This is a genomic window from Streptomyces sp. NPDC091272 (assembly GCF_044757485.1).
GTDB lineage: Bacteria > Actinomycetota > Actinomycetes > Streptomycetales > Streptomycetaceae > Streptomyces.
In genome coordinates this window covers 1-57671 of record NZ_JBIVVC010000019.1, presented here as the reverse complement: position 1 = coordinate 57671, position 57671 = coordinate 1, and the positions used below count along the sequence as shown (strand labels likewise).

The 57671-nt window shown below is 72.3% G+C and carries 46 protein-coding genes (1 of these 46 running past the window's edge); 20 read left to right on the top strand and 26 right to left on the bottom strand.

From position 1 onward, the window contains the following. Positions 1–390, bottom strand: the start of a protein-coding gene (locus ACIQM4_RS33745) for a LacI family DNA-binding transcriptional regulator (RefSeq protein ID WP_401599263.1). It extends 630 nt beyond the left edge of the window; the window shows 390 of its 1020 coding nt (coding positions 1–390); it begins with the start codon at positions 388–390; its stop codon lies off the left edge, out of view. Positions 391–401: 11 nt separating this feature from the next. Next, positions 402–2078, bottom strand: coding sequence for a glycoside hydrolase family 13 protein (locus ACIQM4_RS33740; RefSeq protein WP_401599261.1), 1677 nt, complete (start codon positions 2076–2078; stop codon positions 402–404). A 302-nt stretch (positions 2079–2380) separates the two neighbouring features. Between ACIQM4_RS33740 and ACIQM4_RS33735 the strand changes: the two genes are divergently transcribed. The 12 genes from ACIQM4_RS33735 to ACIQM4_RS33680 all read left to right on the top strand — a co-directional run bounded on the left by ACIQM4_RS33735 (position 2381) and on the right by ACIQM4_RS33680 (position 24033). Then, positions 2381–3673: an extracellular solute-binding protein gene (locus ACIQM4_RS33735; protein ID WP_401599259.1), complete on the top strand. Its 1293-nt coding sequence runs from the start codon at positions 2381–2383 to the stop codon at positions 3671–3673. Between the two features lie 6 nt (positions 3674–3679). After that, complete coding sequence (locus ACIQM4_RS33730; RefSeq protein WP_401599257.1) at positions 3680–4693, top strand: carbohydrate ABC transporter permease; 1014 nt, start codon at positions 3680–3682, stop codon at positions 4691–4693. Between the two features lie 47 nt (positions 4694–4740). After that, a complete protein-coding gene (locus ACIQM4_RS33725; RefSeq protein ID WP_401599306.1) occupies positions 4741–5598 on the top strand; it encodes a sugar ABC transporter permease in 858 nt (285 codons plus the stop codon). Positions 5599–5662: 64 nt separating this feature from the next. Further along, positions 5663–7330 (top strand): glycoside hydrolase family 13 protein, encoded by a 1668-nt coding sequence (locus ACIQM4_RS33720; protein ID WP_401599255.1) that lies wholly within the window; start codon positions 5663–5665, stop codon positions 7328–7330. Further along, positions 7315–8370, top strand: coding sequence for a LacI family DNA-binding transcriptional regulator (locus ACIQM4_RS33715; protein WP_401599304.1), 1056 nt, complete (start codon positions 7315–7317; stop codon positions 8368–8370). Before ACIQM4_RS33720 ends, ACIQM4_RS33715 begins: the two co-directional genes overlap by 16 nt. Positions 8371–8702: 332 nt before the next feature. Beyond that, the gene (locus ACIQM4_RS33710) at positions 8703–10403 is read left to right on the top strand and encodes a carbohydrate-binding module family 20 domain-containing protein (protein ID WP_401599253.1); all 1701 of its coding nucleotides are present in this window, start codon (positions 8703–8705) and stop codon (positions 10401–10403) included. A gap of 710 nt (positions 10404–11113) precedes the next feature. Next, on the top strand, positions 11114–16384 hold the full coding sequence (pulA, locus tag ACIQM4_RS33705) for a pullulanase-type alpha-1,6-glucosidase (protein ID WP_401599302.1): 5271 nt from the start codon (positions 11114–11116) through the stop codon (positions 16382–16384). A 471-nt stretch (positions 16385–16855) separates the two neighbouring features. Beyond that, positions 16856–18961: an ATP-binding protein gene (locus ACIQM4_RS33700; RefSeq protein ID WP_401599251.1), complete on the top strand. Its 2106-nt coding sequence runs from the start codon at positions 16856–16858 to the stop codon at positions 18959–18961. A gap of 50 nt (positions 18962–19011) precedes the next feature. Next, positions 19012–21012, top strand: a complete 2001-nt coding sequence (locus tag ACIQM4_RS33695) for a hypothetical protein (RefSeq protein WP_401599249.1) — start codon at positions 19012–19014, stop codon at positions 21010–21012. 203 nt (positions 21013–21215) lie between these two features. Beyond that, positions 21216–22130 (top strand): metal-dependent hydrolase, encoded by a 915-nt coding sequence (locus ACIQM4_RS33690; RefSeq protein ID WP_401599247.1) that lies wholly within the window; start codon positions 21216–21218, stop codon positions 22128–22130. Positions 22131–22134: 4 nt separating this feature from the next. After that, entirely contained in the window at positions 22135–23220 is a 1086-nt protein-coding gene (locus ACIQM4_RS33685) for a PDR/VanB family oxidoreductase (protein ID WP_401599245.1), read from the top strand. A gap of 84 nt (positions 23221–23304) precedes the next feature. Further along, the gene (locus ACIQM4_RS33680; protein WP_401599244.1) at positions 23305–24033 is read left to right on the top strand and encodes a TetR/AcrR family transcriptional regulator; all 729 of its coding nucleotides are present in this window, start codon (positions 23305–23307) and stop codon (positions 24031–24033) included. A 13-nt stretch (positions 24034–24046) separates the two neighbouring features. Here ACIQM4_RS33680 and ACIQM4_RS33675 read toward each other — a convergent pair whose 3' ends face one another. The 3 genes from ACIQM4_RS33675 to ACIQM4_RS33665 form a co-directional block, all read right to left on the bottom strand. After that, positions 24047–24772, bottom strand: a complete 726-nt coding sequence (locus tag ACIQM4_RS33675; protein ID WP_401599242.1) for a DUF4230 domain-containing protein — start codon at positions 24770–24772, stop codon at positions 24047–24049. Positions 24773–24850: 78 nt separating this feature from the next. Beyond that, positions 24851–25669: a tyrosine-protein phosphatase gene (locus ACIQM4_RS33670; RefSeq protein WP_401599240.1), complete on the bottom strand. Its 819-nt coding sequence runs from the start codon at positions 25667–25669 to the stop codon at positions 24851–24853. A 100-nt stretch (positions 25670–25769) separates the two neighbouring features. Further along, positions 25770–26384, bottom strand: a complete 615-nt coding sequence (locus tag ACIQM4_RS33665) for a rhomboid-like protein (protein ID WP_401599238.1) — start codon at positions 26382–26384, stop codon at positions 25770–25772. A gap of 89 nt (positions 26385–26473) precedes the next feature. Between ACIQM4_RS33665 and ACIQM4_RS33660 the strand changes: the two genes are divergently transcribed. Further along, positions 26474–26896 (top strand): hypothetical protein, encoded by a 423-nt coding sequence (locus ACIQM4_RS33660; RefSeq protein WP_401599237.1) that lies wholly within the window; start codon positions 26474–26476, stop codon positions 26894–26896. Positions 26897–27059: 163 nt separating this feature from the next. Here the strand turns inward: ACIQM4_RS33660 and ACIQM4_RS33655 are convergent, their stop codons facing one another. The 7 genes from ACIQM4_RS33655 to glnII form a co-directional block, all read right to left on the bottom strand. Further along, complete coding sequence (locus ACIQM4_RS33655) at positions 27060–28505, bottom strand: DUF1996 domain-containing protein (RefSeq protein ID WP_401599235.1); 1446 nt, start codon at positions 28503–28505, stop codon at positions 27060–27062. A 117-nt stretch (positions 28506–28622) separates the two neighbouring features. Beyond that, complete coding sequence (locus ACIQM4_RS33650) at positions 28623–29390, bottom strand: trypsin-like serine peptidase (protein ID WP_401599233.1); 768 nt, start codon at positions 29388–29390, stop codon at positions 28623–28625. A 127-nt stretch (positions 29391–29517) separates the two neighbouring features. Next, positions 29518–30162 carry a LuxR C-terminal-related transcriptional regulator gene (locus ACIQM4_RS33645; protein WP_401599231.1) on the bottom strand — a complete coding sequence of 215 codons (645 nt, stop codon included), beginning with the start codon at positions 30160–30162 and terminating at the stop codon, positions 29518–29520. After that, entirely contained in the window at positions 30147–31424 is a 1278-nt protein-coding gene (locus tag ACIQM4_RS33640; RefSeq protein ID WP_401599230.1) for a sensor histidine kinase, read from the bottom strand. The genes ACIQM4_RS33645 and ACIQM4_RS33640 overlap by 16 nt, the downstream gene beginning before the upstream one ends. 215 nt (positions 31425–31639) lie before the next feature. Then, positions 31640–32275, bottom strand: a complete 636-nt coding sequence (locus ACIQM4_RS33635) for a winged helix-turn-helix domain-containing protein (RefSeq protein WP_401599228.1) — start codon at positions 32273–32275, stop codon at positions 31640–31642. 132 nt (positions 32276–32407) lie between these two features. Continuing rightward, on the bottom strand, positions 32408–32530 hold the full coding sequence (locus ACIQM4_RS33630) for a hypothetical protein (protein WP_401599226.1): 123 nt from the start codon (positions 32528–32530) through the stop codon (positions 32408–32410). 249 nt (positions 32531–32779) lie between these two features. Further along, entirely contained in the window at positions 32780–33799 is a 1020-nt protein-coding gene (gene glnII, locus ACIQM4_RS33625) for a glutamine synthetase (RefSeq protein ID WP_401599225.1), read from the bottom strand. A gap of 348 nt (positions 33800–34147) precedes the next feature. Here glnII and ACIQM4_RS33620 point away from each other — a divergent pair, with 348 nt between their 5' ends. Continuing rightward, a complete protein-coding gene (locus tag ACIQM4_RS33620) occupies positions 34148–35047 on the top strand; it encodes a Gfo/Idh/MocA family protein (protein WP_401599224.1) in 900 nt (299 codons plus the stop codon). Positions 35048–35212: 165 nt separating this feature from the next. Beyond that, entirely contained in the window at positions 35213–35524 is a 312-nt protein-coding gene (locus ACIQM4_RS33615; protein ID WP_401599222.1) for a hypothetical protein, read from the top strand. Positions 35525–35619: 95 nt separating this feature from the next. Here the strand turns inward: ACIQM4_RS33615 and glnA are convergent, their stop codons facing one another. After that, positions 35620–37029 (bottom strand): type I glutamate--ammonia ligase, encoded by a 1410-nt coding sequence (gene glnA / locus ACIQM4_RS33610; RefSeq protein ID WP_401599221.1) that lies wholly within the window; start codon positions 37027–37029, stop codon positions 35620–35622. Between the two features lie 234 nt (positions 37030–37263). Here glnA and ACIQM4_RS33605 point away from each other — a divergent pair, with 234 nt between their 5' ends. Next, positions 37264–37731: an RDD family protein gene (locus ACIQM4_RS33605; protein ID WP_401599219.1), complete on the top strand. Its 468-nt coding sequence runs from the start codon at positions 37264–37266 to the stop codon at positions 37729–37731. A 111-nt stretch (positions 37732–37842) separates the two neighbouring features. Here ACIQM4_RS33605 and ACIQM4_RS33600 read toward each other — a convergent pair whose 3' ends face one another. The 4 genes from ACIQM4_RS33600 to lipB form a co-directional block, all read right to left on the bottom strand. Further along, positions 37843–38547 carry a DUF4191 domain-containing protein gene (locus ACIQM4_RS33600; protein ID WP_401599217.1) on the bottom strand — a complete coding sequence of 235 codons (705 nt, stop codon included), beginning with the start codon at positions 38545–38547 and terminating at the stop codon, positions 37843–37845. 19 nt (positions 38548–38566) lie between these two features. Further along, positions 38567–38761, bottom strand: coding sequence for a hypothetical protein (locus ACIQM4_RS33595; protein ID WP_401599216.1), 195 nt, complete (start codon positions 38759–38761; stop codon positions 38567–38569). Between the two features lie 227 nt (positions 38762–38988). Then, positions 38989–39954 (bottom strand): lipoyl synthase, encoded by a 966-nt coding sequence (lipA, locus tag ACIQM4_RS33590; RefSeq protein ID WP_401599214.1) that lies wholly within the window; start codon positions 39952–39954, stop codon positions 38989–38991. A 113-nt stretch (positions 39955–40067) separates the two neighbouring features. Then, positions 40068–40865: a lipoyl(octanoyl) transferase LipB gene (lipB, locus tag ACIQM4_RS33585; RefSeq protein WP_401599212.1), complete on the bottom strand. Its 798-nt coding sequence runs from the start codon at positions 40863–40865 to the stop codon at positions 40068–40070. A gap of 239 nt (positions 40866–41104) precedes the next feature. Between lipB and ACIQM4_RS33580 the strand changes: the two genes are divergently transcribed. Further along, the gene (locus tag ACIQM4_RS33580; RefSeq protein WP_401599210.1) at positions 41105–42574 is read left to right on the top strand and encodes a regulator; all 1470 of its coding nucleotides are present in this window, start codon (positions 41105–41107) and stop codon (positions 42572–42574) included. A 115-nt stretch (positions 42575–42689) separates the two neighbouring features. Here ACIQM4_RS33580 and ACIQM4_RS33575 read toward each other — a convergent pair whose 3' ends face one another. Continuing rightward, positions 42690–44012: an NAD(P)/FAD-dependent oxidoreductase gene (locus tag ACIQM4_RS33575; protein ID WP_401599208.1), complete on the bottom strand. Its 1323-nt coding sequence runs from the start codon at positions 44010–44012 to the stop codon at positions 42690–42692. 411 nt (positions 44013–44423) lie between these two features. Beyond that, positions 44424–45320: a TIGR01777 family oxidoreductase gene (locus ACIQM4_RS33570; protein WP_401599207.1), complete on the bottom strand. Its 897-nt coding sequence runs from the start codon at positions 45318–45320 to the stop codon at positions 44424–44426. Positions 45321–45576: 256 nt separating this feature from the next. Between ACIQM4_RS33570 and ACIQM4_RS33565 the strand changes: the two genes are divergently transcribed. After that, positions 45577–46719: a PP2C family protein-serine/threonine phosphatase gene (locus ACIQM4_RS33565; RefSeq protein ID WP_401599206.1), complete on the top strand. Its 1143-nt coding sequence runs from the start codon at positions 45577–45579 to the stop codon at positions 46717–46719. Between the two features lie 76 nt (positions 46720–46795). On the opposite strand, the gene ACIQM4_RS33560 is transcribed toward ACIQM4_RS33565, so the two are convergent. Beyond that, entirely contained in the window at positions 46796–47314 is a 519-nt protein-coding gene (locus ACIQM4_RS33560) for a DUF4240 domain-containing protein (protein WP_401599300.1), read from the bottom strand. Positions 47315–47862: 548 nt separating this feature from the next. Here ACIQM4_RS33560 and ACIQM4_RS33555 point away from each other — a divergent pair. Beyond that, positions 47863–49902, top strand: coding sequence for a hypothetical protein (locus ACIQM4_RS33555; RefSeq protein WP_401599298.1), 2040 nt, complete (start codon positions 47863–47865; stop codon positions 49900–49902). Positions 49903–50025: 123 nt separating this feature from the next. Then, a complete protein-coding gene (locus tag ACIQM4_RS33550) occupies positions 50026–50961 on the top strand; it encodes an SDR family oxidoreductase (RefSeq protein WP_401599204.1) in 936 nt (311 codons plus the stop codon). A gap of 437 nt (positions 50962–51398) precedes the next feature. Here the strand turns inward: ACIQM4_RS33550 and ACIQM4_RS33545 are convergent, their stop codons facing one another. From ACIQM4_RS33545 to ACIQM4_RS33520, 6 genes are all read right to left on the bottom strand, one after another. Beyond that, complete coding sequence (locus ACIQM4_RS33545) at positions 51399–52388, bottom strand: helix-turn-helix transcriptional regulator (protein ID WP_401599202.1); 990 nt, start codon at positions 52386–52388, stop codon at positions 51399–51401. A gap of 51 nt (positions 52389–52439) precedes the next feature. After that, positions 52440–55112: a pyruvate dehydrogenase (acetyl-transferring), homodimeric type gene (gene aceE / locus ACIQM4_RS33540; protein WP_401599201.1), complete on the bottom strand. Its 2673-nt coding sequence runs from the start codon at positions 55110–55112 to the stop codon at positions 52440–52442. Between the two features lie 255 nt (positions 55113–55367). Beyond that, positions 55368–55991, bottom strand: coding sequence for a GntR family transcriptional regulator (locus ACIQM4_RS33535; RefSeq protein WP_401599199.1), 624 nt, complete (start codon positions 55989–55991; stop codon positions 55368–55370). Positions 55992–56079: 88 nt separating this feature from the next. Next, the gene (locus ACIQM4_RS33530; RefSeq protein ID WP_401599198.1) at positions 56080–57018 is read right to left on the bottom strand and encodes a hypothetical protein; all 939 of its coding nucleotides are present in this window, start codon (positions 57016–57018) and stop codon (positions 56080–56082) included. A gap of 4 nt (positions 57019–57022) precedes the next feature. After that, complete coding sequence (locus ACIQM4_RS33525; RefSeq protein ID WP_401599197.1) at positions 57023–57460, bottom strand: hypothetical protein; 438 nt, start codon at positions 57458–57460, stop codon at positions 57023–57025. Between the two features lie 103 nt (positions 57461–57563). Next, on the bottom strand, positions 57564–57671 hold a 108-nt coding region (locus tag ACIQM4_RS33520), incomplete at its 5' end, for a 2-oxo acid dehydrogenase subunit E2 (RefSeq protein WP_401599296.1).

The window sequence follows — 57671 nt, the reverse complement described above, 5'->3', positions numbered from 1 at the left end:
GTCGGCCGTGGTGTCGGCGTGCAACCCGGAGACGAAGATGATGCCGCTCACGCCGCGGGCGACGAGCATCTCGGTCAGCTCGTCCTCGGTGGAGCCGCCCGGGGTCTGGGTGGCGAGCACCGGGGTGTAGCCCTGGCGGGTCAGCGCCTGCCCTATCACCTGGGCCAGCGCGGGAAAGATCGGGTTCTCCAGCTCGGGGGTTATCAGCCCGACGAGACCCGCACTGAGCCGGCGCAGCCGGACGGGCCGCTCGTACCCGAGGACGTCGAGTGCGGCGAGTACGGATTCGCGGGTGGCCGAGGCAACACCCGGCTTGCCGTTCAGGACCCGGCTGACCGTCGCTTCGCTGACCCCCGCCTGGGCTGCGATGTCGGCTAGCCGTGCGGTCATGGAAGGCGACCTTACCGGGCGGTCCGTCCGATTGCCCACCAAGTGCAGGTATCGGCGGGAAGGGTGGTCGTAGGGCCGTCCGCACCGAGGTCCCCGTGGGGGGCCGTCCCGTCCGTGCGCAGGTCCGCGGAGGTGGCCAGGAGCCGTCCGGGGGTGGGGAGTTCGACCGGTTCGGGGCCTGCGTTCAGGACGCAGCGGAAGCCGGGGCGCACGAAGTCGAGCACCCCGTCCGCCGACGGCAGCCACTCCATCTCGCCGTCGCCGAGCCCGGGCAGCTCCCGGCGCACCGCGAGCGCCCTGCGGTAGAGCTCCAGGGTCGAGCCGTCGTCGCCGGTCTGCGCCGCCACCGTCAGGTTCCGCCAGTCGTCCGGCTGCGGGAGCCAGCTGCCGCCGCTGCCGAAGCCGTACGGCGGCAGCTCGCCGTCCCACGGGATCGGTACGCGGCAGCCGTCCCGCAGTCCGTCCTGGCCGTCGGTGCGGAAGAAGGAAGGGTCCTGGCGGACCCCGTCGGGCAGGTCCCGCACCTCGGGCAGGCCCAGCTCCTCGCCCTGGTAGAGGTAGACGGAACCCGGCAGCGCCAGCATCAGCAGCGCGGCGGCGCGGGCCCGCCGCAGGCCCCCGGCGTAGTCGTCGGCGCCGTAGCGCGTGAGGTGGCGTACCACGTCGTGGTTGGACAGCACCCAGGTGGTGGGGGCGCCGACCGAGCCGGTGGCCGCGAGCGAGGAGTCGATCACCCGGCGCATCGCGGCGGGCTCCCAAGGACAGCTGAGGAACTGGAAGTTGAAGGCCTGGTGCAGTTCGTCGGGGCGGACGTACAGGGCGAGCCGCTCGGGGGTCGGCGCCCACGCCTCGGCGACGCCGATCCGCTCCCGCCCGTGCCGGCCCCCGTACGAGTCGAGCAGCCGCCGCCACTCGCGGTGGATGGCGTGCACCTCGTCCTGGTCGAAGAACGGGAGGATCTGCGTGCCGATCATCTTGGCCTGCTCGCGGGCCCCGATGTCCGGCATCCCGGCGGCCTTGACCATGCCGTGCGCGACATCGACCCGGAAGCCGTCGACCCCCATGTCCAGCCAGAACCGCAGGATCGAGTCGAACTCGGCGTGGACGGCGGGGGCGTCCCAGTTGAGGTCGGGCTGCTGCGGGGCGAACAGGTGCAGGTACCAGGAGCCGTCCCGGGTGCGCGTCCAGGCGGGGCCGCCGAAGACCGACTCCCAGTCGTTCGGCGGGAGTTCACCGTTCTCACCACGGCCCTGCCGGAAGTGGTAGAGGTCGCGCTCCGGGCCGCCGGCCAGCGCGGCGCGGAACCACGCGTGCTCGTCGGAGGTGTGGTTGGGGACCACGTCCACGATGACGCGGATCCCCACCTCGTGGGCCGCCGCGATGAGTTGGGCGGCGTCGTCCAGGGTGCCGAAGAGCGGGTCGACCGCCCGGTAGTCGGCCACGTCGTAGCCGCCGTCCGCCTGCGGCGAGGAGTAGAACGGCGTCAGCCACACCGCGTCCACGCCCAGTCCCGCCAGGTACGGCAGGCGCGCGCGGATGCCGGGCAGGTCCCCGACGCCGTCCCCGTCGCTGTCGGCGAAGGACCGGACGTACACCTGGTAGATGACGGCGTCGCGCCACCACCGCGGGACGGCGGGTCGGCGGTCGGTGCGGGAGACCGCGGGGGACAGGGGGCTCACAGGGCTCATGGGGCTGCTCGCTCTCGTACGGCACCGGTGTCGGCAACTACCGGCTCAACGCCGGTGGCGCCGATTGGTAACAGTCTTGCAAGTTCTTGCGAATCCCTCAGCCAGGTCGCCCAACTGCCCGTCGTGGCCGCTCCGGCCTGCCCTGCAAGGGATCCCGCGGCAATCCCCAGGACACGTCGACGTAACGATCCACCCCCCTTGCAGAAATTTCCCGCAAACTCTTTCGGACTTCTTTCAGGCTTGTTACGTTCCTCCACGACCCGGCGCCGCGACGGAGCGGTACGGCAGTTGAAGGAGTTCAGATGCGACGTGGCATAGCGGCCACCGCCCTGGTCGCGACCCTGGCGCTCGCGGCGACCGCCTGCGGCGGAGACAGTGACGGCGGCTCGGGCAACAACGCGGGCGGCGGGGAACTGGCCGGCGAGGTCACCTGGTGGGACACCTCCACGGTGGGCAGCGAGGACAAGGTCTTCAAGAAGATCGCCGAGGACTTCACCAAGAAGCACCCGAAGGTCACCGTCAAGTACGTCAACGTGCCCTTCGGCGAGGCGCAGAACAAGTTCAAGAACGCCGCACAGGCCGGCTCCGGCGCCCCCGACGTGATCCGCTCCGAGGTCGCCTGGACCCCCGACTTCGCGGACCTCGGCTACCTCGCCCCGCTGGACGGCACCACCGCCCTGAAGAACGCGGGCGACTTCCTCCCGCAGGCGGCTGCCTCCACGAAGTACAAGGACAAGTCCGGCAAGGAGCAGACCTTCGCCGTCCCGCAGGTCATCGACTCGATGGGCGTCTTCTACAACAAGAAGATGCTGAAGGACGCGGGCGTCGAGGTCCCCAAGACGATTCCCGAGCTGAAGGCCGCTGCCAAGAAGATCAAGGAGAAGACCGGCAAGACCGGCATGTACCTGCGCGGCGACGACGCGTACTGGTTCCTCTCCTTCCTCTACGGCGAGGGCGGCGACCTGGTCGACGCCGGCTCCAAGACCGTCACGATCGACAACCCGGCCGGCGTCAAGGCCATGAACGTCGTCAAGGACCTGGTCACATCGGGCGCCGCCAAGACGGACGCCACCGACGGCTTCGACAACATGCAGAAGGCCTTCAAGTCCGGCGACGTCGCCATGATGATCAACGGTCCCTGGGCGCTCGCCGACACCTACTCCGGCGACCAGTTCAAGGACAAGGCCAACCTGGGCATCGCCCCGGTCCCGGCCGGCTCCGTCAAGCAGGGCGCCCCGCAGGGCGGCCACAACCTCGGCGTCTACGCGGGCTCCAAGAACCTCCCCGCCTCCTACGCGTTCGTCGACTACATGTCCTCGCCCGAGGTCCAGGCGCAGGTCACCAAGGAGCTCAACCTGCTCCCGACCCGCACCTCGGTCTACGCGCAGCCCGACGTCGCCAAGAACGAGATCGTCGGCTTCTTCAAGCCGGTCGTCGAGAAGGCCGTCGAGCGTCCGTGGATCCCGGAGACCGGCAGCCTGTTCGCCCCGCTGGTCACCGAGTACACCAAGGTCCTCACCGGCCAGAGCGCACCCGAGGCGGGCGTGAAGACCACCGGCGAGTCGTACCGCAAGCTCCTCAAGGGTTGGAAGTAGCAACTGATGGCTGCCGCTGACACCGGCCGGCCTCTGGTGAAGGCCGCGGGCGAGGACATCGCCCGCGGCCCGAGCCGCGCGGCCGGCAAGCCGCCGGGCGGACTCCGCCGGGCCCTCTCGACACACTGGTACGCCTGGACGATGGTCGCCCCCGTGGTGCTCGTCATCGGCGTCATCATCGGATACCCGCTGGTCCGCGGCGTCTACCTGTCGCTGACCGACGCCAACGAGCGCAACGTCGAGCGGTCCATCGGCGTCAACCACCTGCCCGCGACGTACGAGTTCGTCGGCCTCGACAACTACGTCGACGCGCTCACCGGCAGCCAGTTCCTCGCCACCCTCGGCTGGACGGTCCTGTGGACCGTCGCCTGCGTCTCGGTCACCTTCGCGCTCGGCATGGGCCTCGCCAACATGCTGAACCGCAGGATCGCGGGCCGCGGCGTCTACCGGATGCTGCTCGTCCTGCCCTGGGCGGTCCCCGGTTTCGTGTCCGTCTTCGCCTGGCGCTTCCTCTACAACCAGGACAACGGGCTGCTCAACAAGATCCTCGCGGGCGGCGGCATCGACGCGGTGCCGTGGCTGAACGACCCGACCTGGGCGAAGTTCGCGGTCATCACCGTGAACGTCTGGCTCGGCATCCCGTTCATGATGGTCGCCCTCCTCGGCGGCCTGCAGTCCATCCCCGGCGAGCTGTACGAGGCCGCCGAGATGGACGGCGCCACCGCCTGGCAGCGCTTCCGGAACATCACGATGCCCGGCCTGCGCCCGGTGAGCACCACGGTGATCCTGCTCTCCACCATCTGGACCTTCAACATGTTCCCGGTGATCTTCCTGCTGACCCGGGGCGGTCCCGGCGAGGCGACGCAGATCCTCGTCACCCAGGCGTACAAGTTCTCCTTCGAGATCAGCCCGCGCGACTTCGCGCAGTCCTCCACCTGGGGCGTGCTGATCCTCGTACTCCTGATGCTCTTCGCCGCGGTCTACCGGCGAGTCCTCCGCAAGCAGGGAGAAGTCTGGTGAGCACCGAAACCCTGGTGACGGGCAAGACGCCGACAACGGGCGAAACCCTGGTGACGGGCCAGCGCGCCAACGTCCAGATCCGCGAACGCCGTTCCCCGCTCGCCTCGTTCGGACTGCACGGCACGCTCGTCGTCGCGTCGGTCGTCGCCGTCTTCCCGGTGCTGTGGGTCCTGCTGACCTCGCTCAAACCGGCGAAGTACGCCACGACCACGGACTTCGTGCGCGAGACGACGCTCGAGAACTACACGAACCTCATCAACGACACCCCGTTCCTCACCTGGTTCGGCAACTCGCTGCTCATCGCCGGGCTCTCGACCGTCATCGGCGTCTTCGTCTCCGCCACCACCGGCTACGCGGTCAGCCGCTTCCGCTTCCCCGGCAAGCGCGGGCTGATGTGGACGCTGCTGATCACCCAGATGTTCCCGGTCGCCGTGCTGATCGTGCCGATCTACAACATCATGGCGAAGCTCGGACTGCTCAACCAGCCGATGGGCCTGGTCATCACCTACCTCACCATCTCGGTGCCGTTCTGCGCCTGGATGATGAAGGGCTTCTTCGACGGGATCCCGCGCGAACTCGACGAGTCGGGGCAGGTCGACGGGCTCACCCCGTTCGGCACGTTCTGGCGGCTCGTCCTGCCGCTCGCCAAGCCCGGCCTCGCGGTGACCGCGTTCTACTCCTTCATCACCGCGTGGGGAGAGGTCGCGTACGCCTCCGCCTTCCTGGTGGGCGACGAGAACATGACCCTCGCGGGCGGACTCCAGAAGTTCGTCAACCAGTACAGCAGCCAGTGGGGCCCGATGGCCGCCGCGTCGGTGCTGATCGCCATCCCGGCCGCGCTCGTCTTCGTCTTCGTGCAACGCCACCTGGTGGCCGGCATGACGGCAGGCGCGACCAAGGGCTGACCCGGCCCCCCTCCCCGTACCCGCGTCCGCACCCGGACGCCCACCCCACACCCCCAGGGACGACATGACCCAGCACCTCGCTGCCCCTGCCCCCGCCACGGACGCCACCGCCACCCAGTGGTGGCGCGGCGCGGTGATCTACCAGGTCTACCCGCGCAGCTTCGCCGACGGCAACGGCGACGGCATGGGCGACCTGGCCGGCGTCCGCAGCCGTCTGCCGTACCTGCGCGACCTGGGCGTGGACGCGGTCTGGCTGAGCCCGTTCTACGCCTCCCCGCAGGCGGACGCGGGGTACGACGTCGCCGACTACCGGGCCATCGACCCCATGTTCGGTACGTTGCTCGACGCCGACGGACTGATCCGGGACGCGCACGCGCTGGGCCTGCGGATCATCACGGACGTGGTGCCCAACCACTCGTCCGACCGGCACGAGTGGTTCAGGCGCGCACTGGCCGAGGGGCCCGGCTCCGCCCTGCGCGAGCGCTACCACTTCCGCCCCGGCAAGGGCATGGACGGCGAACTCCCCCCGAACGACTGGGAGTCCGTCTTCGGCGGGCCCGCCTGGACCCGTACCACCGACCCCGACGGCACCCCGGGCGACTGGTACCTGCACCTCTTCGCGCCCGAGCAGCCCGACCACAACTGGGAACACCCGGCCGTCGCCGACGAGTTCCGCTCGATCCTGCGCTTCTGGCTCGACATGGGCGTCGACGGCTTCCGCATCGACGTCGCGCACGGCCTGGTCAAGGCAGCCGGCCTGCCCGACCTCGGCACCCACGACCAGCTGAAGCTGCTCGGCAACGACGTGATGCCCTTCTTCGACCAGGACGGCGTGCACGCCATCTACCGCTCCTGGCGGCAGATCCTCGACGAGTACCCGGGGGAGCGGATCGGCGTCGCCGAGGCATGGACCCCGACCGTCGAGCGCACCGCGAACTACGTGCGCCCCGACGAACTCCACCAGGCCTTCAACTTCCAGTACCTGGGCACCTATTGGGATGCCGAGGCGCTCCGTGAGGTGATCGACACCTCCCTCGGCGCGATGCGCCCCGTGGACGCCCCCGCCACCTGGGTCCTCTCCAACCACGACGTCACCCGGCACACCACCCGCTTCGCCAACCCGGCGGGCCTCGGCACCCAGATCCGCACCGCGGGGGACCCCGGGCTCGGCCTGCGCCGCGCCCGCGCCGCGACCCTGCTGATGCTGGCGCTGCCCGGCTCGGCGTACGTCTACCAGGGCGAGGAGCTCGGCCTCCCGGACGTCACCGACCTCCCCGACGAGGTCCGCCAGGACCCCTCCTTCTTCCGGGCGGCGGGCCAGGACGGCTTCCGCGACGGGTGCCGCGTGCCGCTCCCGTGGACGACCTCCGGCTCCTCGTACGGCTTCGGCGCGGGCGGCAGCTGGCTGCCGCAGCCCGCCTCGTGGGCGGGCCTTTCGGTGCAGGCGCAGACCGGTGACCCGGGCTCCACGCTGGAGCTGTACCGCTCGGCGCTGGCCGTCCGGCGCGCACAGCCGGGGCTCGGCGCGGGCACCGGGGTGACCTGGCTGGACGGCGTCCCGGCAGGGGTCCTCGCCTTCGCCCGCGAGGGGTTCGTCTGCACGGCGAACACCACGGGGGCGCCGGTACGGCTGGCCGTGCCGGGGCGCCTGCTGCTGGCCAGCGCCGAACTCGCGGTGGAGGGCACGGAGTTCGAGCTGTCGGCCGACACCACCGTCTGGTGGGCCGTGTGACGCTTCCCGTGCCCCGGGGCGGCGGAGGCGGGAGCGTGGCCCCCGCCGCCCCGAGGCTCTCCCACATCGCCGCGCAGGCCAAGGTCAGCGAGGCGACGGTCAGCCGGGTCCTGAACGCGAAGGCGGGGGTCGCGCACGGCACCCGGCAACGGGTGCTGGCCGCGCTCGACGTCCTCGGCTACGAGCGCCCGGTAAGGCTGAAGCAGCGCAGTGCGGGCCTCGTCGGTCTGGTCACCCCGGAACTGACCAACCCGATCTTCCCGGCCTTCGCCCAGGTCATCGAGCAGACCCTGGCCGGGCACGGCTACACCCCGCTCCTGTGCACCCAGATCCCGGGCGGCGCCACCGAGGACGAACTGGTCGAGCAGCTCGTGGAGCGGGGCGTCGACGGCATCGTCTTCCTCTCCGGCCTGCACGCCGACCTCTCCGCCGACCCGGCCCGCTACGCGGCGCTGAGCGCGCGCGGCGTCCCGTACGTCCTGATCAACGGCTACAACGAGGCGGTCTCGGCCCCCTTCGTGTCGACGGACGACCGGGCTGCCGTGCAGATGGCCGTGACCCATCTGCGCGACCTGGGCCACACCAGGGTCGGTCTGGCGGTCGGCCCGGTCCGCTACGTCCCCTCGCACCGCAAGCGCGAGGGCTTCGTCGAGGCGACGGGTTCGCCCGGCCTGGTCCAGCACACCCTGTTCAGTGTGGAGGGCGGCCAGGCGGCGGCCGGGTCGCTGCTGGACGCGGGGTGCACGGGTGTGGTGTGCGGCAGCGACATGATGGCGCTGGGCGTGGTCCGTGCGGCACGGGAGCGGGGGCTGCGCGTCCCGGAGGACGTGTCGGTGGTGGGCTACGACGACTCCCCGCTGACCCCCTTCACCGACCCGCCGCTGACCACGGTCCGCCAGCCGGTGCAGGCGATGGCGACGGCGGCGGTCGGCGCGCTGCTGGAGGAGATCAGGGGCAGTGCGGTGGCGGTGGGCCGGACGGAGTTCGTGTTCCAGCCGGAACTGGTGGTACGGGGTTCCACCGGCCAGGCCCCGCAATAGGCCCGGCCGGGCCGGGCCCGGTGTGTGGGCGGGAGCTGCGGGGTGCGTGGGCCGCGTCGGTCGGTGTGGCGCGTGGACCGTGCCGGCTCGGTGTGGCGCGTGGGCCGCGTCGGTCGGTCTTGACCGGGTGCTCGGCGGCGCACCTTCCTGACCTGCCTGTTCGACCGTCAGGTCCTGTCAACTTCTGGTGCTGTGCAGGGGATTGACCTCCTCAAGGGCGGCTCGTACCGTCACTCTGCAAGAAGTTGCTGACACCTTGCAGCAAGAACATTCAGCACCTCTCCCACGCACCTTCAGAGCCGCGCACCTCCCCCCATGCAGGAGGAATCCCCATGGCCCGCAGACTCCTGTCCGTCCTCTCCGCGGCGTCCGCCGCGCTGATGGCGGGCGCCGCAGTCCTCGTCGCCCCCCTCTCCACCGCCGAGGCCGCACCGACCGGTGACCGGGACGTCACCGCCGTGCTCTTCGAGTGGAACTTCGCCTCCGTCGCCCGCGCCTGCACCGACAGCCTCGGTCCCGCCGGGTACGGCTTCGTCCAGGTCTCACCGCCGCAGGAGCACATCCAGGGCGGTCAGTGGTGGACCTCGTACCAGCCCGTCAGCTACAAGATCGCCGGACGGCTCGGCGACCGCACGGCCTTCAAGAACATGGTCGACACCTGCCACGCGGCGGGCGTCAAGGTCGTCGCCGACTCCGTCATCAACCACCTCGCGGCGGGCGACGGCACCGGGACGGGCGGCACGGCGTACCGCAAGTACGACTACCCGGGCCTCTACTCGGGCGCCGACATGGACGACTGCCGCGCCCCGATCACCAATTACCGCGACCGCGCCAACGTCCAGAACTGCGAACTCGTCACTCTGGCCGACCTGGACACCGGCGAGGAGTACGTCCGCACGAAGATCGCCGGCTTCCTGAACGACCTGCTCTCGCTCGGCGTGGACGGGTTCCGGATCGACGCCGCCAAGCACATGCCGGCCGCCGATCTCGCCGCCGTCAAGAGCAGGTTGAGCAATCCCGGCGTGTACTGGAAGCAGGAGGCGATCCACGGGGACGGCGAGGCGGTCTCACCGAGTGAGTACCTCGGCACGGGCGACGTCCAGGAGTTCCGGTACGGGCGCGGCCTCAAGCAGGTCTTCACCGGTGGCGGCAGACTCGCCGACCTCAAGAACTTCGGGGCCGGCTGGGGCTTCATGGAGTCCGGCAGATCGGCCGTCTTCGTCGACAACCACGACACCGAGCGCGGCGGCGACACCCTGAACTACAAGGCGGGCAGCGCCTACACGCTCGCCAACGTCTTCATGCTGGCCTGGCCGTACGGCGCCCCCGACGTGCACTCCGGCTACGAGTGGAGCGACAAGGACGCAGGCCCGCCCAACGGCGGCCGGGTGGACGCGTGCGGAGCCGACGGGTGGAAGTGCCAGCACTCCTGGCGGGAGATCTCGTCCATGGTCGGCCTGCGCAACGCGGCGCGCGGGCAGGGCGTCACCCAGTGGTGGGACAACGGCGGCAGCCAGATCGCCTTCGGGCGCGGCGACAAGGCGTACGTGGCGCTGAACCACGAGGGCGCCCCGCTCACCCGCACCTTCCAGACGGGGCTCGCCGCGGGCGACTACTGCGACGTGCAGAGCGGCCGGGCGGTGCGCGTGGACGGCTCGGGCCGCCTCACCGCGACCGTCGCGCCGGGGACGGCGCTGGCGCTGCACACCGGTGCACGGGGGTGCGGGACGGGCGGGACGACGGGCGGCGCGGCATTCGGCGTCCACGCCGTGACCGCCCCCGGCCAGAACATCCACGTCACCGGTGACCACGCGGCCCTCGGCAACTGGAACCCGGCGCTGGCACCGAAGCTTGACGCGTCCGCGTACCCGGTGTGGAAGGTGGATGTGGGCCTGCCGGCCGGGACTTCCTTCTCCTACAAGTACGTCCGCAAGGACGCAGGGGGGAACGTCACTTGGGAGAGCGGCGCAAACCGCACGGCAACGGTCCCCGGCTCCGGGACGGTCCTCCTCACGGACACCTGGCGCAACTGACCCGTCCCGGGCCCTTGCCCCGGCCCGGCCCTTGCCCCGGGGCCGGCCCTTGCCCCGGGCCTGGCCCTGCCCCGGCCTACCCCAGCCCTCTTGGGCAGCGGGGCCGCCCCCCTCTCCTTCCTACTCCCAGCCCCCTGGCCTTCCACCTCCAGCCTCCAGCCCTCTTGGACAGCGGGGCCGCCCCTTCTTCCCACCCCACCCTCACCCCCAGCCCTCTTGGGCAGCGGGGCCGCCCCCCGGGGGCGGGACGGGTGGGCAAGGGGGCGGCCCCTCGCGCGGAGCGCACCCTTTCGCGTGCCCCCTCTTGCGATGTTCCCTTCGTGCGGGCGCGTCGTGGCTGGTCGCGCAGTTCCCCGCGCCCCTGGGAGGTGCCCCCTGGGCGTGGGTGCGGGAGGTGCGGGTGCGTCGTGGCTGGTCGCGCAGTTCCCCGCGCCCCTGGGAGGTGCCCCCTGTGCGTGGGTGCGGGACGTGCGGGTGCGTCGTGGCTGGTCGCGCAGTTCCCCGCGCCCCTGGGAGGTGCCCCCTGGGCGTGGGTGTGAGACGTGCAGGCGCGTCGTGGCTGAGCGCGCAGTTCCCCGCGCCCCTATAGGTGGCGCCCCCTGTAGAGCCCCCCGGTCGGCCCCGTCGGCCAGTCGAATCACTCCTAGGAGACTCCTCCCGTGATACCCCTTCCCCTGCGAAGAGCCGCCAGTGCCGGCCTCGCGCTGGCGATGTGCGCCGGCCTCGCCTCCACCACCCCCGCCCTCGGCGCGGGCAACGCGGCGAGGCCCCCCGCCCCGCCCCCGGACGCCCGACTCGCCGCGCAGCCCGCCCGGCACGATCTCACCCGGGACCAGTTCTACTTCGTCCTGCCGGACCGCTTCGCGAACGGAGATCCGCGGAACGACCGTGGCGGCCTCACCGGATCCCGGCTCGACCACGGGTTCGACCCCGCCGACAAGGGCTTCTACCAGGGCGGCGACCTCAAGGGCCTGACGGACAAGCTCGACTACATCAAGGGCCTGGGGACCACCGCCATCTGGATGGCGCCCATCTTCAGGAACAAGCCCGTGCAGGGCACCGGCAAGGACGCCTCCGCCGGCTACCACGGGTACTGGATCACCGACTTCACCCAGGTCGACCCGCACTTCGGCAGCAACGCCGACCTGGCCAAGCTGATCGACAAGGCCCATGCCAAGGGCATGAAGGTCTTCTTCGACGTCATCACCAACCACACCGCCGACACCGTCGACCACGCCGAGAAGAAGTACGGCTACCGGCCGAAGGGCGCCTACCCGTACCTGGACAGGACGGGCCGGCCGTTCGACGACCGCGAGGGCGTACCGGGGGTCGACCGGAACTCCTTCCCGTACACCCCCGTGCCCCGCACGGGCGAGCGCAAGACGCCCTCCTGGCTCAACGACCCCACGATGTACCACAACCGCGGCGACTCCACCTTCGCCGGCGAGAGCGCCGAGTACGGCGACTTCTCCGGTCTCGACGACCTCTGGACCGAGCGGCCCGAGGTCGTCGACGGGATGGCGAAGATCTACGAGAAGTGGGTCCGCGACTTCGACATCGACGGGTTCAGGATCGACACCGTCAAACACGTCGACCTGCCCTTCTGGACGCAGTGGGCCACCGCCCTCGACGCCTACGCCAAGAAGCGCGGGCGCGACGACTTCTTCATGTTCGGCGAGGTCTACGACTCCGATCCGGCGGTCACCGCCCCGTACGTCACCCGGGGCCGGCTCGACGCCACCTTGGACTTCCCCCTCCAGGACGCCCTGCGCGGGTACGCGTCCCAGGGTGCGGGCGCCGACAAGCTCGCCAAGGTGTACGCCGCCGACTACCGCTACACCACCGACAAGGCCAACGCGTACGAGCAGGTGACCTTCACCGGCAACCACGACATGGGCCGCATCGGCAGCTTCCTCAAGCAGGACAACCCGCAGGCGTCGGACGACGAGCTGCTGCGACGCGCCCGTCTCGCCAACGAGCTGATGTTCTTCGGGCGCGGCAACCCGGTCGTCTACCACGGCGACGAGCAGGGCTTCACCGGCGCGGGCGGTGACAAGGACGCCCGCCAGAGCCTCTTCGCCTCGAAGACCGCCGACTACCTCGACGACGACCAGCTCGGCACCGACCGCACCCACGCGAGCGACGCCTACGACACCACGCACCCGCTCTACCGGTCGATCGCCGGACTCTCCCGGCTGACGAAGGCCCACCCCGCCCTGCGCGACGGCGTGCAGGAGGAGCGCTACGCGCAGGGCTCCGTCTACGCCTTCTCCCGTACGGACGCCAGGCGCAAGGTCGAGTACGTCGTGGCGGCGAACAGCGCCACCGCGGCCAGGACTGTCGAGATCCCGGTCACCAGCGGCAGCTTCCGTACGATCTACGGCGGCGCCGGGGCGGTGAACGCCGTCGACCGGAAGGTCAAGGTCACCGTTCCCGCGCTGTCCACCCTGGTGCTCCGGGCCGTGAAGCCGCTCGGTGCCCCGGCCGCCGAGCCGTCCCTCACCCTGAGGCCCCCCGCTGCAGGAGCCACCGGCACCGTCGAGATCGAGGCCACACCCACCGGTGGGCAGCTCAACCGCGTCGTCTTCGCGGCCCAGGTGGGCAACGGGCCCTGGCGCACCCTCGGTTCGGCCGACCACGCCCCGTACAAGGTCACCCAGTTCGTCGACGGAAGGACGAATGCCGGAACGGCGCTGCGGTACAAGGCAGTTGTGGTGGACAGTGCAGGACGCACGGCCAGTGCCCTCGCCGCGACGACGGCGGGGCAGCCGCCGCCGCCCGAGAAGCCCCGGGCGGGGGAGCGCACCTACGCGGTCGTGCACTACCGGCGCGGCGACGGCGATTACGCGGGATTTCAGCTCAAGTCACCGCACGGAACCGGCGAGTTCACCGGACGTGACGCTTACGGCGCCTTCGCCTGGGTGAAACTGCCGGACGGCGCGACCTCCTTCCCGTACACCGTCGAGAAGAACGGCGCCGCCGACGGCCCGGCGCGCACCGTCGACCTCGGCGTGACCGGTGAGGTCTGGGTCGAGCAGGGCAAGGAGGGTCAGCTCACCAAGGCCCCCGAGGGCAGCTACCCGCCGCAGGACAGGACCAAGGCCGTACTGCACCTCCAGCGCCCGGACGGCGACTACGACGGCTGGGGCCTGCACGTGTGGACCGGGGCCAAGGACCCGACCGACTGGGCCAGGCCGATCCTGCCGGTGCGGCGGGACGCGTACGGCGTCACCTACGAGGTGCCGCTGGCCGCCGGCGCCACCTCCCTCAGCTACATCCTGCACAAGGGCGACGAGAAGGACCTCCCCACCGACCAGTCCCTCGACCTGGCGACCCACGGCAACGAGGTCTGGGCGCTGGCCGGCCGGCCGCAGTACGTGCTGCCGCAGACCGGCGGGGCGGGCTCGCTCGACCTCGGCAAGGCCGAGGCGCAGTGGATCGACCGGGACACGGTGGTGTGGAAGGTCGCGGCGACCGAGGCGACCAGCCAGCAGCTCGTGTACGCACGTGGCGGCGGCATCGAGGTCGTCGACGGCGCGCTGAGCGACGAGGGGAGGTGGCTGCGGCTGAACCCGGGCACGCTGAGCGACGCCCAGCAGGCCAAGTACCCGCATCTCAAGGCCTATCCGGCCTTCACCGTGGACGTACGGGACCGCGCCAGGATCGACGAGTCGCTGCGCGGACAGATCGTCGCCACCCAGCGGGCCTCGAACGGGGCGTTGCTCTCGGCGACCGGGGTGCAGATCCCCGGCGTACTCGACGCCACGTACGGAGCCCGCGCCGCCGATGCCGACCTCGGGCCCGTCTTCCGGGGCGGCACGCCGACCCTGTCCCTCTGGGCCCCGACCGCCCAGAGCGTCGTCCTCGACATCGGCGGCCGCAAGGTCGCGATGCGGCGGGACGACGCCAGCGGTGTGTGGTCGGTGCGCGGGCAGCGGAGCTGGGCGGGCGAGCCGTACCGGTACGACGTCACGGTGTGGGCGCCGAGCGTGCGGAAGGTGGTGACCAACCAGGTCACCGACCCGTACTCGACCGCCCTCACCACCGACTCCGCCCGCAGCCTGGTCGTCGACCTGGCGGACCCCAAGCTCGCGCCCACCGGCTGGCGCACGCTGCGCAAGCCCGCGCCCGTGCCGCTGCGGAACGCGCAGATCCAGGAGCTGCACGTCCGGGACTTCTCCGTCGAGGACAGCACCTCGGCCCACCCGGGCGAGTATCTGGCGTTCACCGACCGGAACTCGAAGGGCTCGCGGCATCTGCGCGAACTCGCCGCGTCCGGCGCCTCCTACGTCCATCTGCTGCCGGTCTTCGACATCGGCACCATCCCGGAGAAGAAGTCGGAACAGGCTTCGGTGACCTGCGACTTGAAGTCCCTCCCGCCCGACTCGCAGGAGCAGCAGGCCTGCGTGGGGGCGGTCGCGGCGAAGGACGCGTACAACTGGGGTTACGACCCGCTGCATTACACGGTTCCCGAGGGCTCCTACGCGAGCGACCCCGAGGGCACCGCGCGGACCGTGGAGTTCCGGCAGATGGTGCAGGCCCTCAACGGCGCGGGGCTGCGCACCGTCATGGACGTCGTCTACAACCACACCGTCGCCTCCGGCCAGGCCGAGAATTCGGTGCTCGACCGGATCGTGCCCGGTTACTACCAGCGGCTGCTCGACGACGGCAGCGTCGCCACGTCCACCTGCTGCGCCAACACCGCCCCCGAGAACACCATGATGGGCAAGCTCGTGGTGGACTCGCTGGTCACCTGGGCGAAGCAGTACAAGGTCGACGGGTTCCGCTTCGACCTGATGGGACACCACCCGAAGGCCAACATTCTCGCGGTGCGCAAGGCGCTGGACGCGCTGACCGAGGCGAAGGACGGCGTCGACGGCAAGAACATCGTCCTGTACGGGGAGGGCTGGAACTTCGGCGAGGTCGCCGACGACGCCCGCTTCGAGCAGGCCACCCAGAAGAACATGGCGGGCACGGGCATCGCCACCTTCTCGGACCGGGCGCGGGACGCGGTGCGCGGCGGCGGCCCCTTCGACGAGGACCCGGGCGTCCAGGGATTCGGCAGCGGCCTGTTCACCGACCCCAACGGATCGGCGGCGAACGGGAGTCCGGCGCAGCAGCGGAGCCGGCTGCTGCACCAGCAGGACCTGCTGAAGGTCGGCCTCACCGGCAACCTGGCCGACTACTCCTTCACGGACAGCGGCGGCCGTACGGTCAAGGGCTCCGAGGTCGACTACAACGGCGCACCGGCGGGGTACGCGGCGGCGCCGGGCGACGCGCTCGCCTACGCGGACGCGCACGACAACGAGTCCCTGTACGACGCGCTCGCCTTCAAGCTGCCGGCCGGGACGGCGCCGGGGGACCGGGCCCGAATGCAGGTGCTCGCCATGGCGACGGCGACGCTGTCGCAGGGCCCCGCGCTCTCCCAGGCGGGCACGGACCTGCTGCGCTCCAAGTCCCTGGACCGCAACTCCTACGACAGTGGGGACTGGTTCAACGCGATCCACTGGGACTGCCGGGGCGGCAACGGCTTCGGGCGCGGACTGCCGATGGCCGCGGACAACCGGCCCAAGTGGGAGTACGGGAAGCCGCTGCTGGGCGCCGGCTCCCTCAGGGTGGGGTGCCGGGAGATCGAGGGGGCGTCGGCCGCCTACCGGGACCTGCTGAGGATCCGCACCACGGAGGCGGACTTCAAGCTGGCGACGGCGGGGCAGGTGCAGTCGGCGCTGTCCTTCCCGCTGTCCGGCAAGGAGGAGACACCGGGGGTGCTCACGATGCGGCTCGGCAAGCTGATGGTGGTGTTCAACGCGACACCGGCCGTGCGGAGGGAGGTGGTGGCGGGGGTGGCCGGCGCGCGGTACACCCTGCACCCTGTCCAGGCAGCAGGCGCGGACGAGCTGACAAAACGGTCCTCCTACGAGTCACCCACGGGCACCTTCACGGTGCCGGGCCGAACGGTAGCCATCTTCACCACCACCTGACCCCACCGCCCTCCTCGGGCGTGGGGCGGCCCTCGCCCCGCTCGGGTGCGGGCCGCCCTTGCCCCTCCCCACCCCCAGCCCTCTTGGGCAGCGGGGCCGCCCCTTCCCTTCCCTTCCCTCCAGTCCCCACCTCCAGCCTCCTTGGGCAGCGGGGCCGCCCCTTCCCTTCCCTCCACTCCCCACCTCCAGCCTCCTTGGGCAGCGGGGCCGCCCCCCGGGGGCGGGACGGGTGGGCAAGGGGGCGGCCCCTCGCGTGGAGCGTGACCCCTCGCGTGCCCCCTTGCGCGATGTTCTCTCCGCGCGGGCGCGTTGTGGCTGGTCGCGCAGTTCCCCGCGCCCCTGGGAGGTGCCCTCTGCGTGTGGGTGCGGATTGTGCGGGCGCGTCGTGGTTGATCGCGCAGTTCCCCGCGCCCCTGTGGGGCGCCCCCGTGCGGGCGCGTTGTGGTTGCTCGCGCAGTTCCCCGCGCCCCTATGGGGGCGCGTCCCTGTGAGCAAGTGGGCCAGAATGGCGGGGTGTTGGTTAACCTTCCCGAGGAGAGTACGAGTTTTGTGGGGCGCCGTGCCGACCTCGGCCGTGTGGACCATGCCCTCGGCGTGCACCGGCTGGTGACCCTCACCGGCCCCGCCGGCGTCGGCAAGTCCCGGCTCGCCCTGCGCGCCGCCCGGCATGCCGCCGCCCGCCACCCCGACGGCGTCCGGTGGGTCGACCTCGCCCCCCTGCGCGACGAGGAACTCCTCGTCGCCGCGGTCTCCGACGCCGTCGACCTCGCCGACCACACCCTGCGGATGCCCGCCGAGGCACTGTGCGAGTGGCTCCAGGGCAAGCACATGCTCATCGTCCTGGACTCCTGCGAGCGCTTCACCGCCCCGGCCGCCCACCTGGTGGCCGAACTCCTCACCACCGTGCCGGAGCTGACGGTGCTCGCCACCAGCAGACACCCCCTGGGCTCCCGGGGCGAGCTGCTGCTCGACGTACCGCCGCTGCCCCTGCACGGTGCGGACGGCGCCGCCGCACTCTTCCGCGACCGGGCGCGCGGGGCGCTCCCCGGGCTCACCCTCGACGACCCCGCCTCCGACGAGGCCGTCGCCGCGGTCTGCGCCCGGCTGGAAGGCATCCCGCTCGCCCTCGAACTGGCCTGCGCCCAGCTGGGCGCAGGAGACCGGGCGGCGCGGACCGTGCAGGACATCGCCGACCGGCTCGGCTCCGGGCCGTCCCCGCGTCTGGACCTCCTCTCCAGGGACGGCACCTGGCCGGAACGCCACCGCGCCCTGCGCACCGCCATCGGCTGGAGCCACGAGCTCTGCACCCCGCCGGAGCGCCTGCTGTGGGCCCGCCTCTCGGTGTTCCGCGGAAGCTTCGCGCAGGCCGAGGCACGGGAGATCTGCGCGGGCGGGCCCCTCGACGGCGACGCCGTGGTCCGCACCCTCCAGGGTCTGGCGAGCAAGTCCGTCGTACGGCAGCCGGCCGGGGGGACGACGTACCGGATGCTCGACACCCTGCGCGAGTACGGAGCGATGTGGCTCGCCGAACTGGGGGAGCGGGACGGGGCCGCCGACCGGCACGCCGCGTACCACGCGGACCTGGTCCGCCGGGCCGACGAGGGCTGGCTCGGCCCCCGGCAGGCCGACTGGTACCGGCGGATCGGCGACTCGTACGACGACCTGTGCGCCGCCCTGGACCACCTGCTGGAGACGGACCCCGAGGCCGCCCTCGAAATGGCCGGCCGGGTCGGCTTCTTCTGGAGCTGCTGCGGCCACCTCCACGAGGGCCGCACCTATCTGACGCGCATCCTGAGTTCGCACAGCGTGCCGGGGCCGCACCGCTCCCGAGCCCTGTGGGCGCTCGGCGTCATCACCGTGCTCCAGGGCGACCACGAGTCCGCCCGCCGGCTCGGGGAACAGTGCGCGGTCGCCGCGTGGCAGGCCAAGAACCCCGAGGACATGCTGTCGGCGGCCTACCTCCTGGGCCTCACGTACCTCATGATGGGCCGCCCGCGCGCCGCCCTCACGGTCGCCGACCGCTCCCTCGCCGCCCGTCCGGGCGAAGCCTTCGACTCCCCGTCCCAGCTGCGCTGCCGTCTCGTGCGGGTGTTCGCCCTCACCGCCATGGACCGGCTCGCGGAGGCCGAGACCGCGGCCGTCGAACTGCGCCGGATCTGCGCCGGGGAGGGCGAGTGCTGGACCCGCGCCTACGCCGACTACCAGCTCTCCCTGATCGCCCTCCTCCAGGACCGGGCGCAGGACGCCGCGGCCTACGCGCGGGCGATGGTCGACGCCAAGTACCGGCTCGGCGACAGCTTCGGCATCGCACTGGGCCTGGACCTGCTCGCCGCCGCGCTCGCCGCCCAGGGCGACGGGGACCGGGCGGCCCGCGTCTTCGGCGCGGGGCACACCTACTGGAGCCAGGTCGGCCACCCGCAGCGCGGCACCCCCGAACTGGCCCCGGTCCGTGCGCAGTGCGAACGGCTGGCCCGCGCCGCGATCGGCGACCCGGCCTTCGAGCGCGCGTACGCCGAAGGCGCCGCCGCCCACCAGGAGTCCGCCCTCGCGCTGGCCCTGCTGGGCCCCCGCCCCTGAACCGGCCAACTCATGGGTGACCATCGGATGAATCGCTCGTTCTGCGTAATGTGCGACGCCCACAGGATGTCATCAGCCGCCCCCGCAAGCCCACCGACGCCACCGTCACGGACAAGGCCCCGCCCGCCGCGGGACCCGTGGACACCGTCGGTGTCGAACAGGCGGAGGCCGCGCTCGTCGAGCACTACCCACGCCTGGTGCGCCTCGCCTACCTGGTGCTGCCGCCGCATCTCGGCCGTAACCGCCGGGTACTGACCGCGCACTCCCTCGTGCAGCGCGCCCTGCCGCGCGGCAGGGGCGGACGGCCCCAGCGGTCCGGCCCCGGCGCTTCGGGCGTTCCGCTGCCCCGGGGCGGCGAGGGCCAGGACGCTCCCGGCGAAGCGTCCACGCGCGAGCGCGCTCACACGTTCGTACGCCGGCAGGTACTGCGCCAGGCACTGGCGGCCGAGCCGCCGCTGCTGCGCGGCAGGTGGCCGAGCCGGGCGCAGTTGCCGCCGCTGCTTCCCCAGGTGTGGGGGCTGCGGCTGTTCCCCAGGTCGGGCGGCGCCGACGAACTCGCCCTCGACCAGCGGCTCGCGGCCCTGAGCGGCGCCGGGCGCGCCGCGTACGTGCTGCGGGGACTTGAGCAGCTGGACGATCCGGCGCTGCGGGAGATCCTCGTGGCCGCAGGGGTGACCGAGCCGGACGCCGCGCTCGCCGAGGCGGACACCGTCCCGCCGTCGCCGCTGTTGGAATCCGCCGAGTTCGACCCGTGCTCGCTGCAGGCCCGCCCCACCGACCTGATGCGCCGCCGCCAGCACACCAGGGCCGCACTGGCGGCCCTGGCGGCGCTCGTGGTGTGCGGGGTACTGCTCGCCACCTCGGGCCAGGACGCCGCGCAGCGGGGCAACCCGGCCGCCGACCTGGCCCTCGACCCCGGCCAGCTCACCCGGGTCGCGCCCGCCGCCTGGCGCACCGCCGACCGCGCCGACTTCTCCGCCTGGCCGGCCCGTGGCAACCTCACCGAGGACCAGGGGCTGTTGCGCCGCGCGCTCGCCGACTGGGCGGCGCCCGGCGAGGCCGCGCGCGTCTCCGCGACCCCCGGCACGCCCACCGGGCCCGCGATGGGACCGCCGCAGCTGCTGTACGCGGGCGAGCTCGACGGCGCACGGATCGTCCTGCTCCACGACGGGCTGCGGCTGGTCAGGTACGCGGAACCGATCGCGGGCGACGACGGGCGGGGCACCGCCCTGGACCTCGCCCGCGTCGACGCCGCCACCGAGGCCACCGCGAACGCGGTCGTTCTCGCCCGTACCGACAGCGAGGTCCGCTACCTCACCGCCCCCTGGGCCGACCAGGTCTCGGTGCGCGACCTCCTCGACCCGGCGGCCGCCCCGCGCACCCTCGCGCGCGACACCGCAGGCGTCACCGCCCCGGTCGCGGCCTCCTCGATGGCCAGGGACTGCCGGACCTGGGACGCCATGGAGGTACGGGACAGCTCCGGCACCCGCACCCTCACCGATCTGGGCGAGCTCGTCCCGGCCCGGCTCACCGCAGGGCCCGCCGAGTCTCCGGCGGACCTCAGGACGGCGTCCGACAGGGCGGGTTGGGCGCGTACCGCCTGCACGCTGCCCACTCTGCGCTCGCGCGGTGTGCGCAGCGTCAACTCCTGGACGTACGCCACCCAGACGCTCCCCGACGCGGGCGGCACCGCGCGCTGGCTGTGCACCAGGGCCGAGACCTGGCGCGGGCCGGGCAGCCGGGTCTTCGCACAGTTCCAGTCGCCCGTCGTGGGCCGGGGCCTGCCCGGTGCGATCGCCGCACGCGCCGAGGACTCGGCCGCCTGCGGGGCCAAGCGGCCCGAGGTCCTGGCCGGGGTGCTCTGGAAGTCGAAGACCCAGAAGTGGTACCTCCTCGCGGCCGGCAACGACAGGCTCACCTCGCTCTCCGCGAGCGGCGGGGTGAACGGCTCGGCGCAGGGCAACCTCCTTGCGCTGCCCGCGCACCAGGGCGACCAGGCGGCCCTGTCGGGCAAGCTCGCGGACGGAACGCGGGTGAATCTGCTGCGCTGAGGAACCAACAGGGGGCCGGAACCGCGCGCGCCACGGGTGCGCCGGTTCCGGTCCCCGGGCCAGCCGCGGCCCGGTCCCGGATCCGCCGCGGCCCGGTCCCAGGTCCGCGGCGGCCCGCCCCCTGGTCCGTCCTCGCGGACAGCGGCAAAGTTTCGGCTGCACAGACCTGTTGCCAAGGTCGTACTCGTCAGTACATTGACGCCATGTCTAATACGCAGCAGGGGCCGGTCCCGGTGGCGTCGGAGCGGACGCCGCTCAAGGCCCGCCGGGTGTCCTTCGACTGGGCGGACACCCCGCTCCACTGGCTTCCGGGCCTGCCCTTCGCCTCCCACACCATCAACGTCCTGCACCTGCTGCTCCCGGCCGGGGAACGCTGGTTCGTGCACGTCTACAAGCAAGCCCTGCCGCTGATCACCGACGACAGGCTCCGCGCGGACGTCATCGGGTTCATCGGCCAGGAGGCCATGCACGCGCAGGCCCACGACGACGTCCTGCCGCACCTCAAGGCGCAGGGCCTCGACCCCACCCCGTACACCGCACAGGTCGACTGGCTCTTCGAGAAGCTCCTCGGGGACCGGACACTGCCGCCCGGCCGGGCCCGCCGGTGGTGGCTGCTCGAACGAATAGCGATCATCGCGGCCATCGAGCACTACACCGCCTTCCTCGGCGACTGGATACTCAACGCCGACGAACTCGACCGGCGCGGCGCCGACCCCACCATGCTCGACCTGCTGCGCTGGCACGGCGCGGAGGAGGTCGAACACCGCTCGGTGGCCTTCGAGTTGTTCCAGCACGTCGACGGCGGCTACCGGCGCAGGGCGCGCACCTGGGCCACCGCCTTCACCGCGCTGGTCTTCCTGTGGCAGCGCGGCTCCCGCTTCTTCATGGCGCACGACCCCAGCCTCGGCGGGGCCGGAAAGGCCACCCTGAAGGAGCTCGTGCGCGGCGGACGGCAGGGCGTGCTGCCCACCACCGGCGCCATCGCGCGGTCCGTCCCGCGCTACCTGAGCCGCCGTTACCACCCCTCCCAGGAGGGCAGCACCGCCCAGGCCGTGGCCTACCTCGCCCAGTCCCCCGCCGCCCTGGCCGCCGAGGCCCGCACCTCCGGAGGTTCCTGAAACCATGCCCCGCGCCCGTACGTACCTGATCGCCACCGGCGTCGCCGCGGCCGCCGTCGTCACCCGGCGCGCCCTGCGCAGCCGGGTCGACCGCTCGCCGCTCTGGCCGCTGCCCGCCATCGACGAGCCCGTGTCGGGGCAGCGGGGGCGGCCGGCCGGCACCCGCGTCCTGGTCAGCGGACGCACCGAACCCGCCGACGGCGTCGTACAGCTGCACCTGGAGGCCATGGACGCGGGCGACCTGCCGCCGTGGGAGCCGGGCGCCCACCTGGACCTGGTCCTCCCCTCGGGTCTGGTCCGCCAGTACTCGCTGTGCGGCGACCCCGCCGACCGCGCCTCGTACACCGTCGCCACCCGCGTCCTGGACCGGGAACAGGGCGGCAGGGGCGGCTCCCGCGAGGTGCACGAGCAGATCCACGAGGGTTCCGAGATCCTGGTCAGGGGGCCGCGCAACCGGTTCGCCCTGATCGAGGCGGCGTCGTACGTCTTCGTCGCGGGCGGCATCGGCATCACCCCCGTACTGCCCATGCTGCGCGCGGTGGAGGCCGCGGGCGCGGACTGGAAACTGCTGTACTGCGGCCGGAGCCGGGCCACGATGCCCTTCCTGGCGGAGGCCCTGGAGCTCGGCGGGCCCGAGCGGGTCACCGTCGTCGCCGAGGACGAGGACGGACTCCCGGACCTGGCCGCGGCGACGGCAGGGGCACCGCGGGGGACGGCCGTCTACGGCTGCGGACCCGAAGGGCTCCTGGGGGCGCTGGAGGCATCACTGCCGGAGCACTGCTCGTTGCACGTCGAGAGGTTCGCGCCGGGCGCGGGCGCCGGTGGCTCCGGCGCCTTCGAGGTGGAGCTGCGGCGCACCGGCACCGCCGTCACCGTGCCCGCGGGAACCTCGATCCTGGCCGCCCTGAAACCGGTCGTCCCGAATCTTTCGTACTCCTGTGAGCAGGGCTTTTGCGGTACCTGCCAACAGCGGGTGATCGAGGGCGGGATCGACCACCGCGACGAGTTGCTGACCGACTCCGAACGGGGTGACTCACTCCTCATCTGTGTGTCAAGGGCGGACGGAGAACGCCTGGTCCTGGACCTTTAGGCAGAGCTGGGGCAGGGGGCCGGCGAAGATCCCGTGCGGCCCCCGGGGGTCCCTCAACGGGTGAACGCCGGTTACGCTGGTGCGATGACGACCGGGGTGCGCCGCAGGATGGGCGTCGAAGAGCGCAGGCAGCAACTGATCGGCGTGGCGCTGGAGTTGTTCAGCCATCGCTCTCCCGACGAGGTCTCCATCGACGAGATAGCCGCCGCCGCGGGCATCTCGCGGCCGCTCGTCTATCACTACTTCCCCGGCAAGCAGAGCCTGTACGAGGCGGCGCTGCGGCGGGCCGCCGACGAACTGGCCGCCCGCTTCCAGGAACCGCACGAGGGCCCGCTCGGCGGGCGCCTGCTGCGGGTGATGGGCCGCTTCTTCGGCTTCGTCGACGAACACGGCCCCGGCTTCTCCGCGTTGATGCGCGGCGGCCCCGCCGTCGGCTCCTCCACGACGAACGCGATGATCGACGAGGTGCGGCAGGCGGCGTACGAGCAGATCCTCGACCACCTCGGCATCGGCGAGCCGCCCGCCCGCCTCGCGCTGGTCGTCCGCTCCTGGGTCTCGCTCGCCGAGTCGACGGCGCTGATCTGGCTGGACGGCCGGGAAATCCCGCGCGGCGAACTGGAGTTGCAGCTCGTCCACGACTTCGCCGCCCTGATGGCGGTCAGCGCGGCCTACGACGCCGGGATGGCGGAGATCGTACTGCGGATCCTGACCGACGAGCCGGCCGACGGGCCCTTCGGGGAACTGGTCGAGCGGCTGGGCACACTGGCCCCGCTGCTGCCGAAGGTGCCGGAGCAGCGCGGATCGGCGGAGTGACCCACCGCCCGCGCTACCTGTAGGTGACGGTCACGTCCTTGAAGCCCAGCGAGTGCAGCAGGCCCTGGAGCATGCTCGTGGTGTTCTTCTCGGCGCGGGCGGTCAGCCCGCTCTCCTTCGCCGCCTCGCCGATGCGCTTGGCGGCCAGCTGGTGGACGGCCTGTTCGTCGTTCGGGTTGTCGGAGAAGAAGTCCCCGAGCCGGTCGAGCAGCCCGCGCTGCTTGGACACGGCGTACGAGCGGTCCGGATCCAGTGCGGGCCTGCCGAGCGTGGCGTGCGGCAGGCGGATCGTGGCGGCGGTTCGGTCCTCGTTGACCGTCACGTCGTCCTTGCCCAGGCGCGCCATCGAGACGCTCCCGCCGACGGTGCCCGCGCCGACGTACAGGGTGCGGCTGCCGCGGATCGCGTCGGGCAGGAACTTGGCGTCCTTCTCCAGGTCCACCACCACCTGGAAGTTGCCCGCCGCCGCCTCGTAACTGCTCATGTCCTGAAGGGACTTGAGGACTGCCGGGCCGGTACGGTCCTTGGTCTCGGTGCCGAAGAGGTCATCGAGCCCCGGGATCAGGAACAGCCGGGTGCCCAGCAGTAGTACGGCGGCCAGCGCGAGCAGCACGCCGGGAATCTTGATCCACAGCGAGACACGGCGGCGGGGCGGCCGGCCGGGGCCGGGCCGGTACCCGTCGTCCTGCTGCTCCGCCGAGCGGTCCTGGCGATCCGTGCGCGCGTCGGTGCGGTCCATACGGACCGGATGCCCCGCGCGGGCCGTGCTCACGCGGCGGCCGGGACACTCCGCGTGATCGACATCGGCGGCCGCGGGTCAGTCCTGGGTGAGGCGCTCGCGGATCCGGGCCACCGCCTCGTCGGAGATGCCGAGCCCGTCCCGTACGTACGCCTCCATCGAGCCGAACTTCTCGTCCACCTCGGCCAGCGCCGTCTCCAGGTACTCCGGTACGACACCGATGACGGCCCGGGCGATCCCCGGGTCGCCGCCCTTCGCGACGAAACCGTCGATGAGCGGCGCGAAGGCGGCGCGCACGGCCGGGTTCACCGACAGGTACTCCTCCTGCACGGTCTGCGCGTCGGCGCCCAGCAGGGTCAGCACGACCGTCGCCGCCCACCCGGTGCGGTCCTTGCCCGCGGTGCAGTGGAACAGCAGCGGTCCGGCGTCGGGCGCCGCCAGCTCGGTCAGGAAGCTGCGGTACGCGGCGACCGCCGAGCCGGACGAGACCAGCGCGCGGTAGGTCTGGGCGAACAGGGACCGGGCCCGGCCGCCGCCCAGGTGCTCCTCGGCGAGCGCCGGGTCGGACAGGATGTGCCCCAGCTGGGCGGCGGCGGGCCTGTCGTCCGAGTCGCCGCGGACGACCGCGGTCCTGATGGTGTCGGCGAGCGCGTCCGCCACGACCAGCCGGACCCCGGCCGGCACCCGGTCCGGGTGGTCGGTCCGCTCGGCCTCGCTGCGGAAGTCCACGATCGTCGCGAGGCCGAGATCCGCCAGGACCGGGTCCGCGGCCGGGTCCATCCGGTCCAGCTGCCCGGCCCGTAGCACCAGCCCGGCGCGTACGGTGCGCCCGCCGGGGAGCGGCAGGCCGCCGAGGTCGCGGAGGTTGGCGACGGTGGTGGACGCGAGTGCGGTCATGGCGGCGGGACTCCTGCGGGCCGGGGGCTGTTCCCCGCCCCGGCACGCTTTCCGCGGGCCGGAGCAGGCTCTTCTTCCGGCCACCGTACGTGCCGCGGGGTCAGGCGGTCCGGCGGGGCCCGCCCGCCGGTGCGCCGCGCCCGGTACCGAGCCCGGCGCCCAGCCCGATGCCCAGGGCCAGTGCCGCGAAGTGCCCCACGTCGGTGAAGGTCGGCCGGTCGCGGCCCAGCAGCGGTCGCGCGCCGAGCACCAGCAGTCCCGCCCGCGCGGCGAGGCGCAGCGGGCCGCGCGGCACGGCGGCCGTGAGCGCGCCGAGGACCGCGTTGAAGCCGTAGCTGGTGCCGACGTCGACGGCCGACCTGGTCGCCGCGTCGGGGCCGGTCGCGCGCAGCCCGCCGTAGACCAGCAGCGAGGCGGCGGTGTGCCCGAGCAGGAACACCCCGGCCGCCCACCAGGCGCCGTACGCGTACTCGGCGTACCCGAGGACGGCGAGCAGCAGCAGTACGTACGGCAGTGGCATCGGCTCCTCGACGACGAGCGCGCTGGTCAGGAGGGTGTCCCAGCGGCCGGCCGCGAGCTGGTCGACATTGGTGGAGCAGTCGCGCAGGAAGTGCCGCAGCTCGCCCTCGGGCAGCTGCCGGTGGGCGGCCAGGGCGCCGAGCTGCACACCGCCGACGTAGACGGGGGCGAGGACGGGAAGGTCCGGGAGGTGCATGGGGGCATGATCGCGCACGGGACGTAACAGACGTGTCAGATCTGTCGGTTCACCCCCGCGGCGGCGCGGCGGCGCGCCACGATGGGCGGATGCGCGAGCGAGTGACGGCGGTGGGTACGGCGGCCCTTCTGGCGGCGGTGGCGATGGGCGTGGCGGGCTGCGGAAGCCCGCAGGGGCCGCCAAAGGAGGCGTCCGGGTCCCTGGAGGAGCTGGCGGCGAAGGCGGGCTGCGTACCGGAGATCGGCACCGAGGCCGCCGAGATCCGACAGGCGAACTGCCGTACTGCAAACGGGAGTTATGTGCTGGCGACGTTCGCCACCGACCGTGGGCGACAGGAGTGGCTCGACGGCGCGGACGACTACGGCGGCAGCTATCTGCTCGGCCGCAGGTGGGTCGTGACGGGCGACGAAACGGTGGTCGCGGAGCTGCGCGGCAGGCTCGGCGGAACGGTGACGTCCGGCGTGCGTCACCCGGGCGGCGGACAGGGACACCCGGGCGGGCACGGAAGCTGACCACGGCGCCGGCGGGCGGCGGGCGTCGGCTCGGGAGGGGGCACGGCGAGGCGGCGGGCCTGGGCGGCGGTCGTCCGGTCGGGGGTGGCTAGGCGGGCCTGGGCGGCGGTCGTCGGCCCGGGACGGCCGCCACCGTGAGCGGCGGCCGTCCGGTCGGGGGCGGTCACCGGCAGCGGCGCCCGGCGTTGATGCAGTCGACCATTCGCCGCATCAGCCTCTCCTCGAAGACATTGATGAAGTCCCCGTGGTCGGTCTCCGGCTTGTGCAGCTGCTCGGGGAACGAGTCGACCGCGAAACCGGGGCCCGGCGGCACCGCGTACACCACGCGCTGCACGAGCTGCGGGATCAGCCGGAAGCCGAGGTCGCAGGTCCCGTTCGCGCGGGCGAAGGCGACATGGGTGCGGTGGTTGGCGCTGTCGGCGTTCTTGCCGTCCCAGCAGCTCTGGAACTTGAAGGTGCGCACCACCCGGCTGCCGCGCGGACAGATCGGGTACTTCTTCTTCAGCTGCCGGTTCTCGAAACCGGTGCAGCTCCAGGACGCGTTGGCGTTCGCGTCACCGTTGGTGAAGGCCTTCGCGTCGCCCGTGATGATCCGCAGGAACCGCGGCATCGCGGTGACCCGGCCGGTCGGACTGCCGACGAAATCCAGGGTGACCTGCGACGGGGTCTGGATCTCGCCGGTGTTCCCGTCCTTGCCTCCGCCGTCCGCCTGCACGTCGTCCTCCGCCTTGCCGTTCTGCAGTCGCAGCACCGGCCAGTAGTACGTGGACCTGTCGCCCTGGTTCCGGCAACTGGTGGTACCGGCGGCGAGCGTGCCGTCGCTCGCGAAGGCGTCGGTGGCCTGGTTGCCGACGTAGTCGTGCATGTGGTGCGCGCCGTTGCTCACGCCGGGCGCGACGATGACGTTGTCGGGGTTGAACTTGCCGTTCTTGTTGCGGCCGCACTCGGTGGTGAAGGTGCCGCGCGAGGCGGTGCGCCGGTTCTGGACACGCGGGGCGTCGGGACGCACGGAGCGGATGTCGACGAAATCGGCGGGCGAGGGGCCGTTGCCCTGCCGGTCACCGTCCTGCCCCTGGTCGCGGTCTGGTCCCTGGCCTCCGTCCTGCCCCTGGCCTCCGTCCCGCTCCAGGTCACCGTCCTGCCCCCGGTCGCGGTCCTGTCCCAGCTCGGCGGTCCGCAGCGTGCACGGGGCCAGGGCGTCGAGTCCCTGCGGGCGCTCGCCCTCCGGTTGCCGTTCCACGGCGTCGCCGATCCGGCCCAGGGACGCGGCCCGCTCGTCCTTCAGCGGTCCGAGCGTCGCCTCCCGGTCTGCGGACGCGCCCGGCGTGTCCGCGAGCTTGCGGTACGCCTCGGTGATCTGGCTGTCCATCGCCGCCAGCTCCCGGTCGACCTCCTGCCGCGCCCCCCGCGGTACGTCGGGCAGCGCGCCCGCCGCGTCGGGACAGCCGATGGTCTCCGTGCGCGGCGCCACGGGTAAGGCCGTCCGGGCGGGCGGATCCTCCCCGGCCGAGGCGTGCACGTTCAGGGCGACCATCGTGCCCCCGCCGAGAATCAGCGCGGCGGTGGCGGCGATCGTCCTGTTCGCCAATTTCGAACGCTTGTGTTGCATGTGGAGCCTTCGCTTTCTTTCGGGCGAAGACCCATACGTGCGCGGGCACCGCAGCGTTCAGCCCTTCCCCGCCCGCCCCAAGGTTCGTAGCAAGCCACAGGTGCGCGCGGGGCACGCTCAGGCCTTCAGCGCCTGCTGGTAGAGGGCGCGTGCCGGCGCCCCGAACAGCGCGGCCGTGGACTCGGCGTCGGTGTCGCCGCCGCTCAGCACGCCGATGAGCCTGCCCGGCCGGTCCGGACCCCGGTAGCCGGTGAGCCAGGGGCTGCCGCTGGTGCCGTTCCAGAAGCCCGCGCAGCGCATCTGCACCATGCCGGGCAGCTCCTCGTCGAGCATGCTGTTGGTCGTACAGGTGACCGGTCTGTTGTCCGGGTTGTGGCCGGGCTCGGGATAGCCGATCACCGTGACCTGGCGCTGCGGCTGCGACTCCCAGTCGAGCCCGGCGGCGCCCACGACCTCCTGGACGTCACGGCCCTGCGCGTCGGGCTCCAGCGTCAGGAAGGCGAAGTCGTACGGGTCGTCCTCCTGCTCCTGCCAGCGGTCGTCGACCTGCACGGACCGCACCCGCCATGCGCCGTAGGGCTGCTTGCCCTTGCCGGAACCGGAGAAACCGGGGGCGAAGGAGATCTCCCGCTTGGCCGTGCCCTCCTCCTCGTGCACGCAGTGTGCTGCCGTGACCGCGACGTTCCCCTTGGGGCTGTCCACCACGCTCGCCGTGCACCAGTGGTCGTCGCCCTCCACCAGCACCCCGATGAACGGCGGGTAGTCGATCACGGCGGCCGACTTCTGCGGTGTCGGCGAGACCCCTGGATCCAGCCGGGGCGCGGACGCCACCGGCCCGCCGCACGCGGTGGCCGACAACAGTGCCAGGAGGCCGGCCGTGGCCACGGACCCCCGCATCCACCGGTCACGCACGTCGGACAGCCCCTCTCAACCGAATCCCGCAGCGAACAGGTCACGCACAGGTCACGCCGCCCAGGTTATGCACGGGATGGCCGATTGTCGCCCCTATCCGCTACCGGTCGAGGTACGCGAGCACCGCGAGGACCCGCCGGTTGTCGTCGTCCGAGACCGGCAGGTCCAGCTTCCCGAAGATGTTGGACGTGTGCTTCGCCACCGCCCGTTCCGTGACGAAGAGCTGCGCCGCGATGGCGGTGTTGGAGCGGCCCTGCGCCATCAGCTCCATCACCTCCTTCTCCCGCGGGGTGAGCTGTCCGATCGGCCTGTCCTGCGCCCGCCGGGACAGCAGCTGCGAGATGACCTGGGGGTCCATCGCGGTGCCGCCGCCCGCCACCCGCCGTACCGCGTCGACGAACTGCTCGGCGTCGAACACCCGGTCCTTGAGCAGATAGCCGATGCCCCCGGCGCCGTCGGCGAGCAGCTCGCGCGCGTACAACTGCTCGACGTGCTGCGACAGTACGAGGACGGGCAGCCCGGGTCTCGCCCGGCGGGCGGCCAGCGCGCACTGCAGGCCCTCGTCGGTGTGGGACGGCGGGAGCCGGACGTCGACGACGGCGACGTCCGGCTCCAACTCGGCGAAGGCCCGGGTGAGTTCGGGCCCGGTCTCGACGGCGGCCAGGACCTCGAAGCCGAACGCTTCGAGCATCCTGACCAGACCGTCGCGCAGCAGGAAGAGGTCTTCGGCTAGAAGGACGCGCAAGGAATCTCCATGGTCACCATGGTGGGACCGCCCGCGGGACTGCTGACGGCCAGAACACCGTCGAATGTACCGAGCCTGCGTTCGATCCCGCTCAGTCCCGAGCCGCCGCCGACCCTTGCCCCGCCCTGCCCGTTGTCGGTGACCGACACCCGGATCACGCCGTCGGCTCCGGTGCCCGCGTGGTGCAGGTCGATCCAGACGCGGTCGGCGCCCGAGTGCTTGACCGCGTTGGTGAGCACCTCGCTGACCGCGAAGTACGCGGCGGACTCCACCGCCGCCTCCGCGCGGCCCGGCAGGTCCACGGCCACCTCGGTCTCCACCGGCAGCCGCAGCGCCAACGCCCTTACCGCGTCCCCGAGTCCACGCTCGGCGAGCACCGGCGGGTGGATGCCGCGGACCAGGTCGCGCAGCTCGGTCAGGGCCTCGGCCGACGACGCGCGGGCCGTGGCGATCAGCTTCTTCGCCTGCGCGGGGTCCTTGTCGACAAGGGCCTCGATGGTGCCCAGATCCATGCCCATGGCGACCAGCCGGGCCTGGGCCCCGTCGTGCAGGTCCCGCTCGATGCGGCGCAGTTCGGCGGCGGAGGTGTCCAGGGCGTCGTGCCGGGTCTCGGTCAGCTTCTCGACGCGCCGGGTGAGCGAGTCCTCCCTCGTCGGGTCGAGGAAGTACTTGGCGAGACGGAAGTGGGCCTGCAGGAGGGTGGTGTTGTACCGCAGGCCGAGCGCGAGGATGACGAGGCCCAGGGCGAGGGCGAGGAACCCGGTGAACTGGCTGTGCACCGGAATGAAGAGGTACCAGTCCGCGCCTCCGTGCTCGAACACCCGCCACAGGCCCGCCGCGAGCACGAGCCCGTAGAGCCAGTACAGGAGAGTGAGCCCGGGCAGGAGCGCGGTGGCGAATCCGGCGCCCATGTCGATGAGCAGCCACTCCAGGTCCCGCCAGGTCGCCGGGTCCTTGAGCATCAGCGTGGTCCGTTCCACCGCGCCCGTCACACCGGTGCGCGCGTCGGCGGGCGCCGGCCGGTAGGGGATCGCGATCCGCACGTCCGACCAGGTGCCGGCCAGCAGCCGTCGTCTGTTCGCCCAGGTGCGGACCGCCCCCAGCACGTGCGGCGTGGTGAGGACACCGATGCCGAGCCCGATGAAGCTGATCGAGAGGATCGCCAGGGTGAAGAGGGCGATCGAGGTGCCGAGCGTGACGGTGGCCAGACCGAGGCCCCGGAACCCCGCTCGGACCGACGCGCGTATCTTCGTGGCATTCATGGTGATGGGTCCCCCTCAGTCCGCGCCCCGTGCGCCGAGTACCCGCCCATTTTCGCCGGGGCAAGGGGACGAGGTCACTGGGGCCGGGCACCCGGCCCGGGGTGTACCCAGCACCACCGGTCACCGGGCCCCCTCACCCCGCACACCTCACGGGGTGTACTTGTAGCCCACCCCGCACACCTCACGGGGCGTACTTGTCACCCACCCCGCACACCTCACGGGGCGTACTTGTAGCCCACCCGGCGCACCGTCTGGATGGAGTGGCGGTGCTCGGCGCCCATCTTGCGGCGCAGCCGGGCCACGTGCACGTCCACTGTCCGGCCGTCGCCGACGTGCCCGTACCCCCACACGGTGGTCACCAACTGGTCGCGGGTGTGCACCCGGTGGGGGTGCGCGACCAGGTGCGCCAGCAGCTCGAACTCCAGGTACGTCAGGTCGAGCGCCCGCCCGTCCACCTCGACGATCCGGCGGGACGCGTCGATGCGCACCGCCCCGGACCCCTGCTGGTCCTGCGGCACCGGCACCGGCGTGTGCGGTACGGGCTCGGGCGCCTGCTGCTGGTCGGCCGGTACGAGCACCAGGTAGCCGACCATCGGCGGACGGCCGGGCAGCGCGGGCAGGGTGTGCTGCGGGGCGGGCAGCCAGGTCGCCCCCGGCGGAAGGTAGTCGGCGACGTCGAAGGCCGGCCGAAGGGGGAGTACGGGGGAGGGAGTTGCCACCTCGTCGCGCTCGACGGCCCGCAGCCGGTGCGCGACGGGCCGCAGCGGTTCGTGGACGGCCCGCCGCTGGACGGCGTTGGCGGCGACGGACGAGGCGGGGAAGGTACGCGGGGTACGGGTGGGGTTCACCATGACAGGTCAGCTCTTTCGCGCGGAGGAGGCCACCGCGGAGAACCGCGCGGCGGCGTACTGCTTCCTACGGAGTGCGCGTGGGCCGAAGGCCGTCGGCCGGATCCCGGAACTGCCGGGAGACGGGGAACGGCTTTAGAGGGCCCGCGCGTTCGCCGCGCGACAACAGACCCGGTCGAAGTCGTGGTGCTGCCGGGAAGGCCAGAACGGCTCCAGGTCGAAGCGACCCGTAGCGGTGAGGTTCTGGTGTCCGGTCATGGCCCCATTGAAGCATGCGCACGCCGGGCGCAGGAGGGCCTCGTCCCCTCCGGGCCCCCGATGCCCCGGTGCGCCCCCTGTGCCCCCGGCCCCACCGGTGTGTTCTTGGGCACAGGAGGGGCGGGCCGCGGACGGGACGGCAGGGCCGGCGGACCCTCCGGCACGGGGCTGCGGGCATGCGCGAGGGGGCGTTCACCGGGCGGTCCCGGTGAACGCCCCCTCGCGGCAGGCAGGTTCGGCCCCGAACCGTCAGACCTGGCCGGCCTTCTCCAGCGCCGTGCAGCACGTCTCGACGATCAGCCGGGTCACCACGTACGGGTCGACGTTGGCGTTGGGGCGACGGTCCTCGATGTAGCCCTTCTTGTCCTGGCCGACCTGCCACGGGATGCGGACCGAGGCGCCGCGGTCGGAGACGCCGTAGCTGTACTCGTTCCACGGGGCGGTCTCGTGCAGACCGGTCAGACGGTCGTCGATCCCGGCGCCGTAGTTCTTCACGTGGTCCATCGGCTTGGAGCCCTCACCGAGCGACTCGCACGCCGTGATGATCGCCTCGTAGCCCTCGCGCATCGCCTTCGTGGAGAAGTTGGTGTGGGCGCCCGCGCCGTTCCAGTCGCCCTTCACCGGCTTCGGGTCGAGCGTCGCGGACACCCCGAAGTCCTCGGCGGTGCGGTACAGCAGCCAGCGCGCCACCCACAGCTGGTCGGAGACCTCCAGCGGAGCCAGCGGGCCCACCTGGAACTCCCACTGTCCCGGCATCACCTCGGCGTTGATGCCGGAGATCCCGAGCCCCGCCGCCAGACAGTGGTCGAGGTGCTTCTCGACGATCTCGCGGCCGAAGATCTCGTCGGCGCCGACGCCGCAGTAGTAGCCGCCCTGCGCGGCGGGGAAGCCGCCCACCGGGAAGCCGAGCGGGCGCTCGCCCTCGAAGAAGGTGTACTCCTGCTCGATGCCGAAGATCGGCTGCTGGCCCTCGAACTGCTCGGCCAACGGACGCAGCGCGGCACGCGTGTTGGAGGAGTGCGGGGTCATGTCGATGTTCAGCACCTCGCACATGACGAGGATGTCGTTGCCACCGCGGATCGGGTCGGGGCAGGAGAAGACCGGGTTCAGGACGAGGTCCGAGGCGTGTCCCTGGGCCTGGTTGGTGCTCGAACCGTCGAAGCCCCAGACCGGCAGCGCGGCCCCGTCGCTGAGGATCTTCGTCTTCGAGCGGAGCTTCGCCGTCGGCTCGGTTCCGTCGATCCAGATGTACTCGGCCTTGAACGTCACGGACGCCATCCTTTACGGGTTCTGCGCTGCTGCGGGTGCGGGCACGGTGCCACCGGTGCGGCGGTGGCGGCGTGCCCCGGTGCTGCCGCGGTGATGGTCGGCAGCCTGGCAACCCGCGATTTCCCGGCCGTTGCCCGTGTGTGAACCCCGTGTTACCACCCTGCGCACCCACGTGACGTACCTCGCACCACCCCGCACGCCCGCGTGACGTACCTCGCACCACCCTGCACGCCCGCGTGACGTACCTCGCGTGGGTCGGCCCCGCGCACCCGCGTGACGTACCTCGCACCGGTCGGCGCCCGTCCGGCCCGCGCCGACGGGGGCGCCCCTTGCGGGCAGACTGGTGGCATGAAGACGTCACCCATCGCCCGTATCGGCCTCCTCGGCACCGGCCCCTGGGCCGACCGCACGCACGCACCCGCCCTGGCCGCCCACCCGGAGGTCGACCTCGTGGGGGTGTGGGGCCGTCGCCCCGAAGCCGCGGCCAAGATCGCCGAGGCCCACTCCACCACGGCCTATGACGACGTCGACGCGCTCCTCGCCGACTGCGACGCCGTCGCGATCGCCCTCCCGCCTGACATCCAGGCACCGCTCGCGGTCCGCGCGGCCGAGGCCGGCTGCCACCTCCTCCTCGACAAGCCGGTGGCCACCACCGTGGAGGGCGCCCGCCGCGTCGCCGATGCGGCCGAGACCGCGGGTGTCGCCTCCGTCGTCTTCTTCACGCTGCGCTTTGCCGCGGGCACCGTCGACTGGATCGCCGAACAGAGCGCGGCCGACGGCTGGTTCACCGCCCGCGCGCACTGGTTCGGGTCGGTCTTCCACCCCAGCGCGGCAGGCCCGTACGCCGAGTCCCCGTGGCGCGGCGAGAAGGGCGCCCTGTGGGACGTCGGCCCGCACGCCCTGTCCGTACTCCTGCCGGTCCTGGGCGACGTGACGCAGCTGACGGCCGCGCCCGGTCAGGGCGACACCGTCCATCTCGTCCTGCGGCACGCCGGCGGTGCGTCGAGCACGGCCGCGCTCAGCCTGACCGCCCCGCCCGAGGCCTCCGGCGTCGACATCGAACTGCGCGGCGCCGCGGGGGTGCACTCGCTGCCCGGCCCGTGGGGAGCAGGCGTGGACTCCTTCGGCACGGCGATCGGCGCGCTGCTGGAAGCTGCCCGCACCGGGACCCCGCACCCGTGCGACGCCCGCTTCGGCCTGCGTGTCACGGAAATCCTGTCGCAGGCGGAAACAGTGCTGGGCCGCTGACCGGACCGCTGAGCGGACCGCACGGCCGGGGAGTGCCTCACTCGCCCCGAAGGCACCTCCGGCCCCTCCGCCCACCGGGTCAAATGCCCTCTGGCCAGGGACGATTGTCAGTGGTGCCCGGTAAAATGGGAAGCGTCCGAGAGGGTCCGTGACCGCCTCAGGAGGATGCCTGTGACCGCTGCCGCTCTGCTGACGAACGCCCACTCCCACAAGCCGAAGGCCGATCCGCGCAAGACGCCGAAACCGCTCCGCAAGAAGCCCCTCCCGGCCGGCCGGCCGCGTGAGTGGTACATCTCCCACAACCGCCGCCTCAAGGCCATGCGCCTGGCGATAGCCCTGATGGACACCGGGGTCTACGTCCCCGAGAAGGCGACCAACCGCAGGATCCGCGACACGGCCGCCCGGGTGGGCATCCACCCGCCGTCCACCACGACGTGCCGCCTGGTGCGCGAGCTCATCAGGGACGAACTGGGCTGAGCCGGCCACGGATCGCAGGAGCCGACCGCACACGACGGAGCCCCGCCACCGCCCGAAGGCGGTGGCGGGGCTCCGTCACACCGTACGAAGGACCTCTAGAGGTCGAAGTACAGCTCGAACTCGTGCGGGTGCGGCCGCAGCTGGATCGGGGCGATCTCCTGCGTGCGCTTGTAGTCGATCCACGTCTCGATCAGGTCGGGGGTGAAGACACCGCCGGCGAGGAGGTACTCGTGGTCGGCCTCCAGGGCGTCGAGGACGGCCGGGAGCGAGGTCGGGACCTGCTGGACGCCCGCGTGCTCCTCGGGGGCCAGCTCGTAGAGGTCCTTGTCGATCGGCTCCGGTGGCTCGATCTTGTTCTTGACGCCGTCCAGGCCGGCCATCAGGAGGGCCGAGAACGCGAGGTACGGGTTCGAGGACGGGTCAGGGGCGCGGAACTCGACGCGCTTGGCCTTCGGGTTGGAGCCCGTGATCGGGATGCGCATCGCGGCGGAGCGGTTGCGCTGCGAGTAGACCATGTTGACCGGGGCCTCGAAGCCGGGCACCAGGCGGTGGTAGGAGTTCACCGTCGGGTTGGTGAAGGCGAGCAGCGACGGCGCGTGCTTGAGGATGCCGCCGATGTAGTAGCGGGCCATGTCCGAGAGGCCCGCGTAGCCCTGCTCGTCGTAGAACAGCGGGATGCCGTTCTGCCACAGCGACTGGTGGACGTGCATGCCGGAGCCGTTGTCGCCGAAGATCGGCTTGGGCATGAAGGTCGCGGTCTTGCCGTTGCGCCAGGCGACGTTCTTCACGACGTACTTGAAGAGCATCAGGTCGTCGGCCGCGGCGAGGAGGGTGTTGAACTTGTAGTTGATCTCCGCCTGGCCGGCGGTGCCCACCTCGTGGTGCTGGCGCTCGACCTGGAGGCCGTTCTTGTCCAGCTCCAGGGAGATCTCGGCACGGAGGTCGGCGAAGTGGTCGACCGGCGGGGTCGGGAAGTAGCCGCCCTTGTAGCGGACCTTGTAGCCGCGGTTGTTCTCCACCGCACCGGTGTTCCAGGCGCCGGCCTCGGAGTCGATGTGGTAGAAGCTCGCGTTCGCCGAGGTCTCGAAGCGGACGCTGTCGAAGACGTAGAACTCGGCCTCGGGGCCGAAGTACGCGGTGTCCGCGAAGCCGGTGGAGGCCAGGTACGCCTCGGCCTTCTTGGCGATGTTGCGCGGGTCGCGGCTGTACTGCTCGCCCGTGATCGGGTCGTGGATGAAGAAGTTGATGTTGAGCGTCTTGTCACGGCGGAACGGGTCGATCCGGGCCGTCGAGAGGTCCGCGCGCAGCGCCATGTCGGACTCGTGGATGGCCTGGAACCCGCGGATCGACGAACCGTCGAAGGCGAGCTCCTCGTCCGGGTCGAAGGCCTTGGCGGGGATCGTGAAGTGCTGCATCACGCCCGGCAGGTCGCAGAACCGGACGTCCACGAACTTGACGTCCTCGTCCGCGATGAACTTCTTGGCTTCGTCGGCGTTCCCGAACATCCAGCTCCTCCTACTCCCGCCCGGGGCCGGACGGGGTTGCCGCTATCTCTGCGGGTCTTCTTGCGGGCCAGTGCGGTGGCACACGCTGGCGTCGACCATAGGCAGACGGGATTTCTCCAGCATGACCCATTTGTTTCGCACAAGTTAACCAGGCTGCCGCCGTGGTGCCCCGTCGGGAACCACCCCCCCGACCCGGCAGGACCGGGACGAAGGGGGGCGCAGTACCTTTGTCGGGTGGACAACAGGCAAGCAATCGGATCGTGGCTCTCCGGACCGCGCGCGGCGGCCGAAGAGATGGGCGCCGACTTCGGGTACCGGGGCAAGCGCCTCGGCCTGCCCCCCGAGGGGCCCGGCTCGGCGGCTCCGCTGGGCCGCCGCTTCGGCGCCCTCTTCGTCGACTGGGCGCTGTGCCTGCTCATCGCGTACGGACTCTTCGCACGCGGCGACTCGCAGGCGGCGGGCAACTACGCGCTCGGCATCTTCCTCGTACTGCACGTGCTCACCGTCGGCACCCTGGGTTTCACCCCGGGCAAGCGTGTCTTCCGCGTCCAGGTGATCTCCGAGCACGGCGGCCGGCTCGGCTTCGGGTGGGCCGTGGTGCGCAGCGTGCTGCTCTGTCTGGCGATCCCGGCGCTGATCTGGGACCGCGACGGCCGCGGTCTGCACGACCGGCTGGCCCGCGCCGTACAGGTACGGATGTAGCCGTACGGGTACGGATGCGGGGGCGCGCGAGAGCGGTGGAACGCAGGACGGCCCCGGAACCTCGAAGGTTCCGGGGCCGTCTTCTGCGTAGAAGGAACGGGGAGCAGAGGGTCAGCGGCCGCGCGGCATCTTCATGCCCTTGCTGCCCGGCATGGGACCCTTCGGCAGCGGCATGTTGCTCATCAGGTCGCCCATCGCGCGCAGCCGGTCGTTGGTCGCGGTGACCTGCGGGCCGGTGAGGGTGCGCGGAAGCTTGAGCATCTTGGTGCGGACCTTCTTCAGGGGCACCTGGTCCTCGCCGTTGCCGACGATGATGTCGGTCACCGGGACGTCGGTGCCCACGATGCGGGCCATCTTCTTCTTCTCGGCCGCGAGCAGGGTCCGCAGCCGGTTCGGATTGCCCTCCGCGACCAGGACGATGCCGGCCTTGCCGACCGCCCGGTGCACGACGTCCTGGCTGCGGTTCATCGCGACCGCGGGAGTCGTCGTCCAGCCACGGCCCACGTTGTCCAGCACCGCCGCCGCGGCACCCGGCTGGCCCTCCATCTGCCCGAAGGCGGCGCGCTCGGCGCGGCGTCCGAAGATGATCGCCATCGCCAGGAACGCCAGCAGGAAACCGAGAATGCCCAGGTAGACCGGGTGACCGATCAGGAAACCGAGGCCGAGGAGGACACCGAATACGACGATGCCCACGCCCGCGACGATCAGACCCACCTTGGGGTCGTTCCGCCGCGTCATCTTGTACGTCAGGGCAATCTGCTTGAGTCGCCCGGGGTTCGCAGTGTCCGCGTTCGCTGCGCGTTCCTTCCTCGCCATGCGAGAAAGTTTACGTTGCCTAGGACGTACGAGCGGACACGGCCTCCAGTGCGTGCTGTGTGGTGACCCGGTCCTTGGCCCGGCGCCGGTCCTCCAGGACGGCGGTCCAGGCGTTACGGCGGGCGGTGCGCTGCCCGGTACCGATCAGCAGCGACTCGACGGCGCGCAGCGCATCGGTGACGGACGGGAGGGCTTGGGCGCGTACGGCCTGCATGTCGGGGGTCCCCCTCGTAGCAGCGGCAAGTGGGGTGGAACTGCGGTGCGTAGAACCACGGTCACCGACTGGTGTTACCAGCACGTGACCGACCGGTCAAACAGCGATGAAACCTTGACGGTGCGGGCGCGCACATGAACGCGGCCCGTACGGCGCCCCTGCCTGCGAGGTTCGTACGGGCCGCGTCCGCACGGCTGTTACTGATCGGTAACCGCTTGTGGTCCGATTCACACGGCGGGCGTGGTCTCCAGCGCGCCGCGGCGCTCCATCGCCTGGCCGTACAGCCGGCCCGCGCGGTAGGAGGAGCGGACCAGCGGCCCGGACATCACACCGGAGTAGCCGATCGCGTCGGCCTCGTCCTTCAGCTCGACGAACTCCATCGGCTTCACCCACCGCTCGACGGGGTGGTGCCGCGGCGAGGGCCGCAGGTACTGCGTGATCGTGATCAGCTCGCAGCCCGCCTCGTGCAGGTCGCGCAGCGCCTCGCTGACCTCCTCACGGGTCTCGCCCATGCCGAGGATCAGGTTCGACTTGGTGACCAGACCGGCCGCGCGCGCCTTGGTGATGACGTCCAGCGAACGCTCGTAACGGAAGCCGGGGCGGATGCGCTTGAAGATGCGCGGCACCGTCTCCACGTTGTGCGCGAAGACCTCGGGGCGGGACTCGAAGACGACGTCCAGCAGCTCGGGCACCGCGTTGAAGTCCGGCGCGAGCAGTTCCACCTTGGTACGGCCGGTCTCCCGGCCCGCCGTCTGCTGGTGGATCTGGCGGACCGTCTCCGCGTACAGCCAGGCGCCGCCGTCCTCCAGGTCGTCGCGCGCGACGCCGGTGATGGTGGCGTAGTTGAGGTCCATGGTGACGACCGACTCGCCCACGCGGCGCGGCTCGTCACGGTCCAGGGCCTCGGGCTTGCCGGTGTCGATCTGGCAGAAGTCACAGCGCCTCGTGCACTGGTCGCCGCCGATGAGGAAGGTCGCCTCCCGGTCCTCCCAGCACTCGTAGATGTTGGGACAACCAGCTTCCTGGCACACCGTGTGCAGTCCCTCGGCCTTCACCAGGGCCTGCATCTTGGTGTACTCGGGGCCCATCTTCGCCCGGGTCTTGATCCACTCGGGCTTGCGCTCGATGGGGGTCTGGCTGTTCCGGACCTCCAGGCGCAGCATCTTGCGACCGTCGGGTGCGACAGCGGACACGTCCAGCACTCCCTCTTGCCAAAAAGGCTTCGATTCCTCGGCGAACACCAGGGTACGCCCGATATTTGTATGGCTTTACGTCCGGACAACCCGGTGCCGGACAGTGGCATTCCTCAGGCGGAGGCCTTTTCGACGACCCGGGGGGCCGGCACGGCCTGCGCCATCACCGCGGTGAGGTGCTTCTGGACGAGCGGCAGCACGTCCTCGACGGTCAGGTCGCGGCCCAGTTCGTTCGCCAGCGAGGCGACGCCCGCGTCACGGATGCCGCACGGGACGATGCGGTCGAACCAGGTGTTGTCCGGGTTCACGTTCAGCGAGAAGCCGTGCATGGTGACGCCCTTGGCGACGCGGATGCCGATCGCGGCGAGCTTGCGGTCCTCGCGGCGCTGACCCGCGTTGGAGGGCGCGTACTCGGGACCGTTCAGCCGGGCGTCGAACTCGGGGTCCGTGAGCCTCGGGTCGAAGTCGAGGGAGAGGCCGCCGAGCTGCGGGCGCTGCTCGACCGGGTCGCCGAGGACCCAGACACCGCTGCGGCCCTCGATGCGGGTGGTCTCCAGACCCAGCTCGGCGCAGACCCGGATCAGGGCGTCCTCCAGCCGGCGCACGTGTGCCACGACGTCGACCGGACGGGGCAGCTTCTGGATGGGGTAGCCGACCAGCTGGCCGGGGCCGTGCCAGGTGATCTTGCCGCCGCGGTCCACGTCGACGACCGGCGTGCCGTCCAGGGGGCGCTCGCTCTCCTCGGTACGCCGTCCCGCCGTGTAGACGGGCAGGTGCTCCAGGAGCAGACAGGTGTCGGGCACCTCGTCGGCGAAACGGGCGGCGTGCACCTCACGCTGCTTCTGCCAGGCCTCTTGGTACTCGACGGCTTCCTCGCCGAACCCCAGTCGGACGAACCGCAGCTCACTCACGGTGTGTCTCCTTCGTATCGCCACGCCACCAGCCACTGTACGGCGGCCGGGAAGCGGTTCCTCGGGCAGGGAGGGGCCGGGGCGAAGGCACGGGGCCTCCGTCAGCGCCTGCCAAGAATCGTCACACGATCGGATGAAGTCGAGGCGCAGAGGTCCGCCAGGGGGTCCAGTGTCGCTAAATTCGCGCCGTTCCATGAGGGCTGCCACCGGGGCCCGGAAGGCAGGAGAGCTCAGAGCTGATGACGGAACGACCTCCGCAGCGCATCCCCAACCGACAGCTCGCCGCGCTCATCGCAGAAGCGGGATTCTCCAACGCAGGCCTTGCCCGACGGGTGGACCAGCTCGGTCTGGAGCACGGACTCGACCTGCGGTACGACAAGACGTCGGTCACCCGCTGGCTGCGCGGTCAGCAGCCGCGCGGCACCACGCCCGCGCTGATCGCCGAAGTGTTCACCAGGAGGCTCGGCAGACGTCTGTCCGCGCAGGACCTGGGGCTCGACGCCTGTGCCCCGGTCTACGCGGGACTCGAATTCGCGGCCACCCCCGAGGAGGCCGTGGACATCGTGAGCGGTCTGTGGCGCAAGGACTCCGGCAGCCATGCCGAACTGCGCAAGATCGCCTTCACCCCGGCCGGGCTGGTGGTGCCCAGCAGGGACTGGCTGATCGGTCGGGCCGACGACCGGGTCGGCCGCGGGGAGCCTGCCGCGCCCGCACCGAACGGCACCGCCGCGATCCGCGTCCCGGCGCAGGGCGGCCGGCCGGGCCCGGTGCTGCCCCGCCAGCGGCAGACCGACCGCGGGCCCGGCCAGCGGGTCACCGCGGGCGACATCTCGGCCCTGCGCTCGGTGGCCGACCTGTTCCGGACGCTGGACCACGCGTACGGCGGCGGGCATGCCAGGCAGGCCCTCGTGCGCTATCTGGAGCACGAGGTGGAACCGATGCTCAGAGGGGTCTACGGGGAGGCGACGGGGCGCCGGCTGTTCTCGGCGGCCGCCGATCTGACCCGGCTGGCGGGCTGGACGGCGTACGACATCGCGGCGCACGGCCTCGCCCAGCGTTACTTCGTACAGGCCCTGCGGCTCGCACAGGCGGCGGGCGACCGCGCGTACGGGAGTTATGTCCTGGTGACGATGAGCCGGCAGGCGGTCTACCTGGGGCACGGCCGGGAGGCCGTGCAACTGGCCCGGGTCGCCCAGCAGGGGGTCGGATCGTCGGCGCCCCCGGTGGTGCAGGCGCTGCTGCACGCCGTGGAGGCGCGCGGGCACGGGGTGCTCGGCGAGGTGAGGGCCTGCACGTCGTCCCTGGTGCGGGCGGAGCGGGCGATGGAGGCGGCGCGGCCGGGGGACGACGTACCGCACTGGGCGAAGTTCTTCGACGAGGCCCAGCTGGCCGACGAGTGCGGCCACTGCCACCGCGACCTCCAGCAGTACCGGGCCGCCGCCCAGCACGCCGAGCGGTCCTTGCAGCTGCGGCCGCACGGGTACGCGCGCAGCCGGCTGTTCTGCCGGGTGGTGCTCGCGCAGGCCAGGCTCGGGCTCGGGGAGCTGGACCAGGCGTGCGCGCTGGGCGCGGAGGCGGCGCAGCAGGCCTCCGAGATGCGCTCGGCGCGGGCGACGGAGTACGTGCGGGAGTTCGAGCGGCGCCTGGAGCCGTACCGCGACGCGGCGGCGGTACGGGGATACCGCGACCGGGTGGCGGCACTGGGCTGACCCATCGGGCCGGCCCCCCCCACGGCCGCCCTCCGCGCCATCACCCGGCCAGGCCCTTGCACCTGGTGCCGGGCCCGGACCCTCGGCCGGGCCCGTACCCGGTGCCTCGACGGGGTCAGGCGGCGCGCAGCTCCTCGGGGGTACGTGCGGGGCGGACGCCGAAGTCCCTGAGGATCTCCCGCGCGGCCCGGCGGCCCGAGTGCAGTGCGCCCTGCACGGTGCTCGTCTCGCGGTGGTCGCCGCAGACGTAGAGACCGGACAACAGCCTGACCGGGCGGCGTACGTCGTGCGGCGCGGGCATCGCGGGCACGGCGTCCGCGTCGTGGTGGACGGCCAGGAGTTCCCAGCCGTCCGTCGGCGTCCCGTACAGCCGGGACAGGTGGGAGCGGACCTCCTCGTCCAGGTCGGGCGGGGGAGTGCCCAGCACCGTGGAGGAGATCAGCACCCGCCCGTCGGGCGCCCTGGTGGGGTCGACCGCGCTGACGACGGCGGTGTGCGCGACCGGACCGCTCCGGTCGGCGTCCAGGACCAGGGCCGACCCGGTCGGGGGCGCGGTGCGGGCGGTGTGGTGCAGGACGGTGACGGGGTGGAAGCCGGGCACGCGCAGCCCTGGCAGCAGCTCGGCGGCGGCTCGGGCGCCGGTCGCCAGCAGCAGGGAGCGGCAGCCCAGCTCGCCGTCCTCCTTGGTGCTGACGCCGGAGATGGACGCGCGGGTGACGTGAACTCCGGTACGCACCGTGCCGGGTGGCAGCGCCGCGGCGAGGAGCTCGGGCAGCGAGCCCGCGCCGCCCTCGGGCACGCACAGCCGGCCCCGGGCGAACCCGTGCAGTGCGAGGTCCGCGCACCGGCTGGAGGTGGTCAGTCCGGGGTCGGACAGCAACGCCGTCAGCAGGGGCCGAAGGAAGCCCTCGACCGTACGGGACGGCAGCCCCCGGTCGAACAGGGCCTCCAGGGCCGGGAGTTCCGGCCTGGCGAGCAGGCGGTCCACCGGTGTGCCGGCGAGCCGGGTCAGGGCGGCGCTCAGCCTGGCCTGGTCGAGCGGACCGCCGAGCGGGCCGGGCGTACGAGGCCGGGGGGCGCTCGCGAGGGCGCGCGCCGCGGTGAGTGCGCCCCGTGCACTCCGTGTGCCACCCGGCTCGCCCGCGCGGTAGTGCCTGCCCCCGCTGTGCACGAGGACACCGGGCGCGAACGGCCGCAGGACCAGGCCCTCCAGGCCCGGGGCCGCGCGCAGTTCCTGGTGGGCTGTGCTGAGCACCTGGCCCACCCTGTCGAGCCGGAACTCGTCGATCAGGTCGGTGGCCATCCGGCCGCCGACGTAAGGGGCGGCCTCCAGGACGCTGACCGTTACTCCGGCGCTGATGAGCTCGTGGGCCGCGCGGAGACCGGCGACCCCGGCCCCCACGATGACGACGTCCGCACTGGGTGCTGGGTTAAGCACGTGCCCCTCCCCGAGGTCGGCGCGGCTGCTGGTGCAGGGCTCATGCCCCCGACAGCGTTGCGGAATGCCCGAACGGAGCGTGCAGCGTAGAAGTCACCAGCGGCCCTCCGGGAGGCGCGCACCTACCGGGCACCGAGGCACGGCGGTCGCACGAGGGTGGAGAACCGGTCAAGAAGTGATCGAAAGACGGTCGAGAGCGCGCGTGAAGCGATGGTGGTTGGGCGGCTTGCGTCAGCTGTGGATCGCTTGCGTCAGCTTCGGACCGCTTGCGTCAGCCGCGGATCGCTTGCGTCAGCTGTGTACCGGTCGCAACCGCCGCGGACCGCTCGCGTCAGCCGCGGACTGCGCACTGCGTACCGCGCACTGCGCCCTGAGCCGCGCACCGCTCGCAACGGCCGCGCACCGCTCGCCTCAGCTGCTGCGCAGTGCCGCCCTGATCGCGTCGTCGACCGTCGGGAACGCGAACGAGAACCCCGATTCCAGCAGCCGCCGCGGCACCACCCGCTGGCTCCCCAGCACGTCCTCCGCCAGCTCGCCGAGTGCGACCTGCAGTACCGGCTTCGGTACGGGGAACAACGCGGGCCGGTGCAGCACCCGCCCCATCGCCGCGGTCACCTCCCGGTTGGTGACCGGCTCCGGTGCGGTCAGGTTCACGGGACCGGACAGCGACTCGGTGTCGATCAGATGGCGCAGGGCCGCCACCTCGTCGTGCAGGGCGATGAAGCTCCAGTACTGCCTGCCGCTGCCGAGCCGCCCGCCCAGACCTGCCCGGAAGATCGGGAAGAGCTTGCCCCAGGCCCCGCCGCCGCGCGCCACGACCAGGCCCGTCCTGGGGAAGACGGTGCGGATGCCCGCCTCCTCGGCCGGCCCGGCGGCCTCCTCCCACTCCACGCAGAGCGAGGGCAGGAAACCGTCACCCGGCGGTGCCTCCTCGTCCACGGCGCGGTCCCCGGTCTCCCCGTAGAACCCGAGCGCGGACCCGCTGACGAACACCCGCGGCGGCACGTCGAGCGAGGCGACGGCCTCGGCGATCGCGGCGGTGCCCAGCAGCCTGCTCTCCCGCAGCTCCCGCTTGTAGGCGTCCGTCCACCGGTGGTCGCCGATGCCCGCGCCCGCCAGGTGCACCACCGCCTCGCAGCCGACCAGCCCGTGCGTGTCCACGTGGCTGCGCCTCGGGTCCCAGCTGACCTCTTCCTTGGACCTGGCAGGGCGTCGTACCAGACGCACCACCTCGTGCCCGTCCGCGCGCAGGGAACGTACAAGTGCCGTACCGATGAGGCCCGTAGAGCCCGTGACTGCGATCCGCATGGGGTCATCCTGCCCCGGAACGGGCTTCCCGCGCGCACCCTGGCGCAGGTGGCGCGGGTGATGCGGTTCCCGGCCGGTACGGCGGCGGGCGCGGGGGCGGCGAACACCCACCGAACGGCGCGAAAGGGATACAGCGGGCATAGTGATCAGCGGTGGTGCGTGGACGGGGAGCCGGACGCGTGCCCGGAAGCCGCCCCTGCGGTCACCGTCCCGCCCGCTTTGCCCGTTGTTGCCAGCCTGGAGGAGCCCTAGCGCGATGAGCTCGGTCCGCGCGCGTCGAGGGGACGACGTCCCCAAATGGCTCATGGGGGAGAAGCCCGCGCTCTGGCTGCGGCTGCTGCCCCTGGTCGTCCTGGTGCTGCTCGCCGTGGCCGACCGCATCACGCCGGACGACGTCGAGCTGAGCTACTACCTCGCCGCCCTCCCGCCGCTGGCCGCCCTGCTGTACGGGCCGGTGAACACCGTGCTCATGGGTGTGGCGGCGACCTTCCTCGGGCTGCACGGCGACGACTGGGGGAACCGGAGGGGAGTGCTGCTCTCCGTGGCGCTGCTCTGCGGGACGAGCGTGATCATCTCGTGGTCGCGCACCCGCAGGGACGCCCGGCTGGTGAGCGTCGGGACGGCCGCCGAGGTCGCCCAGTTCGCGGTGCTGCCGCCGCTGCCCGCCGCGGTCGGGCGGGTGCACTGCTTCGGCCTCTACCGGGCGGCCGAGCTGGGCGCGCTGGTGAGCGGTGACCTGTACGACGTCCGCTGCGGTCCGAACGGGGTGCGGGCGGTGGTCGCCGACGTGGAGGGGCACGGCTCCGGAGCCGTGGCCACGGTCTCGGCGCTGCTCGGCGCCTTCCGCGAGGCGGCGCTGGACGACGTCGACCTGCCCGCGGTCGCCGCTCGGCTCGACCGGCGCCTGGTCGTCGACTCGGCCTCGGTGGAGCACGCGGAACTGTTCGCGACGGCCGTGCTCATGGAGTTCGCCGAGGACGGCCTGTCCGTGCGGGTCGTCTCCTGCGGCCATCCGCCGCCCCTGCTGCTGCGGGAGGGCCGGGTCAGCGAGATGCGGCTGGACCCCGCCCCGCCGCTGGGGCTGGGGCTGACCGAGTACGGCCTGCCGACGGTCACCGTGCTGCCGCTGAAACCCTGCGACCGCATCGTGGCCCACACCGACGGCGTCACCGAGGCCAGGAACGCGAAGGGGGAGTTCTACCCGCTGGCCGAACGGCTCGAAGCGCTCGCCCCGGACGCCGGCAGGCCGGAGGACCTCGGGGCGCTCGCGGAGGCGGTCCAGCGCGACCTGGTGCGGTTCGCGGTCCGGGTGGAGGACGACGTGGCCCTGTTGCTGCTGGAGCCGGACCCGGAGAACTGTCCCGCCGGCGGGGGCGGCGACGGGGACCCGACTGACTGAGGGGCGCGCGTCGTTCCGGCGGAGCCCCGAGGTGCGGGCCGTGGGCCGTCGCCCCCGGGGGGGGGGGGGGCTCTCGTCAGTCCCCGAAGCGTTCCCAGAGCTGGGGGTAGCGGTCCGCGAGGCCCGTGTCGTCATCCAGGTCGACGGGGGTGCCCTCCGGCTCCGCGGCCTGCGGCGGGACACCCAGGTCCGGTGCCACCGACCCGGTCAGCTGTTCGTACGCCTCGTCCGCCGCGTACCCCAGTTCCTCGCCGTCCCCGTCGATCTCGTCGTCGAACCCGTCGAGCAGCCCGGCCAGATCGTCCGGATCGTGCAGCGCGCCCTCGAAGACCTCGCGGCCCTGGCCGATCAGCCAGCACCGGAAATAGTCGAAGGCGTCGTCGTTCGCCGAGCCGAGGAGCACGGTCGCCGCACCCCACAGGTCCCAGCGGTACGCGCGGTTGTAGCGCACCTCGAAGTGTCTGGCGAAGTCGAGCACGGCGTCGGGGTCCAACTGGAGCAGCCGCTCGACCAACAGGTCGGCGTGTTCCTCGGGGTCGCCCTCGGCGGCCACGCGGGTGCTGTCGACCGTCTCCCAGAATTCCGTCTCGTCCATCACGAGGTACAGCATCGGGCTTGCGGAGGAGCGGCGCACGCGGAGCGGACGGATGGCGGCTGTCTCGTTACTCACGTCCGGCCCCCGCGCCGCGCGGGCCCGGACCCCGCACCGCTCACGTCCGGTCCCCCCTTCATGGCGCTCGGGCCCGGCTCTCGCGCCTGCCCGCGTCCGGCCCGCGTGGCGCTCGGGCCCGGCTCTCGCGCCGCTCACGTCCGGCCACCCCCGCTCCGCTCGGGCCCGGCTCTCGCGCCGCTCACGTCCGGCCACCCCCGCTCCGCTCGGGCCCGGCTCTCGCGCCTGCCCGCGTCCGGTCCGCGTGGCGCTCGGGCCCGGCTCTCGCGCCGCTCACGTCCGGCCACCCCCGCTCCGCTCGGGCCCGGTCCTCGCGCCCGCCCGCGTCCACCCCCCCGTGCCGCCCAGGTGCGCTCCCGCGCCGCGGTCCACCTGCGGTCCGGCCTCTCGTGTGACCGTCGGATGATTCACTCGTTTGAAGGGCAAGCGATGCACGCACTCTCACCCTCAAAGGGGTTGCCCTCGCCATGGACATGCAAGACCGTACGGAGCACACCGGGGCGGTTGCCGCCCCGCTGAGCGTGGAACAGGCCGAGGCCACGCTCGTCGAGCACTACCCGCGCCTCGTCAGGCTGGCCTTTATCACCCTGCCGTCCTCCCTCGGACGCCACCGCCGCGTCCTCGCCGCCCACGGAATCGTCCAGCGCGCCCTGCCGGCCCGCCGCACCCGCGGACCCGCCGGCGCCCCGGCGGACCAGGACGGGCCCCGGGTGCCCGCCCAGCGCGGCGCCCCGGCCGCACCGGCGTACGTCGCCCTGCGCACCCTCGTCCTGCGGGAGGCGCTCGACTACGGGAAGCGGCCCGGCTGGTGGCCCGGACGCGGCCCCGGCCCGGAGCGGCTGCGCCCCCTGCTGCCCACCGTGTGGGGGCTGCGGCTCTTCCCCGCGGCGGGCGGCGCCGTCGAACTCGCCCTGGACCAGGCGCTGTCGGGCACCGACGCGGCCACCCGCGCCGCCCTCGCGCTGCGCCGCGCGGAGGGGCTGGACGCGGACGGGACCCGGGCCGCGCTCGCCGCGGCGGGGGCCGCCGAGCCCGCCCTCGCCCTGCGTACCGCCGAACGCATCGGCCGCCAGACGCTCGGGGAGAGCGGCGCCGACGGGGAGCCGGGCGAGAACGGCCGGCACCCCCTGCTCTCCGGCGAGTTCGACCCCTGCTTCGTGCACACCCGCCCCACCGACCTGCTGCGCCGCCGGCACCGCGTGCGTACCGCGGGAGCCGCCCTCGTGGTCGCCGCGGTGGCCGCCGCGGTCCTGCCGGTCGTACTCACCGGCGACGGGCCGGCGCCGCGCGAACGGACCGCCGCCACCGGCACGGTCAACGCGTCCATAGCCCAACGGGTTCTCGACCCCCGCAACCTGGTGCGCCCCGCCGCCGACGAGTGGGCCGACACCTCGCGGGTCGACTTCACCGTCTGGCCCGCCAGGGGTGGGCGCCGCGACGACCTCGCGCTGCTCGACCGCGCGCTCAAGGTGTGGGCGAGCCCCGCCCGTTCGGTGCGGATCACCAGCACGCCGGGGGCGGGCACCGAACCGCCCACCGCCCCGCCCCGGCTGCTGTACGCGGGTGACGTCGACGGGACCGCGGTCGTCCTGCTGAACGACGGCGACCGCACCGTCCGGTACGCGGAGCCCGCCGACGGCGACCGGCCGCCCTCGCTCGACTTCGCCCGTACCGACGACGCGGACGTGGTGACCGGCGCGGCCCTCGTCCTCGACCGGAGCGGTGACAGCACCCGCTTCCTGCTCGCCCCCTGGATCGACGAGACGACCACCCGCGACCTGCTCAGGCCCAACTCGCCCGGCGGCGACCTGGCGGTCGACGACGACGGCGTCACCGCCCTCGTGCCCCGCCCGGGAGCCGGTGGTACGTGCGACTCCTGGCCGGTGCTCCAGCTCCGCTCCTCCGAGCTGATCGTCGAGAAGCACGCCTTCCTGCTGACCGACCTGGGCGATCTCGCGCCCGTCCACCTGACCTACACCCCGCCGCCCGGCAGCGGTGCACCTGCCAGGCAGCCGCGCGAGGCGACCGGCGCCGCGGCCCTGCGGACCTGGGCGCACAGCGCCTGCCATCTGCCGTCGATGCGCGGTGCCGGCGTACGCGCCGTCAACAACTGGGTGTACGCACAGCAGTCGCTGCCCGAGGCGGGCGGCCGGGCCGACTGGGTGTGCACCCGCGCCGACACCTGGCGGGGGCCGGGCCGTGTGATGGTCCAGCTCCAGCTGCCTGGCACCCCGCCGACCCGGCTCGGGGCCCCGGTGGCGGCGGCGCAGGACACCGCGTCCTGCAGCCGGTTCGGCCAGCACGTGCTGGCGGGGGCGGGCTGGCAGGCTCCCAGGTCCGGCAACTGGTACCTGCTCGCGGCGGGCAGCAGGAAGGTCACCCGCATCGAGGCGGACGGCGGGGTCAGGGCCGACGCGACCGGGCCGACCATGGCGGTACGGGCACCCAAGGGGGTCGAGGCCCGGCTACGGGCCAGGATGGCGGACGGTTCGACGCTGGAGGGACTGCGCTGAGGCCGGGCCGGGGGCCCGGGCGTCTAAAGCGGACGACGGTGACACGGCGGTAAACCGGACAGTAGATGTCTGGTTTCTTCGCCATGCTCGTTCCGTTGGGACCGCACGACGAAGGAGCCATGGATGAACACCGACCGTACGCACCCCGGCCGACCGGACCTGACCGGGCGGATCGCCCTGGTCGCGGGCGCCACCCGCGGCGCGGGACGCGCGATCGCCGTGGAACTCGGGGCGAGGGGCGCGACGGTGTACGTCACCGGCCGCACCACCCGCGAGAAGGTCAGCGAGGTCGGTCGCGGGCAGGAGACGATCGAGGAGACGGCGGAACTGGTGACGGCGGCGGGCGGCGAGGGAGTCGCCGTCCCCACCGACCACCTGGAGGCCGACCAGGTACGGGCGCTGGTCGAGCGGATCGACCGGGAGCGCGGACGGCTCGACGTCCTCGTCAACGACATCTGGGGCGGCGAGCACCTGGTCGAGTTCGGCAAGAAGATGTGGGAGACCGAACTTGCGCGCGGCTTGCGGATGCTGGAGCTCGGGGTGCGCAGTCACATCGTCACGAGCAGTTGTGCGCTGCCGTTGCTGGTGCGGCACGAGGGTGGTCTCGTCGTCGAGGTCACGGACGGCACGGCCGAGTCGAACAAGGGGTTCCGCGAGAACTTCTACTACGACCTCGCGAAGAACGCACCGATCCGGATGGCGTCGAACCTGGCACACGACCTGGCGGACGTCGGCGGCACGGCGATCTCCGTCACGCCCGGATTCCTGCGCTCCGAGCAGATGCTCGACCACTTCGGGGTGACGGAGGCGAACTGGCGCGACGCGATCGCCAAGGAACCGACCTTCGCGATCGCGGAGTCACCGGTGTTCGTGGGCCGGGCCGTCGCCCACCTGGCGGCGGACCCCAACCGGGCTCGCTGGAACGGCCGGTCGCTCTCCAGCGGGCAACTGGCACGGGAGTACGGCTTCACGGACACGGACGGGTCGCGGCCGGACGCGTGGGGGTACTTGTCGCGCGTCATGAAGGGGGAGGGGGTGTCGGTCGACGACTACCGGTGAGGGTGGGGCCGTACGCCAACCTTGTGGCCTGCGCAGCGGACCGGCCCCTTCTCGATCCCATCCCACCTCCAGCCTCCTTGGGCAGCGGGGCCGCCCCTTCCCTTCCCTCCACTCCCCACCTCCAGCCTCCTTGGGCAGCGGGGCCGCCCCCCGGGGGCGGGACGGGTGGGCAAGGGGGCGGCCCCTCGCGCGGAGCGTGACCCTTCGCGTGCCCTCTTGCGCGATGTTCTCTTCGCGCGGGTGCGTCGTGGCTGGTCGCGCAGTTCCCCGCGCCCCTAGGAGGTGCCCTCTGGGCGAGGGGGCAAGACGTGCGGGTGCGTCGTGGCTGGTTGCGCAGTTCCCCGCGCCCCTATGGGGCGCTCCCTGGGCGAGGGGACGGAGCGTGCGGGTGGGTGGGGGCTGGGCGCGCAGTTCCCCGCGCCCCTGTAGGGCGCCCGCTAGAGGGCGTTCGGGGTGTGTGAGTCGTAGAGGGCGGACATTCTCCGCGTTGTATCGGTCATGTGGGTTCTCAAGGCCGGAGGCCCCAGTACCTCCACGTCCGCGCCCAGGCTCAGCAGCTGGGAGGCGGCGACCTCCAGGGACTCCACCCGCAGGGTGGTCCGGATCCAGCCGGCCGGGTCCGGCGGGTCCGCGCTTGCCAGGGCCTCGCGCGCCGCGGCCCGATCCACCGCGCGGGGCAGCGCGGCCGCGCCCCGCTCCGAGAGCCGCAGCACCGCCTCCGTCCGCAGGAGGGAGCGGGCGAAGTCCGCCGCTCTCGACTCCCAGAAGGCCGGCAGGTCGAAGGCCTCGTCCCGGACGAAGTGTTCGTCGGTCACGGCGACCGCCCGGAAGCGGTCCAGGCGGTACACCCGGACCTCCCCGGGATCCGCCCGCGCGCAGACGTACCAGATGCCGCCCTTGAGCACGAGACCGTACGGATCGAGCCGTCGGCCGACCACCCCGTCCGCCCGCCCGTACCGCGCCTCGACGACCCGGTCGTCCCACACCGCCTCCGCCACCGCGGGCAGCAGCTCGGGGGTGGCGGGCTCCTGGTACCAGCCCGGTGCGTCCAGGTGGAAGCGCCGGGCCGCGCTCGCGGACGCGTCCCGCAGGGAGGGCAGCAGCGCCGCCGACACCTTCAGCCGGGCGGCCGACGCCGCGTCCTGAAGGCCCATCTCCCGCAGCGCACCCGGCAGTCCGGACAGGAAGAGTGCTTCCGCCTCGCTGCGGGCGAGCCCGGTCAGGCCGGTCCGGTAACCGCCGACCAGCCGGTAGCCGCCCGCCCTGCCCCGGTCCGCGTACACCGGCACACCCGCATCGGCGAGCGCCTGGGCGTCCCGGGTGACCGTCCGCTCCGAGACCTCCAGCTCCCGCGCCAGCTCGGCGGCCGTCATCAGCGGCCGGGACTGGAGCAGCAGCACCATCTTGATCAAACGGGCAGCGCGCATGAGGTCATCATGCGCGCTGCCACTGACAGGAGAGGGGGACGGGTACGGCTGTTACAGGCCGTAGCGCTCCCGGGCCTCCTTGACCGCCGACGCCGGCACCGCACCCCGCTTGGAGAGCTGGGCGAGCGTCGCCACGACGACCGACTGCGCGTCGACACCGAAGTGCCGGCGGGCCGCCTCACGGGTGTCGGAGATGCCGAAGCCGTCCGTGCCCAGCGAGGTCCAGTCCTGCTCGACCCACTGGCTGATCTGGTCGGGCACCTGACGCATCCAGTCGCTGACCGCGACGACCGGGCCGGGGGCGTCGGCCAGCGCCTGGGTCACGTACGGAATGCGCTGCTCGCCGCGCAGGAGCGCCTCGTCGGCCTCCAGCGCGTCCCGGCGCAGCTCGCCCCACGAGGTGGCGGACCACACGTCGGCGAACACGTTCCACTCGGCGGCGAGGAGCTCCTGCGCCTCCAGGGCCCAGTGGATCGCCGTGCCGGAGGCGAGCAGCTGCGCGCGCGGGGCGTCGGGCGCGGTGGCCGGCGCCGACTCCTTGAAGCGGTACAGGCCCTTGACGATGCCCTCCTCGACGCCCTCGGGCATCGCGGGCTGCGGCATCGGCTCGTTGTAGACGGTGAGGTAGTAGAAGATGTCCTCCGGGTTCTCCCCGTACATCCTCTTGAGGCCGTCCTGGACGATGACCGCGACCTCGTACGCGAACGCCGGGTCGTAGTTCAGCGACGCGGGGTTGGTGGAGGCGATCAGGTGCGAGTGGCCGTCCGCGTGCTGGAGGCCCTCGCCCGTCAGGGTCGTACGGCCGGCCGTCGCGCCCACGATGAAGCCCTTGCCGAGCTGGTCGGCGAGCTGCCACATCTGGTCGCCGGTCCGCTGCCAGCCGAACATCGAGTAGAAGATGTAGAACGGGATCATCGTCTCGCCGTGCGTGGAGTACGCGCTCGCCGCGGCGATGAAGTCCGCCATGGCGCCGGCTTCGGTGATGCCCTCGTTGAGGACCTGACCGTCCTTGGCTTCCTTGTAGTACATCAGCTGGTCGCGGTCGACCGGGTCGTACGTCTGGCCGAGCGGCGAGTAGATGCCGGCGGAGGGGAACAGCGCCTCCATGCCGAAGGTGCGCGCCTCGTCGGGGACGATCGGCACCCAGCGCTTGCCGGTCTCCTTGTCCCGCATCAGGTCCTTCACCAGGCGGACGAACGCCATGGTGGTGGCCATGCCCTGCTTGGAGCCCTTCTTCAGGGCGGCGAAGGACTTCTCCGCGGGCTGCGGCAGCGGCGCGGAGGCGTGCATGCGGCGGGCCGGGGCCGGACCGCCGAGGGCGGCACGGCGCTCCTGGAGGTAGCGGACCTCGGGGGAATCGGCGCCCGGGTGGCCGTACGGAACCAGGCTCTCGTCCAGCTGGGAGTCCGGGATCGGGAGCTCCAGGAGGTCGCGCATGGCGCGGAACTCCTTGCCGGTGAGCTTCTTCATCTGGTGGTTGGCGTTGCGCGACTCGAAGCCGGGGCCGAGCGTGTAGCCCTTGACCGTCTGGGCCAGGATCACGGTCGGCTGGCCCTTGTGCTCGACGGCCGCCTTGTACGCCGCGTACACCTTGCGGGCCTCGTGGCCGCCGCGGGAGGTGTGGAAACACTCGGCGATCTTCGCGTCGGTGAGGACGTCGCCGAGCTGCTTGAGCGCGGGCTCGGCGCCGAAGAAGTGCTCGCGGATGTACGCCACGTCGCGCGTCGCGTACGTCTGGAACTGGGCGTCGGGGACGGCGCGCAGGCGGCGCAGCAGCGCACCCGAGGTGTCGAGCTGGAACAGCTCGTCCCAGGCGGAGCCCCACAGCGACTTGACGACGTTCCAGCCGGCGCCGCGGAAGGCGCCCTCCAGCTCCTGCACGACGCGGAAGTTGGCGCGGACCGGGCCGTCGAGGCGCTGCAGGTTGCAGTTGATGACGAAGGTCAGGTTGTCCAGGCCCTCGCGGGCGGCCAGCGTGAGCGCGGCCGTGGCCTCGGGCTCGTCCATCTCGCCGTCACCGAGGAACGCCCAGACGTGGGAGTTCGAGGTGTCCTTGATGTTGCGGTTCTGCAGGTAGCGGTTGAACCGCGCCTGGTAGACCGCGGACAGCGGGCCGAGGCCCATGGAGACGGTGGGGAACTCCCACAGCCAGGGCAGCCGGCGCGGGTGCGGGTAGGAGGGCAGGCCGTTGCCGCCGGCCTCCTGCCGGAAGTTGTCGAGCTGCTGCTCGGAGAGGCGCCCGTCGAGGAAGGCGCGCGCGTAGATGCCGGGGGAGGCGTGGCCCTGGATGTAGAGCTGGTCGCCGGAGCCGTCCCCCTCCTTGCCGCGGAAGAAGTGGTTGAAGCCCGTCTCGTACAGCCAGGCCGCGGAGGCGAAGGTCGCGATGTGGCCGCCCACGCCGAAGCGGGAGCCGCGGGTCACCATGGCCGCCGCGTTCCAGCGGTTCCACGCGGTGATCCGGCTCTCCATCTCCAGGTCGCCGTCGAAGGCGGGCTCGGAGGCGGTCGGGATGGTGTTGACGTAGTCGGTCTCCAGCAGCTTGGGCAGCGCGAGACCGGCTGCCTCGGCGTGCTGGAGGGTGCGCCGCATCAGGTATTCGGCCCGGTTGGTGCCTGCGGCCTTGGCGACGGCGTCGAGGGAGGCCGCCCATTCGGCGGTCTCTTCGGTGTCGCGGTCCGGGAGCTGGTCGAGCTCGCTCGGAAGCTTGCGTACGGGGTCGGTCATGACGCCGCCTTCCGGGAAGGAGGGGGTGGAGAAAGAGGGGGGTCTGTGTCTGGCAGGACGGGACCCGGGTGGTGCGTGGTGCGGGACCTGATGAGGTCCGCCGTCGACTGTAAGAGACTGATCGATGATCGATCAAAGTTCTGGAGCAAAAAAGTCTTCCGCCGACCAAAATAGGCATTCCGTGCCACGAAACCGGGCACGAAGTGTCAATGGCATAAGCCGCAATCCGGGCAATGCGGTCGCCCGGCGCTCGTCCTACGCGCGCGGCGCACATCCGAGCACATGCGCCTTCACCAGCTCGCCGATCCGCGCGTCCCGCCGCCGGAACGCCGCCACGAGGTCCTCGTGCTCCTCGGCGTACGACTTCTGCACCGTCCCCAGCCAGCGGATCGACAGCGCCGTGAACACCTCGATGCCCAGCCCCTCCCAGGTGTGCAGCAGCACGCTGTTGCCCGCCGCCCGCACCAGCTCCCGGTGGAAGCCCACCGTGTGCCGCACCTGTGCCTCCCCGTCGACCGCCCGGTCGGCCGCGTACAGCGCCACCACGTGCGGCTCCAGGGCCGACACGTCGTCCGCGAGCAGCGGTGCGGCCAGCTCGGCCGCGATCTGCTCCAGACCCGCCCGGACCGGGTAGCTCTCCTCCAGGTCGGCGGCGGTGAGGTTGCGTACCCGTACACCCTTGTTGGGGGCCGACTCGATCAGCCGCAGCGTCTCCAGCTCGCGCAGCGCCTCGCGCACGGGCGTCTGGCTGACCTGCAGCTCGGTGGCGATCCTGCGCTCCACGATGCGCTCGCCCGGCTTCCAGCGCCCGCTGACGATCCCCTCCACGATGTGCTCGCGGATCTGCTCGCGGAGCGAGTGGATGACGGGCGGGGTCATGAGGAACTCCTAGCGAGAAGGGACGGCGCGGCGGGCGGGCCGTGTGGAGATGACGATACGGGCAGCCCGTGGGCCGTTCGGCCGGGACCTACGGCACCCGTGCCGCGTTGCGTGCCACCGCGTCGTAATGCGCCTTGACCGAGGCGAGGGTGGCGGCGTTGTCCCGCACCGCGCGCCGCTCGTGGGCGAGGTGGACGGCCTCGGAGACACCCAGGTAGTTCACCGCCGTACGGCAGCGGAGGTCGGCGGTGGCTGCGGCCTTCTCGCGGGCGCCCGCCGTGGCGGTACGGGTCCAGGCGGGGTCCTCGGCGGCGGCGTCGAAGTCCCGGTAGGAGAAGCCCGCGCGCTTCATGCAGGCCGACCAGGCGGCGGTCATCCCCGTGTACGCGGGGTCCGCGGCCGCCTGCGCCCAGGCGGCGGACCGCAGCCGCAGGAGCGTGTTGAGCGCGCTGTTGCCGGGGTGCGCGGCGGACTCGGCGGGACCGCCCTCGGCGAGGGCGCGTTCGGTGCGGCCCGCGCAGCCGCCGGGCGGCACCGCGCGTCCGTTCACCTCGCGGTCGGGGCCGGCGGCCGGGGCGCCGTCGGGCGCGGGGCGGGGGTCGGGCCCGTTCAGGACGAGCAGCCGGGTCTGCCGGCCGGGCCCGGGCGCGGAGCCGTCGCGTCCGCCGCCCTCGACGGGCACGTTGTGGAATCCGTACGCCCGCGCCTCCTGGGCGGTACGGGGGAGAGTGGTGCCGCGGCGCAGGTCGGCGAGGAGCGCGGCGTCGGAGTGGGCGGTGATCCGGGTCCTGAATCCGAACTCCGCCATACAGGAATTCAGCAGGACCGATTCGGCCCGCTGCATCTCCTTCAGTTCGCCGTCGCCGGGCAGGAAGCGCGCGAACGGCATTTCCGTACCGGTGGGCCCGGCGGGCGTCGCCACCGGCCCCACCCGGACCGGATCGGCCGCCTCGTGCTCCGTACCCCCACAGCCCGCCGAGAGCCACAGGGACGTGACCGCCAGGGCGGCTGCCGCCCGCCGCCGCACGCGCTCAGGCTTTCCCGTAGACCCAGGGCCCGCAGGCGCTGAACGCACCGGTCCCGGCCTCGCCGACACAGGTCTGGTACGACAGGACGGAATCCTCGGCCAGGTTGAAGTTGAAGTCCGCACGGCGGTTCAGGCCACCGGTCACCCAGTTGTTGTAGACCTTGTTCCGGTACGGGACATAGAGCCGTCCGACCGCGGAATGGCCGTCCTTCGCGAGGTCCTGGACCACGTGGTGATCTCCCTCGGACTCCCACCAGGAGGCGCCGCCGGCGCCGGTGCTCCAGGCGATGCCGCCCTCTTCGGGGGCCTCGTCGCCAGAGGCCGGAGCGGCCGCTCCGAGGGACAGCGCCAGGGACAGCCCGACGGCCAGCGACGTCAGTGCGAAGGCACCCGTACGGGCCGAAGGGACACGCCGTGCCCCGGTCCTGCGGCCGGACTGCATTCCCCGATCCCTCCCACGACTCGGACGACCCTAACGCGCGGCGGCCCCTCCGGAAAACGCCCGGAGAGGCCGCCGCGGTGAAGAACCTGTACGGAAGCAGGAGTTACAGGCCGAGCTCGACCTCGAACTCGCCGGCCTCCAGGATCGCCTTGACCGCCGTGAGGTAGCGGGCGGCGTCGGCGCCGTCCACCAGGCGGTGGTCGTAGGAGAG

Coding starts and splice junctions, on each gene's coding strand:
- ACIQM4_RS33630 (WP_401599226.1), bottom strand. CDS start 32,530: ATGACCGGACACCAGAACCTCACCGCTACGGGTCGCTTCGACCTGGAG.
- ACIQM4_RS33580 (WP_401599210.1), top strand. CDS start 41,105: ATGACGGAACGACCTCCGCAGCGCATCCCCAACCGACAGCTCGCCGCG.
- ACIQM4_RS33735 (WP_401599259.1), top strand. CDS start 2,381: ATGCGACGTGGCATAGCGGCCACCGCCCTGGTCGCGACCCTGGCGCTC.
- aceE (WP_401599201.1), bottom strand. CDS start 55,112: ATGACCGACCCCGTACGCAAGCTTCCGAGCGAGCTCGACCAGCTCCCG.
- ACIQM4_RS33740 (WP_401599261.1), bottom strand. CDS start 2,078: ATGAGCCCTGTGAGCCCCCTGTCCCCCGCGGTCTCCCGCACCGACCGC.
- ACIQM4_RS33660 (WP_401599237.1), top strand. CDS start 26,474: ATGCGCGAGCGAGTGACGGCGGTGGGTACGGCGGCCCTTCTGGCGGCG.
- ACIQM4_RS33635 (WP_401599228.1), bottom strand. CDS start 32,275: ATGGTGAACCCCACCCGTACCCCGCGTACCTTCCCCGCCTCGTCCGTC.
- ACIQM4_RS33710 (WP_401599253.1), top strand. CDS start 8,703: ATGGCCCGCAGACTCCTGTCCGTCCTCTCCGCGGCGTCCGCCGCGCTG.
- ACIQM4_RS33665 (WP_401599238.1), bottom strand. CDS start 26,384: ATGCACCTCCCGGACCTTCCCGTCCTCGCCCCCGTCTACGTCGGCGGT.
- ACIQM4_RS33525 (WP_401599197.1), bottom strand. CDS start 57,460: ATGCAGTCCGGCCGCAGGACCGGGGCACGGCGTGTCCCTTCGGCCCGT.
- ACIQM4_RS33700 (WP_401599251.1), top strand. CDS start 16,856: ATGGGGGCGCGTCCCTGTGAGCAAGTGGGCCAGAATGGCGGGGTGTTG.
- ACIQM4_RS33640 (WP_401599230.1), bottom strand. CDS start 31,424: ATGAATGCCACGAAGATACGCGCGTCGGTCCGAGCGGGGTTCCGGGGC.
- ACIQM4_RS33550 (WP_401599204.1), top strand. CDS start 50,026: ATGAACACCGACCGTACGCACCCCGGCCGACCGGACCTGACCGGGCGG.
- ACIQM4_RS33565 (WP_401599206.1), top strand. CDS start 45,577: ATGAGCTCGGTCCGCGCGCGTCGAGGGGACGACGTCCCCAAATGGCTC.
- ACIQM4_RS33595 (WP_401599216.1), bottom strand. CDS start 38,761: ATGCAGGCCGTACGCGCCCAAGCCCTCCCGTCCGTCACCGATGCGCTG.
- ACIQM4_RS33570 (WP_401599207.1), bottom strand. CDS start 45,320: ATGCGGATCGCAGTCACGGGCTCTACGGGCCTCATCGGTACGGCACTT.
- glnA (WP_401599221.1), bottom strand. CDS start 37,029: ATGTTCGGGAACGCCGACGAAGCCAAGAAGTTCATCGCGGACGAGGAC.
- ACIQM4_RS33685 (WP_401599245.1), top strand. CDS start 22,135: ATGCCCCGCGCCCGTACGTACCTGATCGCCACCGGCGTCGCCGCGGCC.
- ACIQM4_RS33545 (WP_401599202.1), bottom strand. CDS start 52,388: ATGCGCGCTGCCCGTTTGATCAAGATGGTGCTGCTGCTCCAGTCCCGG.
- ACIQM4_RS33720 (WP_401599255.1), top strand. CDS start 5,663: ATGACCCAGCACCTCGCTGCCCCTGCCCCCGCCACGGACGCCACCGCC.
- ACIQM4_RS33730 (WP_401599257.1), top strand. CDS start 3,680: ATGGCTGCCGCTGACACCGGCCGGCCTCTGGTGAAGGCCGCGGGCGAG.
- ACIQM4_RS33560 (WP_401599300.1), bottom strand. CDS start 47,314: ATGGACGAGACGGAATTCTGGGAGACGGTCGACAGCACCCGCGTGGCC.
- ACIQM4_RS33690 (WP_401599247.1), top strand. CDS start 21,216: ATGTCTAATACGCAGCAGGGGCCGGTCCCGGTGGCGTCGGAGCGGACG.
- pulA (WP_401599302.1), top strand. CDS start 11,114: ATGTGCGCCGGCCTCGCCTCCACCACCCCCGCCCTCGGCGCGGGCAAC.
- ACIQM4_RS33535 (WP_401599199.1), bottom strand. CDS start 55,991: ATGACCCCGCCCGTCATCCACTCGCTCCGCGAGCAGATCCGCGAGCAC.
- ACIQM4_RS33680 (WP_401599244.1), top strand. CDS start 23,305: ATGACGACCGGGGTGCGCCGCAGGATGGGCGTCGAAGAGCGCAGGCAG.
- ACIQM4_RS33555 (WP_401599298.1), top strand. CDS start 47,863: ATGCAAGACCGTACGGAGCACACCGGGGCGGTTGCCGCCCCGCTGAGC.
- ACIQM4_RS33670 (WP_401599240.1), bottom strand. CDS start 25,669: ATGACCGCACTCGCGTCCACCACCGTCGCCAACCTCCGCGACCTCGGC.
- ACIQM4_RS33675 (WP_401599242.1), bottom strand. CDS start 24,772: ATGGACCGCACCGACGCGCGCACGGATCGCCAGGACCGCTCGGCGGAG.
- ACIQM4_RS33620 (WP_401599224.1), top strand. CDS start 34,148: ATGAAGACGTCACCCATCGCCCGTATCGGCCTCCTCGGCACCGGCCCC.
- ACIQM4_RS33615 (WP_401599222.1), top strand. CDS start 35,213: ATGCCTGTGACCGCTGCCGCTCTGCTGACGAACGCCCACTCCCACAAG.
- ACIQM4_RS33655 (WP_401599235.1), bottom strand. CDS start 28,505: ATGCAACACAAGCGTTCGAAATTGGCGAACAGGACGATCGCCGCCACC.
- ACIQM4_RS33600 (WP_401599217.1), bottom strand. CDS start 38,547: ATGGCGAGGAAGGAACGCGCAGCGAACGCGGACACTGCGAACCCCGGG.